At 42.4% G+C, this 57671-nt stretch carries 49 protein-coding genes and 1 pseudogene (2 of these 50 only partly in view); 24 read left to right on the forward strand and 26 right to left on the reverse strand.

Going from position 1 to position 57671, the window contains the following annotated elements; translation table 11 throughout:
• Positions 1-1110 carry the 3' portion of an N-succinylarginine dihydrolase gene (gene astB / locus ACXAC4_RS22370; RefSeq protein WP_475165629.1) on the forward strand. It extends 225 nt beyond the left edge of the window, so the window shows 1110 of its 1335 coding nt (coding positions 226-1335); its start codon lies beyond the left edge, outside the window; it ends in the stop codon at positions 1108-1110.
• Positions 1111-1201: 91 nt separating this feature from the next.
• Here the strand turns inward: astB and ACXAC4_RS22375 are convergent, their stop codons facing one another.
• The 3 genes from ACXAC4_RS22375 to ACXAC4_RS22385 all read right to left on the reverse strand — a co-directional run bounded on the left by ACXAC4_RS22375 (position 1202) and on the right by ACXAC4_RS22385 (position 7432).
• Positions 1202-3994 (reverse strand): methyl-accepting chemotaxis protein, encoded by a 2793-nt coding sequence (locus tag ACXAC4_RS22375; protein ID WP_475165632.1) that lies wholly within the window; start codon positions 3992-3994, stop codon positions 1202-1204.
• A gap of 129 nt (positions 3995-4123) precedes the next feature.
• Entirely contained in the window at positions 4124-5221 is a 1098-nt protein-coding gene (locus ACXAC4_RS22380; RefSeq protein ID WP_475165635.1) for a PepSY-associated TM helix domain-containing protein, read from the reverse strand.
• A gap of 69 nt (positions 5222-5290) precedes the next feature.
• On the reverse strand, positions 5291-7432 hold the full coding sequence (locus ACXAC4_RS22385; RefSeq protein ID WP_475165638.1) for a TonB-dependent siderophore receptor: 2142 nt from the start codon (positions 7430-7432) through the stop codon (positions 5291-5293).
• A 260-nt stretch (positions 7433-7692) separates the two neighbouring features.
• Between ACXAC4_RS22385 and ACXAC4_RS22390 the strand changes: the two genes are divergently transcribed.
• From ACXAC4_RS22390 to ACXAC4_RS22425, 8 genes are all read left to right on the forward strand, one after another.
• Positions 7693-8844, forward strand: coding sequence for a phospholipase effector Tle1 domain-containing protein (locus ACXAC4_RS22390; protein WP_475165639.1), 1152 nt, complete (start codon positions 7693-7695; stop codon positions 8842-8844).
• Between the two features lie 61 nt (positions 8845-8905).
• Entirely contained in the window at positions 8906-9655 is a 750-nt protein-coding gene (locus ACXAC4_RS22395) for an MBL fold metallo-hydrolase (protein WP_475165641.1), read from the forward strand.
• Positions 9656-9765: 110 nt separating this feature from the next.
• Positions 9766-10236: a YHS domain-containing (seleno)protein gene (locus ACXAC4_RS22400; RefSeq protein WP_475167710.1), complete on the forward strand. Its 471-nt coding sequence runs from the start codon at positions 9766-9768 to the stop codon at positions 10234-10236.
• Between the two features lie 454 nt (positions 10237-10690).
• A complete protein-coding gene (locus tag ACXAC4_RS22405; RefSeq protein WP_475165643.1) occupies positions 10691-11041 on the forward strand; it encodes a hypothetical protein in 351 nt (116 codons plus the stop codon).
• Between the two features lie 69 nt (positions 11042-11110).
• Positions 11111-11719: a hypothetical protein gene (locus tag ACXAC4_RS22410; RefSeq protein ID WP_475165645.1), complete on the forward strand. Its 609-nt coding sequence runs from the start codon at positions 11111-11113 to the stop codon at positions 11717-11719.
• On the forward strand, positions 11719-12834 hold the full coding sequence (locus ACXAC4_RS22415; RefSeq protein ID WP_475165647.1) for an efflux RND transporter periplasmic adaptor subunit: 1116 nt from the start codon (positions 11719-11721) through the stop codon (positions 12832-12834). The genes ACXAC4_RS22410 and ACXAC4_RS22415 overlap by 1 nt, the downstream gene beginning before the upstream one ends.
• 9 nt (positions 12835-12843) lie before the next feature.
• Positions 12844-15951, forward strand: coding sequence for an efflux RND transporter permease subunit (locus ACXAC4_RS22420; RefSeq protein WP_475165648.1), 3108 nt, complete (start codon positions 12844-12846; stop codon positions 15949-15951).
• A 70-nt stretch (positions 15952-16021) separates the two neighbouring features.
• Complete coding sequence (locus ACXAC4_RS22425) at positions 16022-16396, forward strand: hypothetical protein (protein ID WP_475165651.1); 375 nt, start codon at positions 16022-16024, stop codon at positions 16394-16396.
• Between the two features lie 50 nt (positions 16397-16446).
• On the opposite strand, the gene ACXAC4_RS22430 is transcribed toward ACXAC4_RS22425, so the two are convergent.
• Genes ACXAC4_RS22430 through ACXAC4_RS22440 form a run of 3 tightly spaced genes read right to left on the reverse strand, consistent with a single transcriptional unit; the run spans position 16447 to position 18337 of the window.
• Complete coding sequence (locus ACXAC4_RS22430; RefSeq protein WP_475165654.1) at positions 16447-17025, reverse strand: pyridoxine/pyridoxamine 5'-phosphate oxidase; 579 nt, start codon at positions 17023-17025, stop codon at positions 16447-16449.
• Positions 17026-17043: 18 nt separating this feature from the next.
• The gene (locus tag ACXAC4_RS22435) at positions 17044-17418 is read right to left on the reverse strand and encodes a DoxX-like family protein (RefSeq protein WP_475165656.1); all 375 of its coding nucleotides are present in this window, start codon (positions 17416-17418) and stop codon (positions 17044-17046) included.
• A 1-nt stretch (position 17419) separates the two neighbouring features.
• Positions 17420-18337 (reverse strand): AraC family transcriptional regulator, encoded by a 918-nt coding sequence (locus ACXAC4_RS22440; RefSeq protein WP_475165659.1) that lies wholly within the window; start codon positions 18335-18337, stop codon positions 17420-17422.
• Between the two features lie 27 nt (positions 18338-18364).
• On the opposite strand from ACXAC4_RS22440, the gene grxC reads away from it, so the two are divergent.
• Positions 18365-18679, forward strand: coding sequence for a glutaredoxin 3 (grxC, locus tag ACXAC4_RS22445; protein ID WP_475165662.1), 315 nt, complete (start codon positions 18365-18367; stop codon positions 18677-18679).
• A gap of 58 nt (positions 18680-18737) precedes the next feature.
• On the opposite strand, the gene ACXAC4_RS22450 is transcribed toward grxC, so the two are convergent.
• A complete protein-coding gene (locus ACXAC4_RS22450; RefSeq protein ID WP_475165665.1) occupies positions 18738-19076 on the reverse strand; it encodes a gamma-glutamylcyclotransferase family protein in 339 nt (112 codons plus the stop codon).
• Between the two features lie 158 nt (positions 19077-19234).
• Between ACXAC4_RS22450 and ACXAC4_RS22455 the strand changes: the two genes are divergently transcribed.
• The 9 genes and pseudogenes from ACXAC4_RS22455 (at position 19235) to ACXAC4_RS22495 (ending at position 31135) form a co-directional block, all read left to right on the forward strand.
• Positions 19235-19891: a glycine-rich domain-containing protein gene (locus ACXAC4_RS22455; protein ID WP_475165667.1), complete on the forward strand. Its 657-nt coding sequence runs from the start codon at positions 19235-19237 to the stop codon at positions 19889-19891.
• Positions 19892-20018: 127 nt separating this feature from the next.
• Positions 20019-21002: pseudogene (locus ACXAC4_RS22460) on the forward strand (catalase family peroxidase).
• Between the two features lie 240 nt (positions 21003-21242).
• A complete protein-coding gene (locus ACXAC4_RS22465; RefSeq protein WP_475165668.1) occupies positions 21243-21839 on the forward strand; it encodes a PepSY-associated TM helix domain-containing protein in 597 nt (198 codons plus the stop codon).
• A 10-nt stretch (positions 21840-21849) separates the two neighbouring features.
• The gene (locus tag ACXAC4_RS22470; RefSeq protein ID WP_475165669.1) at positions 21850-22362 is read left to right on the forward strand and encodes a DUF2271 domain-containing protein; all 513 of its coding nucleotides are present in this window, start codon (positions 21850-21852) and stop codon (positions 22360-22362) included.
• Positions 22363-22370: 8 nt separating this feature from the next.
• Positions 22371-23195 (forward strand): DUF4198 domain-containing protein, encoded by an 825-nt coding sequence (locus ACXAC4_RS22475; protein ID WP_475165673.1) that lies wholly within the window; start codon positions 22371-22373, stop codon positions 23193-23195.
• A 21-nt stretch (positions 23196-23216) separates the two neighbouring features.
• Positions 23217-24581: a sulfite reductase subunit alpha gene (locus ACXAC4_RS22480; RefSeq protein WP_475165676.1), complete on the forward strand. Its 1365-nt coding sequence runs from the start codon at positions 23217-23219 to the stop codon at positions 24579-24581.
• A gap of 229 nt (positions 24582-24810) precedes the next feature.
• Positions 24811-27195 carry a TonB-dependent receptor domain-containing protein gene (locus tag ACXAC4_RS22485; protein ID WP_475165681.1) on the forward strand — a complete coding sequence of 795 codons (2385 nt, stop codon included), beginning with the start codon at positions 24811-24813 and terminating at the stop codon, positions 27193-27195.
• Positions 27196-27590: 395 nt separating this feature from the next.
• Positions 27591-28703: an esterase-like activity of phytase family protein gene (locus tag ACXAC4_RS22490; protein ID WP_475165684.1), complete on the forward strand. Its 1113-nt coding sequence runs from the start codon at positions 27591-27593 to the stop codon at positions 28701-28703.
• Between the two features lie 794 nt (positions 28704-29497).
• Positions 29498-31135: a DKNYY domain-containing protein gene (locus ACXAC4_RS22495; RefSeq protein ID WP_475165687.1), complete on the forward strand. Its 1638-nt coding sequence runs from the start codon at positions 29498-29500 to the stop codon at positions 31133-31135.
• 1057 nt (positions 31136-32192) lie between these two features.
• Here ACXAC4_RS22495 and ACXAC4_RS22500 read toward each other — a convergent pair.
• The 6 genes from ACXAC4_RS22500 to ACXAC4_RS22525 form a co-directional block, all read right to left on the reverse strand.
• Complete coding sequence (locus tag ACXAC4_RS22500) at positions 32193-32813, reverse strand: DsbA family protein (protein WP_475165689.1); 621 nt, start codon at positions 32811-32813, stop codon at positions 32193-32195.
• Positions 32814-32883: 70 nt separating this feature from the next.
• Entirely contained in the window at positions 32884-33315 is a 432-nt protein-coding gene (locus ACXAC4_RS22505; RefSeq protein ID WP_475165692.1) for a GNAT family N-acetyltransferase, read from the reverse strand.
• 28 nt (positions 33316-33343) lie between these two features.
• The gene (locus tag ACXAC4_RS22510; RefSeq protein WP_475165694.1) at positions 33344-34075 is read right to left on the reverse strand and encodes a hypothetical protein; all 732 of its coding nucleotides are present in this window, start codon (positions 34073-34075) and stop codon (positions 33344-33346) included.
• Positions 34072-34707, reverse strand: coding sequence for a sigma-70 family RNA polymerase sigma factor (locus tag ACXAC4_RS22515; protein ID WP_475165696.1), 636 nt, complete (start codon positions 34705-34707; stop codon positions 34072-34074). Before ACXAC4_RS22515 ends, ACXAC4_RS22510 begins: the two co-directional genes overlap by 4 nt.
• A 21-nt stretch (positions 34708-34728) precedes the next feature.
• Complete coding sequence (locus tag ACXAC4_RS22520; protein WP_475165699.1) at positions 34729-36459, reverse strand: vWA domain-containing protein; 1731 nt, start codon at positions 36457-36459, stop codon at positions 34729-34731.
• Positions 36460-36569: 110 nt separating this feature from the next.
• Positions 36570-37475, reverse strand: a complete 906-nt coding sequence (locus tag ACXAC4_RS22525) for a LysR substrate-binding domain-containing protein (RefSeq protein ID WP_475165700.1) — start codon at positions 37473-37475, stop codon at positions 36570-36572.
• Positions 37476-37589: 114 nt separating this feature from the next.
• On the opposite strand from ACXAC4_RS22525, the gene ACXAC4_RS22530 reads away from it, so the two are divergent.
• Both ACXAC4_RS22530 and ACXAC4_RS22535 read left to right on the forward strand, forming a co-directional pair.
• Positions 37590-38072 (forward strand): N-acetyltransferase family protein, encoded by a 483-nt coding sequence (locus ACXAC4_RS22530; RefSeq protein ID WP_475165703.1) that lies wholly within the window; start codon positions 37590-37592, stop codon positions 38070-38072.
• 90 nt (positions 38073-38162) lie between these two features.
• On the forward strand, positions 38163-38828 hold the full coding sequence (locus ACXAC4_RS22535; protein ID WP_475165704.1) for a hypothetical protein: 666 nt from the start codon (positions 38163-38165) through the stop codon (positions 38826-38828).
• 81 nt (positions 38829-38909) lie between these two features.
• Here the strand turns inward: ACXAC4_RS22535 and ACXAC4_RS22540 are convergent, their stop codons facing one another.
• The 7 genes from ACXAC4_RS22540 to ACXAC4_RS22570 all read right to left on the reverse strand — a co-directional run bounded on the left by ACXAC4_RS22540 (position 38910) and on the right by ACXAC4_RS22570 (position 48998).
• Complete coding sequence (locus tag ACXAC4_RS22540) at positions 38910-39872, reverse strand: helix-turn-helix transcriptional regulator (protein ID WP_475165707.1); 963 nt, start codon at positions 39870-39872, stop codon at positions 38910-38912.
• Positions 39873-39882: 10 nt separating this feature from the next.
• Positions 39883-40446: a hypothetical protein gene (locus ACXAC4_RS22545; RefSeq protein WP_475165709.1), complete on the reverse strand. Its 564-nt coding sequence runs from the start codon at positions 40444-40446 to the stop codon at positions 39883-39885.
• 2 nt (positions 40447-40448) lie between these two features.
• On the reverse strand, positions 40449-41171 hold the full coding sequence (locus ACXAC4_RS22550) for an SDR family NAD(P)-dependent oxidoreductase (RefSeq protein ID WP_475165711.1): 723 nt from the start codon (positions 41169-41171) through the stop codon (positions 40449-40451).
• Positions 41172-41181: 10 nt separating this feature from the next.
• On the reverse strand, positions 41182-41880 hold the full coding sequence (locus ACXAC4_RS22555; RefSeq protein ID WP_475165715.1) for a hypothetical protein: 699 nt from the start codon (positions 41878-41880) through the stop codon (positions 41182-41184).
• 357 nt (positions 41881-42237) lie between these two features.
• On the reverse strand, positions 42238-43794 hold the full coding sequence (locus ACXAC4_RS22560) for an AbgT family transporter (RefSeq protein WP_475165721.1): 1557 nt from the start codon (positions 43792-43794) through the stop codon (positions 42238-42240).
• Between the two features lie 251 nt (positions 43795-44045).
• Positions 44046-47366, reverse strand: a complete 3321-nt coding sequence (locus ACXAC4_RS22565; protein ID WP_475165725.1) for a S41 family peptidase — start codon at positions 47364-47366, stop codon at positions 44046-44048.
• A gap of 237 nt (positions 47367-47603) precedes the next feature.
• Positions 47604-48998: an alkaline phosphatase PhoX gene (locus tag ACXAC4_RS22570; protein ID WP_475165727.1), complete on the reverse strand. Its 1395-nt coding sequence runs from the start codon at positions 48996-48998 to the stop codon at positions 47604-47606.
• Positions 48999-49280: 282 nt separating this feature from the next.
• Between ACXAC4_RS22570 and ACXAC4_RS22575 the strand changes: the two genes are divergently transcribed.
• The gene (locus ACXAC4_RS22575) at positions 49281-49475 is read left to right on the forward strand and encodes a hypothetical protein (RefSeq protein WP_475165730.1); all 195 of its coding nucleotides are present in this window, start codon (positions 49281-49283) and stop codon (positions 49473-49475) included.
• 95 nt (positions 49476-49570) lie between these two features.
• Here ACXAC4_RS22575 and ACXAC4_RS22580 read toward each other — a convergent pair whose 3' ends face one another.
• The 4 genes from ACXAC4_RS22580 to ACXAC4_RS22595 all read right to left on the reverse strand — a co-directional run bounded on the left by ACXAC4_RS22580 (position 49571) and on the right by ACXAC4_RS22595 (position 54436).
• Positions 49571-50026, reverse strand: coding sequence for a GNAT family N-acetyltransferase (locus ACXAC4_RS22580; protein WP_349286863.1), 456 nt, complete (start codon positions 50024-50026; stop codon positions 49571-49573).
• Between the two features lie 24 nt (positions 50027-50050).
• A complete protein-coding gene (locus ACXAC4_RS22585; protein ID WP_475165733.1) occupies positions 50051-51094 on the reverse strand; it encodes a PLP-dependent cysteine synthase family protein in 1044 nt (347 codons plus the stop codon).
• Between the two features lie 118 nt (positions 51095-51212).
• Entirely contained in the window at positions 51213-53783 is a 2571-nt protein-coding gene (locus ACXAC4_RS22590; RefSeq protein ID WP_475165736.1) for an ABC transporter permease, read from the reverse strand.
• Entirely contained in the window at positions 53774-54436 is a 663-nt protein-coding gene (locus ACXAC4_RS22595; protein WP_475165741.1) for an ABC transporter ATP-binding protein, read from the reverse strand. Before ACXAC4_RS22595 ends, ACXAC4_RS22590 begins: the two co-directional genes overlap by 10 nt.
• A gap of 184 nt (positions 54437-54620) precedes the next feature.
• On the opposite strand from ACXAC4_RS22595, the gene ACXAC4_RS22600 reads away from it, so the two are divergent.
• A complete protein-coding gene (locus ACXAC4_RS22600; protein WP_475165745.1) occupies positions 54621-55508 on the forward strand; it encodes an alpha/beta hydrolase in 888 nt (295 codons plus the stop codon).
• Between the two features lie 28 nt (positions 55509-55536).
• Positions 55537-55827, forward strand: coding sequence for an antibiotic biosynthesis monooxygenase family protein (locus ACXAC4_RS22605; protein ID WP_475165748.1), 291 nt, complete (start codon positions 55537-55539; stop codon positions 55825-55827).
• Between the two features lie 12 nt (positions 55828-55839).
• Here ACXAC4_RS22605 and ACXAC4_RS22610 read toward each other — a convergent pair whose 3' ends face one another.
• Both ACXAC4_RS22610 and ACXAC4_RS22615 read right to left on the reverse strand, forming a co-directional pair.
• Positions 55840-57420: an EAL domain-containing protein gene (locus tag ACXAC4_RS22610; RefSeq protein ID WP_475165751.1), complete on the reverse strand. Its 1581-nt coding sequence runs from the start codon at positions 57418-57420 to the stop codon at positions 55840-55842.
• A gap of 125 nt (positions 57421-57545) precedes the next feature.
• Positions 57546-57671, reverse strand: the 3' end of a protein-coding gene (locus tag ACXAC4_RS22615) for a GNAT family N-acetyltransferase (protein WP_475165755.1). The gene runs 381 nt beyond the window's last position; 126 of the gene's 507 nt are visible here — the last part of the coding sequence; its start codon lies beyond the right edge, outside the window; it ends in the stop codon at positions 57546-57548.

Genomic DNA, 57671 nt, shown 5'->3' on the forward strand with positions numbered 1-57671 from the left:
CTTGGCTTTTCAGGCTCAGATGCCAATGTTATTTCACAAGCTGCAAAATCAGCCCCGCAATTTTTGAAAGCCTGTTATTCAGCATCCTCTATGTGGACAGCCAATGCAGCAACCGTGTCACCGAGTGCAGACAGTGGCGACGGGAAAGTGCATTTCACCCCAGCGAATTTGAACAATAAAATTCACCGAGCCATTGAAGCCAAAACCACCAGCAAAATTTTAAAAGCCACTTTTTCGGACGACTCTGTGTTCACGCATCATGCCCCTTTGCCTCAACATGTTTTGTTTGGTGATGAAGGCGCCGCAAACTATACCCGTTTAGCTGACAGTTATGGTCATCCTGGGTTAGCGCTTTTTGTATATGGCGAAGACATGAATAGCAAAGTAAAACCGCAAGTTTTCCCGGCGAGACAAACTCGCCAAGCCAGTGAGGCAGTTGCCCGCAGTCACTTACTAGATCCAGCACAAACCCTGTATATTCAGCAGAATCCAGAAGTCATAGATCAAGGTGTATTCCATAACGATGTGATTGCCATTGGTAATGAGAATGTCTTTTTATTTCATGAACAAGCTTTCTATCAGCAGAAAAAAGTCATTGCGCAAATCAGACAAAATTACACAGGCACCCGCCCTTTACATTTAATCGAAGTCACTGACGCAGACTTGAGTGTTGATGAAGCTGTAAAAAGCTATATTTTTAATAGCCAGTTAATAAGCTTGCCAAATGGTGGCATGGCATTAATTGCACCAAGCGAATGCCAAACTATCGATGCTGTCGAACGCTATTTAGCGGCACTTTGCCAAGCCAGCAACCCTATCAACGAAGTCATTTATATGGACTTAAAACAAAGTATGCAAAATGGCGGAGGACCGGCTTGTCTGAGGTTAAGAGTTGCATTATCACAACAAGAATTAAACGCAGTTAACCCAAATAGTTTAATGACCGATTTGCTATACGACAGATTAACCCAGTGGGTAAATAAACATTATCGTGATCGCTTGGTTGAAGCTGATTTGGCTGATCCAAGTTTAATGCTGGAGTCTCAACAAGCGTTAGATGAGCTTACACAAATTATGAACTTAGGCTCGGTATACGACTTTCAACAGTAGTCTAATTAATTGAAAGCGGCGTGATAGGATCACGCCGCTTTCAATGAAATATCAAGTTTATTAAAAGTTAACTACTCTCTTCGCCTAACCGTCACTGTGTTTTAAAGAAGCTCAGATCTTTGTGCATATCTTGTGCTCGCTCGCTCATCTCTGTACTTGCTGCTGTCACTTCTTCTACTAAAGCGGCATTTTTCTGAGTCATTTCATCCATCTCAGACACCGCCGACGAGGCCTGCTGAATACCATTGAGCTGATTATTGCTGGCATCGGTGATCTCTTTAATCATAGACATCACTTCTCTGACCGAAGCGGTAATTTCATCGAGGGATTCACCAGAGCGGTTTACCAGTAGAGTACCCTCCTCAACTTTTCTGACCGAATCTTGGATCAAGGTACTAATTTCTTTGGCTGCAGAAGATGAGCGCTGGGCTAGATTTCGCACCTCTCCAGCAACCACCGCAAAACCGCGACCTTGCTCGCCAGCCCTTGCAGCTTCCACTGCGGCATTTAATGCTAATAAGTTGGTTTGGAAGGCTATTTCGTCAATCATACCAACGATGTCTGAAATACGTTTGCTCGAATCAGAGATTTCTCCCATCGCATCAATGGCGCCTTTGACAACTTCACGGCCACGTTCAGCCGCATCACTGGTTTGCTGCGCGTGTGTGTTAACGTTTTGGGCATTTTCAGCATTATTTTTCGCCGATGCCGTTAGCTCTTCCATCGTTGCAGCGGTTTCTTCTAAAGAAGAGGCTTGCGACTCGACTCGCGTACTTAAATCGGCATTGCCTGTTGAGATTTCTGATGCACCAGAGCTCACGTTATCAGCGAGATCTAAAATAGACACTAAGGTCGATTTGAGTTTTTCAATTGACGCATTGAGAGAATCTCTAACTAAATTGAGCTCTGGACCAAAGTCTCCTTCGACTCTTTGCAATAAGTCGCCTTGCTCTAAATAAGACAACACTTCAGCAATGGTATCTGTGCCTTGCTTACGCTGGGTTGCATCTTCACCATACATGACGATTTTGGTGATCTCACCCGCGGTATTAAAAATGGGGTTGAAAGACGCGTTGATCCAACGCGCCTCCCCAGACTCGGTTTGATGTTTAAAGTCACCGGTCACAAACTCACCGCTCGATAGCTTTTGGCTAAACTCTTGATACTCCGGTGATGAAATAAAGTCTGGGTGTAACAATGATTCTAAGCTCATACCGACCATATCTGTGGCCTGATGGCAGTTAAATACCGCCAAATAGTTTTCATTTACCTGCTCTAAAATACCTTGAGTAGAAAACTCAGCCACTGCATTTGCACGGCTAATCGCATCCAGCTTATAGGTAAACTCGAGCGCTTTCATTTTGGTCTCGGTGATATTCGCCTGAACTGAAATAAATTTAGTGAGTGTACCTTCGGCATCAAATACCGGATTAATCGCCAGCGAAATCCAATACGACCCACCGTCTTGGTCATAGTTTAAAATTTCATCATAAAAGGCTTCTTTTGCGTTCAATTTTTCGCGAATTCTTTTTACCGTATTTGCATCTGTGTCAGGACCTTGTAAGAAGTCACCAGGCTTTTTGCCCCTCACTTCTTCTAAGGTATAACCCGTTAATTTGGTAAAACCCGGATTAATATATTCAATCTTGCCTTCAGCATCGGTAATAACCACCGAGTTGTCGGTTTTATTCGCCACTAATGACAAGGTTTCGAAAGTAGTTCGCCTTGCGACTTCTTCAGTTACATCACGCACAAAGGCGGTGTAATGAATATCTCCATCTATCACCACTTTAGATAGTGCCAAACTGCCCCACACTTGCGACCCATCTTTTCTAAAAACAGGCACCTCACGGCTAGTGCCGACAATTTTATTCTGACCCGTTATGCGGTTTTTATTCACATAAGCATCATGATTTTGCTGAATATCCATCGGCACCAGCATCTTCACATTTTTACCTAACACTTCTTTGCGGTCATACCCCCAAAGTGCCTCAGCAGCGGCATTAAACTGCGTGACTATATTGTCTGGGTTAATTGAGACCACAGCATCAATGGCTTGCTCTAGCACTTGATTTAAATACTCTCGTTGTACTCTTTGTTCGGTCACATCACGTACAAACGCGGTGTATTGCATTTTACCGTCGCACTCAACACGACATAAGGATAAATTGCCCCACACCTTAGTGCCATCTTTACGAAAAATCTCAACTTCTCGGTTCGATCCAACTATTTTATCTTGTCGAGTCTGTCTATTGGCATTCACAAAGTTATCGTGATTAGCTTGTATGTTGGCAGGCACCAACATTTTAACGTTTTGTCCTATCACTTCTTGTCGTGAGTAACCCCAAAGCTGCTCAGCCGCTTTGTTGAATTGGATCACATTATTGTGTTCATCAATACTGACTATGGCATCTAATGCGTCTTCTAAAAGTTGTTTAATAAACTCACTTTGAAAACGCTCTTCGGTGATGTCTCTCAAAAAAGCGGTGTAATGAATTTCATCACCAATCGAAAATTTCGATAAAGACAGCTTACCCCAACGTTTTGACCCATCTTTACGGTTGATCTCTACATCTCTTGCAGAGCCTACAATTTTATTGATACCTGATGTTCTGTTTTTATTGACGAATTGGTCATGCTGAGGCTGTATACCTTTAGGCACCAACATTTTTACATTTTGGCCAATGACTTCTTCTCTTTGATAACCCCACAGAGCTTCTGCTGCCGCATTAAAAAAAGTCACTTGGTTATGTTGATTTATCGATACCACCGCATCTATGGCCTGCTCCAACACAGCTTGGTAATAACCTTGGTTTGTATTACTGCTATCTAAATTCGAGTCGTGATTACTCGAATTAAAAAGTTCCTTTAAGAAAGAGAGCATTCTTTTTTACCTTAAGCACTTACATTGCTTGTAAGTAAAGTACAAAAAACATACTCCCTCCAGCTTATTTCTGGTAAAGGTTTATTTAAACAAAAGAATCGCTTTTGCCTAAGAACACTTTTAAGGGTTTTAAACTAGCTGGGCTTTGACTGATGTTCGCTTCTTAGGTCTTCTTCTTTTTAACCACAAATAGCAGCCTGTAATAGCAAAGATAAGCGGCGTTAAACCAATTACACACCAAATAATTCGGCTAGTTAGACCTGCAAAATAGCCAAAGTGGAGCTTACGAAAGCTATCAACAGCGACTAAAAAGAACGGGGCTTCACGAATATCATAATTCGGCATACGCGCACCTGTTTGCTTATTAAAGGTGACCATAGAAGCATATTCGCTGGTGACAAAACTGGTGTTGCTTACTTCTCCGAAGAATGTGACTTGAAGTTCAGGCTCATATGGAAAAAGTAAATAAGTTGGCCTAAACCCACCCATTTGCTGAGTTGATTCAGCAACCATTTTATCGAGTGAAAGCTGGTGATTGTAGAGTCTTTCAGTGATCACATATTGATGTTCTTCAGCATGCTCAAGCTCATGATGAATGATCTCAGAAATATTCCAATATACCCCTGTGAAACCAATCACCAATAAAACAGGCGCTGACCAAATGCCAACTAATTTATGAATATCGCTAAATAATGCAATGCGCTTTACCTTCAGTCTCAGAGTAAAAAACTTTTTCCAAAACTGCCGATAAATAATTAGCCCGGAAATGCCCATAAAGAGCAAAATGAGTGATGCGACACCTGTGACCCATAGCCCGGTATCACCAATCAAAAACTTATAGTGCAAATCGAGCAGCCAGTCAGTTAAGTAATGATTGACCGCAACGGGCTCAGAGCGCACAACACCTTGGTATTGATCAAGATAGACTTTAAACCATTCACTCGTACCGTGCTTGAGCACATATACGCGATCTGCTGTTATACCATCATCAAAGACTTCCCAACTGCCAATTTCATAACCCTGAAGCAGGTTGTTGAGCTCAGCTCTTAACTCGTCATAACTTAGTCTGTTCCCTGTTTCGCCGGCAACAACTGCAAGTTCTGGCATTAACCAATGATCAAGTTCTTCTTTAAAAACTAAAATACTGCCTGTTAAAGAAATAATGATAAGAGGAATGGCGACGACTAATCCAAAATATCGATGCCATATATGGAGTGTTTTTTTCATTTTTGATTGCCCCTCATATGGTTATAAACCACAAAAGGCCGCATAAGCGGCCTTAAATTTTTTATAAACTTACAATGACCAATTTAAAGTCAATGCATAGTTACGAGGTGCACCATAGAAGCCTTGTGCCCAATATAGTGAGTTAATGTACTTCTCATCAAATACATTATTCGCATTGAAGGTCAGGTTAACTTGCTCGTTGATGTCGTAGCTTGCCATAAAATTCACAATCGCATAGGCGTCTTGCTTAGTGACAACTAAAGGTTGAGGGCTTTGTATGCGGCTGATCTCATCTTGCCAACGCATGTTCATACCAAAACTTAACCCTTCAATGGCTTCAACATCATGTTTAACAGCTAGCTTAAATACCTGCTTTGGTGTGTAATCTTTAACAAGTTGTGCTTCTACATTGCCAGCATTAAACGTGTCAGACACATCAATATCTGTATTGGTATAACCTAAGTTAGCACTGAAGCCATAACCAAGTTCACCACTTAGCTCTATTTCATAGCCTTTCGATTGAATACCCGGCGCCGCTTTGTGAACTGTTTTATCTGGTGTCGAGTTTGCCACATCTGCAACAGCGATGTTCACTTGCTCTGCGTTGAAGAACGCTATATTTAGCATAAGTCTGGCGTCAAATAGCTCAGCTTTTACACCCAACTCTTGAGTATCACCTTCAATTGGCGCTAACTGTAATCCATTAATATCCTTTTCAGTTTGTGGCGCAAAGGTTTCGCTGTGAGAAGAATACACATTAATATCGTCATTCACTGAATAAACTAAGCCAACATGGCCCGTTGTATCGCTCTCTTCACGACCCTTGTCATTACCATATGATAACCCTTGTGTTTCCCAGTTTGTGTACCTAAGACCACCAAGTAGCTTTAAATCATCAGTTAAAGAAAAACGCGCAGATACATATTGAGAACTTTGTTCACTGTGTACATCAGAACCTGGGGCTGCTGGGTTTACATCAACCAAAGTTGGCACCGGCGCAACACCATCCCACTCATTCATGTTAGGCATTGGCGGGAAGCCATTACCGGTTTGATAATCATATAAAGAGCGATCAAAGTAATACATATCGGCTTCGCTAGCCCCAAAAGCCACTAGGTGCTCTTGACCAAATAGCTCAAAGCTACCGCGCGCATACACATCAAATAAATTGACTCGGTCGCGTAGTTGATAATCGCTGGCATAACCCGTTAGACCTAAGCCTGTTTCTGAATCTGGTGTGCCGTAAACATAAAATAGATTTGAGTCTTGCTCGTTTTGCGTATGTGCGTAGCGTGCAATGACACTCCACTCGTCACCAATATATTGCTCAAGTTCAACAAATGCCTGCTTTGAGGTGTTATTCCAATACGCCCAGTCTGCTGCTGTTGAAGTAGAAACATCATAGTTTGTCGGCTGACCTTTGTTATCAAATAAAGCCAATGCGCCCCAAAGCGGGCTGTCAGCATCATTACTTTGATAGGTTAAACTGGTCGTTAAAGTCGTTGTATCTGTTAAAGCAAATTCAGTAATGCCATAAAATACTTCACGATCTACCGCATAACGGTCTAGGTAAGAGTCACGCTTTTGTTTTACCACAACTGCGCGGCTAGAAACCATATCATTAAAGCTGCCAGACACATCAGCTTCAACACGTTTATTTGACCATGAGCCTGCTGTTACTGACACATCAGCACGTAAATCGGCTGTTGGGCGTTTACGAATAAAGTTAACTGTTGCTGACGGGTTACCTGCACCTGTCATCATGCCGTTTGCACCCATCACAACTTCAATTCGCTGATAAATCGCAGTATCTAACGTGCCCTGAAGTGAGCCTCGCTCTTGCGGTAAGCCTAAGCCATCTACCTGAAAGTTCACTATATCGAAGCCACGTGCTTTGTAGTAAGTACGGTCTGTTTCTATCTTCTCTACTGAGACACCCGGTGTCGTTTCTAGTACTTGATTCACATCGTCTAATGAAAAGTCGTCCATCAGCGCACGCGTCACCACTCGCACAGATTGTGGTGTTTCTTTAATTGAAATACCTAGCTTAGTGGCTGTTTCTGCTTCAACTGCCAGATAGTTACTGTGCTTGTCACCTAATACTTGAATCTTCTCAATGTCTTTTTTGCCATCATCCGCAAAAGCGTGACCAGAAAGAATTGCTGAAGTAGCAACGAATAGAGCGCTTAACTTAAATACACGACTTGTCATAAGAGAGCCTAAATTGGTTATTATTGAATCGCGACGCAATATAATGCAAATGAGATTGATTTGCAAAATCAATTGCAAAAATAAGAACTATTTCAGCTATGGCTAAGCAAATGGTGCAATGAAAAAAGACAATTGATATAGTAATCAGCTACCTAGAGTAGCTATATCCATTCATAAAGTGTGGTTTACTCTATAAACTTAATTCAAAATAAAGCGCTTAAACGCCTTTATTGCTAAAAACACATCATCTAAGGAAGAGAATGAGTAGGCTGATCGTTTTTAATTTTGATGGCACAGGTAATGAGCCTGAAGATGCAAAACAATATGATGAACAAAAAGATGCCAGCATCAGTAATATCTTAAAGCTGCACTTTTTAATGGGTGGTAACCTACACCGTGATGGTGAGCTCTATGGTCTGTCAAATCGCAACAACATCGCACATTGCTTTTACTATCAAGGAGTGGGTACGTATGGCGGCTGGTTTAACCGCTTTATTAATCAAGGCTTAGCGTTTAATTCATGGGATGTGTCATACATTCTCAATAAAGCGAGAAATGACTTTTTAAACCACTATCGAACGGGTGACATCGTATTAATCACTGGGTTCTCTCGCGGCGCAGCTTTAGCAAGGCGATTTGTCTCTTTGATTGAGCATGCCATTAGCAATGACGACATGCCCCCTTTCATATTCTTATGTGTATTTGATACCGTTGCCAGCATCGGTCTGCCCGATTTAAGCACTCGCAAACGCCCTAAATTCTCAGTCGTTTTTGAGCATGGTCGCACCATTTCAAACCTAGTCAAACACGCCACTCATTTAGTCAGTCTTGATGAAAAGCGTAAAGCCTTTCAACCAACCTTGATGAACCATGATCCAAATAGGATCACAGAAATTTGGTTTGCTGGTGCCCATTCAGATGTTGGGGGCGGATATAAAATGGATGGCCTCGCTGATGTGGCACTTGGTTATGCCATTAATTGGCTCAAATATATGCAACAGTTGCATGGCTTACCGCACTTTACTTTAGACATCACGGATAGCGATTGTCTCAAAAAAGCTTGCCCCGATGCGCTTCAAGGCACCATCAGTCACGACGATTTATCTCTATCTCCTAATGCGTTAGGCCTCAACCATCAACAAACCCGCACTTTCTTTATTGATTGGCTAACTTTAGATGACAGAGTTTGTTGTGTGATGAAAGACAATAAAATCGACCCTAGCTTAACGCCTGTGGTGCACCACAGTGTCGCCAAAAGGGCAAGTCTAGACAACAATTACCAACCCAACTCACTTGAGCAAACTGAACACCATTTATGGCATGACTTTACTCGACCTTTGCAGACATTTTCATGTGTCACTGAACACTCTGAACAGAAAGAGCAAGATTATGCTGAATTAGATGAGCACTAAATTTTGCACAAAGTGGTCAGATGAGTTATAAAAATGCTTAGCGCATTGGGGAGCATCTTTCATGAAAATCCATCAAATAGAAGGTTATATACAAACAATTTATCTTGTTGAATATCACGATAAACTCATGTTACTTGATGGTTGCTGTCGTGCAGATCATGACATTGTACTGAGCTTTATAACGCAAAAACTCAATCGTGCCATTGACGATTTAAAAGTCATTCTCGTGACTCATATGCATCCTGATCATGCCGGTGGCGCACATAAACTTGCTAAAACCACAGGGGCAAAAATTGCTGCATGTAATGCACCAGGGCACTGGTATCGTGGCCTAGATGGCATGTTAATGCATTGGACTGATATGCTACTCGCGCTTTATGTTGCTGGTCGAAAAGGCAAGAAAAAACAAAATCTGTTTTACCCAAGAAAGTTGCAAGCCGACCATTTTCTCGCAGACGGCATGACCATACCTGGCTTTGATGACTGGCAAGTCATGCACATTCCCGGTCACACCGACCGCGACATTGCCGCTTATCATATTCCATCAGAACGTGTTTATGTGGCTGATTTAATGGTTAAAGTTAAAGGTAAATTAATACCACCGTTTCCACTGTTTTATCCGCGACGTTATCGCAACTCGTTATTAGCCATTAAATTACTTCAGCCCAAGTCTGTCATTTTAGCGCATGACGGCGAGTTAGATTTTGCCGATATAGACTTTGATGGTTTGATAGAGTCAGCGCCCACCACCCCAATGACGCATTGGCGCTCTGTAAAATATAAGTTTAAAAAAGCACTTAATATCCATTAGCACTCGGTTTAAACGATTCGGATTTTTCGACATATATTCTGGCAGTTTGGATATATCAGCAAATTTGCTCACTGGTTAAGCTATCAGCAACTTGAACACTTGGAGCAAATCTGATGGCTTTATTCACTTCTTTCAAAACAGCAATAGCCGTGGTTTTAATCGGTATTTCATCAATCGCCCATGCAGGTCACGATACTGAAACAGATCAAAATGGCGTTATTTTAGCGGGTCACGATGTAATTGGTTATTTCACAGAAGGTAAGCCTGTCCTTGGCAGTACAAAGTTCACTGCCGTATATAACGACGCAATTTACCGTTTCGCATCAGCTGAAAATAGAGACTTATTTAACACAAACCCAGCTAAGTACGCCCCTCAATATGGTGGCTTCTGCGCATACGGCATGACATTTGGTAAAAAATTCGACATCGACGGTAAGGCATTTGAAGTTGTTGACGGCAAGCTATATGTAAACAAAAACTTGGACGTTTATAAGGCTTGGGCTGAAAACGTACCTAAGCACATTCTTGAAGCTAATTCAGAATGGCCCGAGGTAGAAGAGGTCGACCCTAACAAACTTTAACCGCTAGGCGGCCAAAGTTTGTTTGTCAGGCTTAGGGCGTGTTGACCTTTGTTGTGTGTTTTTGCAGCTGTGAGTTGGATATTTAGGCAAGGCAGAGGCTGCGAAGCATAGTTATTCTATGTAAGTTAGCCGATAACGCCGAATAAATGTTCAACTCGCGCTGCTCGAAGAGTTCAACCAAAGGCTTCCACTACTTTGTCATTCGCCACTTACATAACCCATTATGCTGCGCAGCTCATTTCGCGTATCGAAAGCCTTTGATTTGAACAAAACTCATACCTCAAAGATAAACACGCCCTTATCTCAGGGAACTTAGCCTGACTTTTTTGTCTATTAGATTAGTTTTAGATTCACTCACTAATCAAAATACGAAGACATTTTTAATAATTAAAAATTGAGCTTGTGGAATTTCGATGTTAGCATCAGGCAAAATTTTTATTAATACATTCGCCTAATGCGTAAATTAACTCTTCTTATAATGATGCTTTGCATTCTGGGTACTCAGGTATTCGGAAGTATTGCGCATGGAGAAGAGCACCATACTCAAGGTGATGTTCACCAATTACTTCATGAAATAGGCCAGCCGCATAGTCATGATCATGACAACGAAAGCGAGTTTGAAATTTCATTTACTAAAGACGCCGTAAAACACATTAATCAAGACTTACATTGCTGTGCAACGGTCGCTCTAGATGCTTTCCCTTATTCCAAAGCCGAAATAAAACCAATGGGCTCAATTGTATCAATTAATAATAATTGGTCACCGCCCTTTATAAAACATACCACACCTCCCCCTAGGGCTTAATTCAAATTAACGTTTCGTAGTCGGTGACTTTTGTCGCTCGGCTAGTGTTTTTGTTTTTTTGGATTAATTATGTCTATTACATTTTATGCACTGCATCAAAAGCAGTTTAGTGCACGTTTTATCTTCGTTGTACTTGTGTTATCGCTTGCTTTTATCACTACAGCGATAGCCTCTCCTGGTGCCCATGGCCCAAATGGTGAACATTTAGATACTCGAACTAAAGTCACGGCTTCAACCAATCCGAAGTTTGAAAGTTTCACCGAAACCTTTGAATTGGCTGGTGAATTGCTTGAAAACCAACTGGTTATTTATCTCCATGATTTTAAAACCAACACCCCAATTGCTGATGCATCTATCGATTTAGAGCTTGGCGAAATGGCCTCAAGTGCTGAATTTTCAGCGCAGTTACAAGCCTATATTGTGACCGATCAAACCCTGCTTACTCAGCTAAAGCAAGCGGGGTTACATGAAATCGTCATGACCATTTTGACTGAAGAAAATGGTGATTTATTGGTGGCAAATTTAGAAAACCATCAAGCTGTTGAATCAACTGATGCACATGAAAATGCCGAACATGATGATCATCACCATGACTTCCCATGGCTGATTGTGTTGCTGTGTATTGGGGTATTTGTGATGGGTTTGTTTGCTGGTCGTTTGTCTAAGGAGCGTAAATAATGAAGCTTAAAAACGCGGTATTTTTATCACTGAGTTTATGCTCGCTGAGTTTATTTGCCTCACCTGGTGCACATGGCCCTAACGGTGAACACTTAGATCAAAAGTCAAACAAAGTTGAAGGTGCGCTTGGTAAACAAGCCGACGGCTCGGTCATTATGCCGATGAAGCACCAAGCTTTACTTAATATTCGCACCCAGTTTGTTACTGAGTCAGAAGTAAAAAAACATGTTCGTTTAGATGCCATTGTAAAACCGCACCCAGACGGTTACGCAAAAATTCAATCTAGCAGTGATGGTCGATTAGACGCCCCTGAAACTGGTGTTTATCCAACAGGTGCAAAAGTGAATGCAGGCGATGTGCTTGGCCTTATTCGTTATCAAGACACCGCCTATGAACTTGCCAGTCAAACCAGTGAATTAATCGCGATCCGCAATCGCATTGAGCAAACCAATCGCGATGTTGCGCGCTTAAAAAAGCTGGGGGATTTAGCCTCAAAACAAGCGTTAGAGCAGCTAGAAACTGAGCTTTTAAGCTTAAAACAACAGGCTCAAGCGCTGCAAAAAGGTCTTGAGAAACCAGAGGTGTTAATTGCACCTATCTCGGGTGTGCTCATTAACCACACAGTTTCACGCGGGCAATGGGTTGAAGCGGGTGAAGCCTTGTTTGAGATAATCGCGCCAAACCAATATCTCATTGAAGCAAGCACCAGTGATTTAGCGCTTACTCAGCAATTAACCTCAGCAAAAGTGATTGAGCAGCCAGCAATCTCACTTAACTATTTGGGCTTTTCACCTGAGCTTGTGAATGGCTTAGTGCATGTTAATTTTGAGTTGGCACAGGAACAATCTGAAAACAACTTATTTATCAATCAAAACATTAGCTTACAAGCGCCTATTAATGAAAAGCAACAAGGCATTGTGATCCCTGCGGATGCAGTTGTATTGAGTCAAAATAATTTGCCGCAAGTGTGGATAAAACTATCGGCAGAGCGTTTTTTACCTCAACTAATTCGCTATCAACATATTGAGCCAGGGCTTGTGTTAGTCACTGAAGGACTCGGTGCTGATAATCGCGTTGTGGTGACAGGTGCATCACTTATAAACCAAGTGAGATAGGCAGTATAAATGTTTAATTTATTAGTAAAAAGCAGCTTAAAAAACCGTTTGGTTGTGCTCTTGCTAGCCTTTGTCATGATGGCTTACGGAGTGTTGCAAGGGCAAAAACTGCCTGTGGATGTGTTTCCAAACCTTAATAAACCGGTTGTTACTGTGTTAACTGAAGCTGGTGGCATGGCCCCTGAAGAAGTTGAGCAACTGGTGACTTTTCCCCTTGAGAATCTACTCAATGGGGTGACTGGCGTTACGCGTATTCGTTCGACCTCAGGTATTGGTTTATCCATTGTTTACATTGAGTTTGAATGGGACACCGATATTTATCGCAATCGTCAGCTGGTCTCTGAGCGATTAGATTTAGCATCAGAGCAGCTACCGACTGGCATTACGTCTGTAATGGGGCCTGTGTCGTCGATTATGGGTGAGGTGATGTTGATTGCGCTGCCCATTGATGCTGAAGGTGATACTGATGCAATGGCCGCCCGTGAATACGCCGATTTTGTATTACGCCCACGACTATTAGCTATTCCTGGTGTGTCGCAAGTGATCCCAATTGGTGGTGAAGTGCGTCAACTACGTGTTGCACCCGATACAATGCGCATGCGCCAACTAAATGTGGATTTAGCGTCACTGCAAGCATCGCTCAATGACTTTGCTGCTAATTTCGGTGGTGGCTTTGTTGATTTAAATAATCAAGAGTATTTAATTCGCCATCAAGGCCGCACGCTCGATGTGGAACACCTTAAAAACTTGGCGGTTGGTTGGCATGATGGTCGTCCAGTGCTACTTTCTCAAGTTGCCTCTGTGAGTTATGCCGCAGCTGAAAAACGTGGTGATGGCGGCTTTAATGGCAAGCCAGCGGTGGTGATTAATGTGCAGAAACAACCCAATGCCGACACAGTGCAATTAACTGCGCAAATTGAATCAGCTTTAACTGAGCTCAATGCTGGTTTACCAAAAGGTATTGCCCAGCCACAAGTACTGTTTCGCCAAGCAGATTTTATCAAATCATCCATTGATAATGTGACAGAAGCGCTACGAGACGGTGCCATTATGGTCACGATCGTACTGTTTTTGTTTTTACTTTCAGCAAAAACAACGCTTATTTCATTGTTTGCTATTCCACTTTCTTTAGCAGTGACAGTATTGATTTTTCAATGGCTTGGTCAAAGCATTAACGTTATGACCTTAGGCGGTCTTGCAATTGCCATTGGTGAATTAGTGGATGACTCGGTGGTAGACGTTGAAAACATTCTAAGGCGCTTAAAACAAAACGCGCAATCGCAATCGCCGAAATCTGTTTTTGATGTGGTGTGGCAAGCCAGTGTGGAAGTGCGCTCAGGCATTGTTTACGCGACCGCGATTGTTATCTTGGTATTTTTACCACTGTTTGCGCTACCAGGCATTGAAGGACGATTGTTCTCGCCGTTAGGGCTTGCCTATATTGTTGCGATCCTAGGCTCACTCTTGGTATCGATGACGGTGACCCCTGTACTGTGTTACTACTTATTACCGAATGCCAAAGTGATCCACCAAGGCGATAGTTGGTTGGTAGTAAAATTAAAGCACTTACAAAGCCTTTGGATTGATTGGGCGTTGCCTAAGTCAAAACAGCTGATTGCGGTAACAAGTGTTGTAGCACTGCTTTCGGCGGCAAGTATTACGCAATTTCCACGAGCATTTTTACCCGCATTTAATGAAGGCTCGCTGGTGCTTGGTATTATTTTTGAGCCAGGTACCTCTCTAGAAGAGTCTAATAAAATGGGGCATTTAGCAGAGTCATTACTGCTGTCTGTGCCAGAAGTTACCCAAGTGGGAAGACGCACAGGGCGTGCTGAATTAGATGAACATGCTGAAGGTGTTCACTCGTCAGAGGTAGATGTCGACTTAACCCCGTCAGAACGAAGTCGCGATGAAGTGCTTGCTGAAATTCGTGACAAATTGTCTGTTTTGCCAGGGCAAGTTGCTATCGGTCAGCCAATTTCGCATAGACTCGACCACTTATTATCGGGTGTGCGTGCGCAGCTTGCGATTAAGTTGTTTGGTGATGATTTAGAGGGCTTACGCATCAGTGCTGAAAGTCTTCGTAAAAAGCTTGAAAGCGTTCCAGGCCTTGTCGATATCAACATTGAAAAACAAGTGCTTATTCCACAGTTAAGTGTGCGTTTGAAGTATGAAGACTTAGCTAAATATGGCTTAACACCGGGCTCAGCGCTGCGTCAATTAAACATGCTTACTGAGGGCACTAGCGTAACCGATGTGATTGATGGCGTAAAACGCTTTGAGTTGGTGCTTCGCTTAGAAGATCAAAACCGAACGCCTGCTGCCATTGCAAATACCTTAATTGATTCACCTGCGGGGGCAATTCCGGTTTCCTATATTGCTGATATTCAATTGCTTGATGGCCCGAATCAGGTGCTTCGTGAAAATGGACGCCGCCGTTTAGTGTTATATGCCAACAGTGAGAATGTCGATGTAAAAACGCTGCTTGCAGATATTCGCGAAATCGTGGCTGCACATGAGTTACCCGATGACAGTTTTATTAGTCTAGAAGGGCAATTTTTAGCGCAAGAACAAGCCATGCGTTTGCTCATTGTGCTGTCAGTTTTGTCATTTGCGTTAATCTTCTTAGTACTTTACCTGCGCTATCAATCCATGGTGTTTGCAACCATTATTATGTGTAGTTTACCTATGGCCTTAATTGGTGCCGTGATTGCGATGTGGTTAACCCATACTTCACTGTCGGTCGCCTCTGTGGTTGGGTTTATTACTTTAACGGGCATTGCTGCACGTAACGGCATTTTAAAAATCAGCCACTATCTAAACTTAATTCGCTTTGAGGGCGAAGTATTCGATAAGGCCTTGATTATTCGCGGAGCAAAAGAGCGTTTATCACCCGTACTGATGACTTCGATGGTAACAGCGTTCGCGTTAATACCTTTGTTATGGGCGGCTGATCAACCTGGTAAAGAGATATTACACCCTGTTGCAATTGTTATCTTTTCAGGCCTTATGAGCTCGACCTTGTTAGATACCTTGTTAACCCCTTTGCTGTACTGGAAATTTGGTAAAAAACCGACTGAAAAATGGCTGAGCAGCAACTCAACAGAGCTCATTTAATAACCTATTTCCCTTTGCGCATATGTGAAGGGAGCAACCTTTTTAATATCAACATAAAGAGAAATAAAACATGAAAAACACATTTATTACATTAATTTTCGTAACGCTTAGCGCCCTGTTCTTCGCACCAAATGCATCAGCACATGGTGATACAAAACCCCTTCATGGTGGCGTAGTGAAAGTTGAACACGAAATGGTGTTTGAACTTGTTCGCGAAGAGTCAGGTGCAAGCTTATACCTTCGTGACCATGGTAAGCCTTACCCAACGGCAAAAGTAACAGGTGACATTACAGTACTTGCAAAGGGTAAGAAATCAGATGTTGAACTGACTACGGCTGGCGGTAACAAAATGTCAGCTAATATTGTTATTCCTGAGGGTGCAAAAGTATTAGTTAAAGTAAAAGAAGATGGTCACCACAGTGTGACAGTTCGCTTTACTTTCTAATGAGTAATTTGAATACCCTAGATTAGGCTAGGGTATTCATTTTTTATGCTTTAAGGTTGCAGCAACATTTTTGTCCAAACATCATTATTTTTGGTAAAACGAGTCCTAAGATGTAAGCGGCTTTCTGCGAATGCTAAAAACTCAATTGAGACAGGTCGAATACGATACCCTCCCCAATTTTGAGGTTTTGTTACTTCCTTCCCTTCAAATATTTGTTGAGTTTTATCAAACTGATCAACTAATGCTGACTCTGACGATAGCGGCTGGCTTTGTTCGCAGCTTAACGTGGTTAGTTGTGCTGAACGCGAACGTGTCTGCCAAAACTGTATTGCTGCTTGCTCTGATATCTGTTCAGCTAGTCCGACAACTCTTACTTGTTGGCCTATGTGATCCCACCATACGCTCAGTGAAACTTTTGGATTGCGACTGATTTCTTGACCCTTGTTTGAATCATAATAAGTACAAAATACAAACCCTTGTTCATCAACCTGTTTTAGATCTACAAAGCGGCTTTCAGGAAACCCTTCTGCGTTTATGGTCGACACACAAACTGCGCTCTTCTGCTGCAAAGGCGAATCGAGTAATGCTTGTTGCCATAAATCCTTAAACTTCTCTATTGGATTATTCACGTTTATCTTTTCCTTAATTTACAACTTACCTTGCTTAATTTCATTTAAGAGTACAAAGCTAAATACCATGATTGGCAAGTTTGTGGTCACTGGATTAAAAGCTTCGATTAACAATTGCGGTTGAAGCATAGCAACCGACAGTAATAAAAAAGCCAATGCAAGTATATTTAAGATATTCATAAGCTTAGTTTTATAAAAAACGAAAAATAGCAAACCAAATATCACTTCGCCAATACCCGCCGCCTTGGTAATTAAATAAGAGATATCATCTGAAAAACCTATGCTCCCCGTCATGAGTTGTTCGAGTGGCGCAATATGTAGAAGCTTTGGAAAAATACCATGATACAACCACACAAAAGTAATCATGTAACGGGCTATTTGAACTGTTGTCATGCTAAATCCTATTAGACTCACTTCTTACCGCACCCGGTGCTTCACCTTGGTGTTGTTTAAATGCTTTACGAAAAGCCGCTTCTGATTCATAGCCACTGAGCTCTGCTATGTCGGCAACACTTTTATCGGTATTCACAAGCAAACGATACGCCTCGACCATGCGCCATTTAACTAAATACTTCATCGGACTTAAACCAACCAAACTTGTAAACTTGTCAGAAAAGTTCGAGCGACTCATCAGCGCTTCGTCGGCCAATGCTTGTAACTGCCAATTGCGTTGTGGGTTTTGGTGAATCGCATTCAATGCCTTGCCTATTCGCGTATCAAACATCGCAGCTAATAGCCCTGAATTTAATGCACTTGTTTCAACTTGTTGTCTTAAAACTTCAATAAAAAGCAGATAAGCCAATTGATCAACCACGGTATAGCATCCTACCCTAGCCTGCTTTAACTCGTTGATCATCATTTCAATCAGCCTGCGAGTTTTAGCATCATCAGTATTTGTACTTGCTTGGAGATGGATCACCTCAGGCATTGCATCTAATAGCGGATTCATCTGAGCATGCTTAAATTCAAAAAAGCCACAGACCATATTGGTTACTGCGCCATCATTGCTCATTGGGGCGTTTATTAACTGTTCATCAGGCTTATCCGCAGAGCTGGCAATGATATGTTGATGATCGTGCGGAAAAATCACCAAGTCCCATTTCTTTAGTTGCTTAATCTCACCATTCATATGCAACCAAGCCTCACCATCACCAATTAAATGAAATGGAATACGACGACTGCCTGATGTATCAACGGCCCATGTGCCACAAAAGTCGCCGTTCACATACACCTCGGCGTTAAGTGACAAGCGCTTCAACAGCACACTCAAAGGATCGGGGTCATTTAAGTATATATTTGGACTTTTGGACATGATTTTCGAATATTAAGACATAGTGCAATGAATGGGCTCTATTTAAACTTGCTTGCACAAATTAAGCAAACCGGATCAAATACCAACCCCATGGCCAACATCACATTGTTTCATAAAGACTACTGCCCTTATTGCAAAGCAGCCAAAGCGTTACTAGCCAAATTAAACTGGCAGTACAAAGAAATTGAAGTATCAGATGACCAAGATGCATTTAACAACATGGTTGAGTTGAGCGGCGGGCGAAGAACCGTGCCACAGATATTCATTAATGACCAGCACATAGGTGGATTTGATGACTTTCAAGCTTATGTGAAAAAGCTAGGCAAACTAAAACGTGCTTAAAATCATGGGCGAACTCTGACTCGCCCGTTTTTTATTAGCCGCGTTATTTAAGATTTAATTACGCACTTTTCGGTGAAGCCAGTGAGTAAACGTATGCCTCAACTTGCTCGCCGCTCTCAAGGGTTGCATTCACAATAACGCGTTCGTATTGTTCACCCTCAAACTCATCAAGCATGGTCCAGTGTTCTTTCAAGGCATAAGAACAAAATAACAGCCCTGAGACTTCGCCAGCTGCATCATCTAGTTTAATTGCAGGGAAACCGAGTTCAGCTCCCCACCCTGCTTGATGCAGTTCTCCTTTGACAGTCGCAGGCAACCATTCACCTTCAACTTCCTGCAAAATATGCTCATTTGGCTTGCCCGGCGCGAGCGTTCCATATACAAATAACCTTTCCACTTTATCATCCCGTTTTTTTATAAGAGTTAAAACATATAAGAAAGGTGATTTACAGAACAGCTTTTTGTGCGGTTTATCACAAAAATTAATACTGCGAAATCGGTACACTTTTCTGATACAGTGCTGATAAATAAAAATAATGAATCTCAGGACACGCTATGGAAGCACACATCTTAATAGGCATTATTGCAGTAGTGGCATTGCTAATTACAGCTTTCAAATTTAAATCAAAACAATTGGCTAAAAGAAAAGCCCACATAAAAAACTTTAAGGTACCCGCAAAGGTTTTGCAGACGGTTAAAAGCCGCTACCCGCATCTGTCTGACGAACAGTTAAAAACAGTAGAAAGGGGCTTGAGAGAATGGTTCCATGTAAATTTATTAGCCAAAGGTAAGTCCGTTTCAATGCCTTCTCAGGTAGTTGATGTTGCATGGCATGAACTCATTTTGTTTACCAAGTTCTATCAGGACTTTTGCAAAAAAGCGTTTGGCCGTTTTTTACACCACCATCCAGCCGAAGCCATGTCTTCTCCGAAATCAGCTCAACAAGGCATAAAGACCGCTTGGAAACTAGCATGTGCTAAAGAAAGAATTTCTCCTCTAAAACCGACCCGATTACCACTTTTATTCGCAATAGATGCCTTGCTTGATATCGAAGATGGATTTAAGTATCAACTTAATTGCCAAGGGGTCGGTAAAGAGGGTTATTGTGCGACACATATAGGTTGCTCTGCTTCATGTGGCTCAAGCGGTGCTGCCGACGGAGGTGGTGATTCTGGAGGTTGCTCTGGGGGTGGCTGTGGGGGAGGTAGTTAATAAAACTGCTAAAAATCGCTCAAAATGCGCTAAATAACGCAAATTTGAAATTAATTAAATCGATTACCTGTCTAGCAAAGTACTAGCTTATTCAAATAAATAATTAAGTCACCGTCAGGTAATCGATATGACAACACATACTTACGTTTATACCGCTGCAGTCGCGCTTATTTTTTCAGGCCAAATCATTGCTGCTCCAGAAAAACCAGTATCCGCAAATGAATTTATTCAATTATTTGAAAAGTTAAACGGTAAATACACTGGCGTTCGTAAAGCTCATGCCTCTGGTGTATGTGCTACTGGAGAGTTTCAACCCAATAAGCAAACTAACTTATTCAAAAATGCGCCTCTTTTAAGTAGCGGTGCACTCCCCGTCACACTCAGGTTTTCAATGGGTGGTGGTAACCCTATAGCTGACGAACGAACAACTGGCACGCGTGGTATGGGCATGCAAATTAACTTACCGGGTGGCGCTCGACACATCTTTACGGGCAATAACTTCCCGGTTTTTGCAGGCAAAGATCCCGAGACCTTCTTTGGCTTTTTATCAACCTTATTGCCCGATGAAAATGGTAAGCACGATCCAAAGAAAACCCAAGAATACATTAAGAATAACCCAAGCGTGCAAGGCAATGTCGCATGAAATGCACAAGCCAAAACACCAGCCTCATATGCCAACACCGAGTTTTTTGGTCTACATACTTTCTTTTACAGTAATGGCGCTGAGCAAGTAAAATTCCGCTGGCAGCTTACGCCAGACTTAGGTGTAAAAACACTATCAAAAGAACAAGCCCAGCAGCTTAAGCCCGCTTTCTTAGCTGATAAGCTCGCCAAACAACTTACTCAGGGTACTGTATCTTTTACGCTTAATGCAGTGATTGGTGAAAAGCAAGATGCAGTAATTGACCCTTCTGTTCAATGGCCAGCAGACAGAGCACAAGTCGCACTTGGTAAAGTAGTTCTTAAACAATCAGGCGGGGATGCTTGTACGCCAATCAACTTTGACCCCAATGTGATTTCTCAAGGCTTTACGGCCAGTGACGATCCAGTATTAAAAATGCGTTCAATGGCTTACGCCATTTCATTTGGCAAACGCTTAAGCGGCCAGTAATCCCCTTTTGCTTGAGCCTGAAAAGCAGTGGGATGCTTTTCTAGGCTCATCAACTAACACTCTACAAATGATACCTATCGGTAACAATACTTAATCATTTTGAGATATTCATCTTTCGCCTTAATTACTCTAAAAACAACTTCGAACCCAAAATAAACACAAATAAAAATCCTTCTCATTTAAAGTTTCATATGTATAATTGCGCGAGATAAAATAGTCGTCAGCTCGTTGTATTTAATAATGAAACTTTCAAACTTACTTGGCACTGTCAGACAATGGCACTGGATCACATCCGCATTATGCCTGGTCGGTATGCTGTTATTTGCAGTAACGGGGATCACTCTCAACCATGCCGCAGATATAAAAGCCACGCCAGTGATAACCACGCTAGAAGTCGAGCTGAGTGAAGGCATTAAACAGACACTTAACAATCGCGATAGCGGCCCACTTCCACAAGCCGTTAGGCAGCTTTTAATAAACGAGCACAACATTACGACCCCAAAAACAGATGCTGAGTGGGATGACTACGAGGTGTATTTAGGTATGCCCAAACCTGGTGGAGATGCTTGGTTGAGTATCGAACTTGATAGCGGGTTGCTTGTATATGAAAACACCGACCGCGGTGTGATCTCATATCTTAACGATTTGCACAAAGGCCGTAATACCAGCACAGCATGGCGCTGGTTTATCGACTTTTTTTCTGTGCTTTGCATTGTGTTTTCAATCAGTGGTTTTTGGTTACTTATTCGCTATGCAAATCAACGCCCTAGCACTTGGCCCTTGGTCGTTGCAGGTGCGGTTTTCCCTGTCATTATTTTAATTCTCAGTGCGCATTAAGGAGCGTTTGATGAAACATTATATTGCCCCACTTTTACTTGTTGTGGCCGCGGCTCCGAGCTTCGCTGGCGAGCTCAACGTCTCTGTTGAGTTACCAAGATTACAAGTAGCCGAATATCACAAACCTTATGTCGCTGTTTGGATTGAAAATGACAGCAACAAAGTCGTCAGTAATTTAGCTGTGTGGTACGACGTTGATATGCGCAATAACGAAGGCGAAAAATGGCTTAAAGACATGCGTCAGTGGTGGCGCAGAACAGGTCGCAGCCTCGACCTACCTGTTGATGGCATGAGCGGTGCGACCCGCGGGCCAGGCACACATAAAATGCGTTTTTCTTTAGAGCAAGCCCAACTTCAAAATCTCCCAGCAGGAGAGTATCGCCTGCGTGTTGAAGCCGCTCGCGAAGTGGGTGGTCGCGAACTCATTAATCTGCCTTTTACTTGGCCGCAAACTAAAACAACCACATTTAAACAAGCCGGTAACTCTGAGCTCGGCGCTATTTCATTCACGATTAACCCATAGGAAATACCATGAAAGTAACCCTTCTTAAATCGCTATTATTGGCGGGCCTAGCTGCAAGCTGTTTTAACGTAAACGCCCACCGAGCTTGGATCGTACCGCAAGAAACACAGCTTTCGGGTGAAAACCGCTGGGTCAGTTTTGATGCTGCGGTATCGAATGACATCTTTTTATCTAACTACAATCCGGGTCGTTTCTCGGGCGTTAAAGTGCATGCACCTGATGGCACACCGACTGAGGTCGAGAATATGCACAAAGGCAAATATCGCCATGTGTTCGATTTAGCCTTAACCCAAGAAGGCACTTATAAAGTATTTACTGCAAGCAGTGGCCTATCTGCAAGATGGTATGAAGACGGTAAACGTAAATGGTACCCAGGTCGTGGCGAAGCCTTCTCTATGGAAGAGTTTAAAAAACGCGTACCAAAAAATGCCGACAAGCTAACCGTTACCCAGTTTTCTCGTCGTATGGAAACCTTTGTAACTTTAGGTGCACCAACTGAAAAAACATTACAAGCAACAAACAAAGGCCTAGAGCTGATTGCCATCACTCACCCAAATGAGCTTTATGCGGGCGAAGCAGCTAAGTTTAAGTTTTTAATTGACGGCAAGCCTGCTGTTGGCGCTGAAGTCGTTGCTATTCGTGAAGGTACTCGCTATCGCAATGCGCAAGAAGAGATCAGCGTAAAAGCAGATGAAAATGGGGTTGTAACGCTTAATTGGAATGGCGCAGGCCGTTACTTCTTCGAAGCAGAATATCAAGACAATAAAGCGGCGGCTCCTGCGACTGTGCGCCGCGGTACTTATGTTGCTGTGTTAGAAGTTTTACCTGATTAACTTGAGCTTTAATTACCCAATATGCTAAACGCATCTCCCTTTGTACAAGCCGGCCTACTTTTGGTCGGCTATTTCGCCTTTACGCTGTTTTGCTATCGCAAAGTCATTGTTGCTAAATGGCAAAATCATAAACAGCGCCGCGCAAAAACGCTCATTGCCTATGCAAGTGAAAGCGGCTCTGGTGAGCAACTAGCCCGTGAATTACATGTAAAACTAAAAAATCAGGGCGACCCTGCACTGTGTTTTTCGCTTAACCAAGTGATCGAGCAACAATTAAAACAAGCCGACACCCTATTAATTATCGCCAGCACTTATGGTGAAGGCGAAGCCCCTGATAATGGTAGGCATTTTCTGGGCAAATTAGACACATTTAAAAGCACACTTGCTCATCTAAATTACGCAGTTCTTGCGCTTGGAGACAAAGCATATAACCAATATTGTCAATTTGGCCTAGCGCTCAATCAAGCACTACAAAGCAAACACTGTAAACCCTTGTTTAAACCAATTTTAGTCGATAAGCTTGATGAAAACAGTATCCATGAATGGTACTCACACTTATTAAACAAAGGTTTGCTAGCAGAAGCTGTGCCTCGTTCAATGCTGTCGTCTACTCAGCTACCTATTCAGCAGCTCAAACTTACTGGCCGTCAGCAAGTAAATATCAATAGCCCAGGCGCCCCTTTATTTGAAATAAATCTCGCTGTGCCAAGTGATTTAACATGGCAAGCCGGTGACATTGCGCGCTTACACATTAAAGATACCGTTCGCGAGTACAGTATTGCTAGTGTGCCGCAAGAACAAAACTTAAAGCTATTGGTGCGAGAACAAAAACACCCTACTGGTGAGCTTGGCATCGGCTCTGGTTGGCTATGCCATCAAGCAGATTTAGACAGTACGCAAGCATTCTCAATCAGGGCAAACCCTAAATTTAATCCATTAGACGAGCATAAAAAGCTCATCTTGATCGGTAATGGCAGCGGCTTAGCAGGGCTTAGAGGCCATTTAAAACATCGAGAACTAAAGCAACATCATGAGAACTGGCTGCTTTACGGTGAGCGTTGCGCAGAGCATGACTTACCTTGGCACCTAGAACTCACAGAGTGGTTTAATGCCAAGCACTTAACTGAAATCGATCTCGCTTTTTCTCGGCAGACCGCTGATAGCAACATAAAAGTAGGCAGATGTCATTCTGGCTATGTACAAGATGCCTTGTTAGCGCAACAGGCAAAGTTAAAAGACTGGGTCAATAACGGTGCGGCGATTTTTATCTGTGGCAGCTTACAAGGAATGGCAAAAGACGTTGAAAGCATGTTACTTGATATATTAGGTCAACCTGTATTATCAAGATTAGAAAGACAAGGTCTTTACCGTAAAGATGTGTATTAAGTAATCTAAATCAAAATTATGAAAGCTTTGCGGCTCCCCCCTAAGCTTTCTTAACACTCCACCTCTATTATTTAACTTCGAAATAACAACTAAAACAGCAATCTAACTACTCATCAAACAGCCCAAACATGATAATGAAAATAATTATCAATAAGCTTTACTTTGAAATATTTAGTCTATACAGTACCCAAAAAATTTCATTAATAGCAATAAACTAGGCTCTCTCAAGATGAACACACCTTTTAAACTCTGCGCACTTTCTTCGCTTATTGCTGCGACATTAAGCACTTCTGCACTGGCTCAACAAGCACCTAAAGCTGAACAAGATGACATGGAACGCATCGTTGTGACTGCAACAGGTTTTGAGCAAAAAGTACCTGACGCACCAGCAAGTATTTCTGTAATTACCGCTGAAGACATTCAAGGTCAGTCTTACACCACGCTACTTGATGCCGTTAAGTATCAAGAGGGTGTCGATGTGGGTACTACGCGCGACAAAACAGGTCAAGGCAGTGTGAGCATGCGTGGTTTAACCGGTGAGTACACCTTATTGCTTATTGATGGCAAACGCCAAAACAACCATGGTGATATTTATCCAAACAACTTTGGTGGCAACGCGTTTAATCACATTCCACCAAAAAGTGCCATTGAACGTATTGAAGTGATCAGAGGGCCAGCTTCTACGCTTTATGGCGCTGATGCCATGGGTGGTGTCATTAACATCATTACTAAAAAGTCGCTAAACGAATGGACTGGCAGTATTGATTTTGGCCGTAGTTTTCAAACAAACGATGAATTTGGTGACGACATTACCACTGATTTCAGTGTTTTCGGCCCGCTAATCGAAGGCCTAGTTAACTTCTCTGCACGCGGTAGTATTTACGAGCGCCAAGCGTCAAATCCTGAATTTGCGCCAGCTGTCGATGCTAATGGTAAAGTACATCACCGTGAGCTTGGTTTTGGCAGCGGTGGTAAAACCGTTGATAACACCAACACACAATTAGGTGCCACATTCGTATTCACGCCAAACGAGCAAAACACCATTACCTTTGATTACGATGTATCAAATCAAGAGTATGACAACACACCTAATTACGATATTGAAACTGGCCGCATTACATACCCGCTTGGCACCAAAGACAATATTGAATCTATCTGGCAAAACCGCAAAGGTGTCGTAAACCCACGTGCCGGTTATGCTGCTGATCAAGAGTTCGACAGAACATGGTGGTCATTAACACACAACGGTGAATTTGATGACTTCACTACATTTGTTTCTTTAGCTTATGTTGATACCGACAACAACGGTCGCACAATGCCGCTATCAGTTGCCGAGCGTAAGCAATTACAAGCCATGTATGATGGCTCAGGTGAGTATGCAAACTTAGACGACGCCGCTCGTAAAGCCTTGGCTGAGCATACTTTCTTACCGCGCCCTAAACGTACGCTAAATAGCAACCAGTACACTCTAGATGCACGTGTTGATATTCCTGTAGACAATTTAGCGGGCGACCATGTATTTGTGATTGGCGGACAACTGGTTGATGGCGAATTACAAGACGGTGTATTCGGTATGGAGTCAGGTGAGACACAAGGCTTACAATCTCACAAAATGACCGCCCTATTTGTTGAAGATAACTGGCATATTGCTGATCCATTTACCGTTACTGTGGGTGTACGCCACGACAACCATGATGTGTTTGGTAGCCAAACTTCACCTCGCCTATACGGTGTTTACGAACTTGGTGAAGCTTGGACTGTAAAAGGCGGGATCAGCACAGGTTATAAAACCCCAAAAACGACTGACTTATACAACGGTATTACTGGTTTCGGCGGTCAAGGTACCTCACCGTTTGCAGGTAACCCAGATCTAAAACCTGAAACAAGTACCAACAACGAAATTGCACTTTACTGGAATCACCCAAGTGAAGAGCACAACTTCAATATCACTTACTTCACAACAGAGTTTGAAGACAAAATTGCCCGTGGTGACCGCATTCAAAGCTGTACTGCGACGAGCAATGTTAAACCATGTGTAAACCTAGGCCAGTACGACGAATTGGGTTACAACAGCTACAGCCAGAAGATCAACATCGACAAAGTTGAGATCCAAGGTTTAGAAGTCGCAGGTCGTTATGCATTTAACGATGCAGTGTCTTTATACGCAAACTACACATGGACTGACAGCGAACAAAAGAGTGGTCCGCAAGAAGGTCAACCACTAACAAATACTGCTGAGCACATGGCAAACGCAACCCTTGATTGGCAAGTAACGAACGAGTTTTCTGTCACTCTTAACGCAGAAGTACGTTCAGATCGTTACCGTGGTTGGGACAGCACGCTTGAAAAACCGCTGTACTACAAAAATTACCAACTACTCCATTTAGGTGCAAAATACGACCTAAACGAAAACGTCACTGTATTTGCCCGTATCAACAACCTACTAGATACTGACTTTACATCTTACAGCGTTGATTACACAGACTTAGATGGTGACGGTGAGTTCACTTATGCAAGTGGCCGTGGCGTAGTAAGTGAAGTGGTATTTACAGATGACTATAACGTGAAAGACAAAGCGAGAAACATCTGGGTAGGTGTGAACGTAAAATTCTAGTGCAAAATACACGTTGCGTAGCAAGGTTACTTTTGCGCAAGGTGAAATGAGCAGTTTTAACTAATGCCACGGGACTCTCATTGCGCAGCAATATTACTTGTGCACAACGTGAAATAAGCAGTTTTAGCCGCTGTTGCGGGATACTTCCCTGTAGCAGCGGCTTTATGCCGCGACTTATTATGTAGGTCGTGCTTTAGCGCGACAAGTTTAAAGTTTACCTTCACTTTAACCTCTTTCAGAAATTTCCCCCTGAAGCTTCTGCCTGTCGGCATCTATGCCTCCACTTCCTTGCGTTGCAAAACTGCGTTTCTGCCACTCCTCACCCAAAAAAGATGCAATCTGAACTTCAGCCACGTATATTCGTCGTCTAGATTTTTATTCGACACAGTAAAACAATGCGCAATTTAATATTTTCGACTTTAGCGTTATCGGCGACGCTTTCTACAAATGCTTTTGCACACACAACCCCTATCAAACTTAACTTTCTCGACGAATACATAATCCCTGCAGAGCTAAGCGTTGATGGTGATAAAGTTGGTGGTTTATCGAGTATTGAGTTCGTAAACGGCAAGTATTTAATGATTGCTGATGATCATGAAAAGCCGCGCTATTTTCAGGCCAAAATCAGTATCGAAGGTACTGAGGTAAAAAACACGAAAATCAGCAATATTACGTTCGACAAGTCACTCCCCCTGATGAGTAATAAGTCGAGCAAGCGTGTCGTCGACCCTGAAAGTTTAATTCCTGCGCCAAAGCAAAACAGTATCGTCTGGACCAGTGAAGGCAGTGTGAAATACAACAAGCCGCCTGCTATTTTTATGCAATCACTCGCAGGTGACATAGACCAAACTCAAACCACTTTTGCATTGCCTAAAATGTTCAATATCGGTAAAAGCACCGGCCCGCGTCATAATGCAGTGTTTGAAGGCGTAACACTCGATATGTCGGGTAAAGGTATTTGGGTATCGATGGAAGGCGCGCTAAAACAAGATGGTGAAGAAGCCACTTTAAAACACGGCAGCATGGTGCGTATTTCACACTTTGATTTTGCCAGCAAGCAAATGCAAAAACAGTTCGCCTATTATGTTGAACCACTGGTAGACCGCAAAGGCGCTAAACCCGATGCATTTCGCACCACAGGTTTAGTTGAGATATTACAAATCAGCGAACACCAATTTTTAACCATGGAACGCTCTTATACTTCAGGGTTAAAAGACGGTGGCAATAATGTGAGTATTTACCTAATCGATGCGCAAGATGCAACCGACACATCGAACATTGCTTCTTTAAAAAACCAGACGTTTAAAGCAGCGAAGAAAACCTTGGTATTAGATTTAGCCACGATTACCGACAAGTTAGGGTCGAAGCAAATTGATAACTTGGAGGGTTTAACGTTTGGCCCAACTTTAGCGAATGGTAATCGCAGTTTGCTGATGGTGGCGGATAATAATTTTAATGTGCATGGCCCGCAATTGAATCAGGTGTTGTTGTTTGAGGTAACGGATTAACGTGCAAAATATACGTTGCGAAGCAAGGTTACTTTTGCGCAAGGTGAAATGAGCAGTTTTAGCTGTAGCTGCGTAATACTTTTCCTGTAGCAGCGGCTTTATGCCGCGACTGCTAACTACTTTTCGTCATTCTGAACTTGTTTCTGAATCTATGTTTGGTTCAACATCTGCCTTCAATTTTAAATACTGTTGTGGAGTAATCTATCGGGATTTATGTAGGTCGTGCTTTAGCGCGACAGGCTTGAAATTTGCCTTCAATTTACCCTTTGTCGCGTTTGCGACTTCAACCAAGGGGAGGCTAAGCATTTCAATTTAGCCTCTTGCAGAAATTCATCCCTGAAGCTTGGGCCTGTCGGCATCCATGCGAGCGCATTACTCATCAATTCATTATTTTCAGGGTGTGATAAAAGGGAAAGGGTGTTGTCTGTGGGTTATGGAGTTAAGGTCAAGATCGACTTATCTTATAGCTCATAAGGCCAAACTCTTTGACCCTAAATACTACAAATGCAAACCTGAACCTGTAGTTTCTTGTAAATGGGATCAAAATCCAAAATCAACGACTCTGACCCCATTGATTCGTTTCTAGTAAATGGAATCAAAGCCAAAGATCAACTACTCTGAACCTTTGATTTGTGACCCACTTTGATTTACAACTTTTTTTAGTTTAGTAATGCCCGCCTTGTTATTTGTTCCTTATTTCTATAAATTACGCAAGTTAAATTAACATAAGCCCTTCATTCTTAAAGGCTTACCTAATTTAATGTTTTAATTCCATCAATTATAAGAAGAAAACAATGAGAGTTTTATTAATACTCGTTTTAACCACTCTATTGAGTGCGTGTTTAAGTACTCCTGTGTATCAGGGGTATTATGTTGATAAAGAAAATAACAAAGTGTTGTACGGTGATGGTAATCCTTTTGCTTCGTTAGCAAATATGCCTCAAAAAGTAATTAGTCGTACAGTATCAAATGCGGATGTGAACACCTTTGAGGTCTTAGATGCTAAAGGGTACGCAAAAGATAAAAACTATGTTTATCACTATGGTAAAACCGTGCCATTCGCTGATCCTGCCAGTTTTGAGGTACTGTCTGATTTAGTCTCAAAAGATAAAAACCATCTTTTTTATAGGGCACAACCTATAAAAGGCGTTTCAGCCCAAGATGCGAAGCTATTAAATCCATCCGCAGAACTCTTAGATCAGCTGTATATATTAAGTCAGGGGAGGGTATTTATAAACATGGGCGAAATAAGCTTCACACCTTGTGATGCTAACAGTCTTAAAGTTTTAAAGGACACCTCGTACATAAAAGACAATAAATGTGTGTTTTATAAAGGAATTAAATTAGAAGATGCGAATCCTAAAAAATTTAAAGATAAAAGCTGGGATTATTCAGTAGACAACAAAAATGTATATTTTGAGGGCAAAAAATTAGCACAAGTTAGTTCTAAAGGGTTTGATGTGCTGAGTTATGATTATGCTGAAAATGACGATAATGTATTCTTTAGAGATAAGCTGTTAGTGGGTGTGAGTACTAAGGACTTTGAGCCTTTACGTTATGGCTATGCAAAAAATATCCAAGGCGTATATTTTGAAGGAAAACTACTTGAAGGTGCTAACCGTAAATTATTCCGCCTTAGTGGTTACGAGAAAGGGACTGATACTCAAAACTGTTACTATAAATCTGAAAAAGTCGACTGCGAGACTTACAAATCCTCATCAAAAAAAGAGCAAAATGCGCAGGTGTCGGTATTTGATGGCGTTGATTTAGGAAAGCGCCTTACACCAAAAGAAATCAACGAAAGCGTTTCTAAAATGGTGGGTAATTTGTTAAAAATGAAACAACTCAACATTCAAGCGCTAGACGATAAGTTACAGCTTATTCTTGAAGAGCAAAAGTCTACATACGAAGGACAATATTTAACACCAGAGACTGTAGAACAGATTGACCTTTCAAAATTAGAGGCTGGTTTTAGTTTTGAACTTTACACGCCTGCAGTTCCGAGAAAACATGTATTGTATGAATTAAGAAATTTTGAAAATAACACGGCCAATTTTGTACTTCATACATTGGATCACTTTGGTGCTTTGGTCCAACAAAGATCACTTAAAGGTGAGACTCTTTTAACTTCAGAGTCTTTATTTAGGGGCGCTTCAAAAATTGACTACGCCCCTTTTGAATGTACTTTTCAGTTAGGGAAATGCAAGCATTCAAAAGTATATGGATACAGTGATAACCCTATACAAGAAAAGTTTGATATAGAGTATCAAGATGGCTATTGGATCAGGACAACCCAAACAAAAGAGCAAAGTGATAAGCAAGAGCTGTTTTTGCTTGACCAATATGGCTTTATTTTGGTGCACGCCATTAAGCACAATGGAAAGCTAAGTAACCTTTGGTTAAGACAGAATGAGTCAAAAGGTAATTCTTAGTAGGCATATGAATTGAACCAAAAGTGGGGGCATAATCTGCATTTTTTGAACCTCTAAAAGCCTAAAAATTGCCATACAAATAGCCTCGTTTTCGGGGCTTTTTTATTTGGATGTAGTCGAGTTTAAAAAAAACAATGGGTTCAGGTTTTTACTGTTCAAACCAAAACACAAAACCAACAGGCAACTCCCCTTCCCTTTTATCACACCCTGAAAATAGTGAATTGATGAGTAATGCGCTCGCATGGATGCGAGTCAAGCCATGCTTGTACATGGACGTACCTTCATGGCGTGTACGTTCATATCAATTTATTGTTTGAAGGATTTAGTGTGATGAAGGGCGCTGGGTGAGTCCAGAGAGGGGCCAGCGGCAGCCCCTCTTTGGTTGCTGTCGCCAACGCGACAAAAGGTTAAATTGAAGGCCGGTTTCAGACCCGTCTCGCTAAAGCACGATCTACATAAGAAAAATTCACCTTGCGCAAAAGTAGCCTTGCTTCGCAACGTTTATTTTGCACGATAAGTCGCGGCATAAAGCCGCTGCTACCGAAATACAAATTCTCGAATTTTTGGTGACAGATATTACATATCTGTAACCTTTCCTCAAATCCAACAGGCAACTCCCCTTCCCTTTTATCACACCCTGAAAATAATGAATTGATGAGTAATGCGCTCGCATGGATGCGAGCCAAGCCATGCTTGTACATGGACGTACCTTCATGGCGTGTACGTTCATATCAATTTATTCTTTGAAGGATCTAGTGTGATGAAGGGCGCCGAGGGGTTCCAAGGGGAGACTGGCGGCAGCCTCCCCTTGGTTGTCGTCGCCAACGCGACAAAAAGTAAAATTGAAGATAAATGATGAACAAAGCATAGATTCTGAAACAAGTTCAGAATGACGAAAGACAGTTAGAAATCGCGACGTAAAGCCGCTGCTACCGAAAATACAGCCAACTGAGCAAGTGCTAATAGTTGCCGTCGCCAGCGCGACAAAAGGTTTAATTGAAGGCTGCTTTCAAGCCTGTCGCGCTAAAGCACGACCTACACACGAAAACTCACCTTGCTATGCAATGTTGTTTTTGCACTTATTAAATCTTTCTTCTAAATCCCCCACCTCACAAAACCCCAACGCCAAAGCAAACGCTTCATTATTATCATTCACATAAAACAACGCCGGAAAACCACTCACTCTAAGCTGTTGCACTAAGCCCAAATGTTGCTGTAACTGACTTTCAGTTTCAGCCGATAACAGCGCTTTTTCAAACTCAGCGCCATCCAAACCTATGCTTAGCGCACATTCTACAAGCGTTTGTTGTAAAGACGGGTTTTGTGCTTTTTGGTAATACGCAGATTGAATGGCTTTAACCATGAGCTCTGCACTGTTGGGGCTTAAAATTTCTGCTGCTATCACGGCGCAACAGGCTGGGTAGGTAGAGCGATATGGGGTGTTTAACTGCCAATAATCGTGATTAAAACTTACTTGCGTGCGTTGCTCTATTTGCTGCCAGTAGCTGGCAATTGCGGTGCGCAGGCTTTCATCCATTGGTTGGTCGTTATCGGGGGCTAGACCGCCCATGATCCAGTCAACTTTAATCTCTGGGTGCTGCTTTAAAAATGCCGCAAGCTCAGGCGCAAAGCCATAACACCAAGCGCACATGGGGTCGACCACATAAATAAACCGCATTGTTTTTACTTTCCTTTTAGCTTTTTATCTAGGTTTTTAACTTAGAAGACAGTGTTCGAGTCGGTAAAGATTAAAACACTTTCTCAAAGCGTATTTTGTTGTCGAGTGACGTATCACCGGGCTCAATATCAATGATGTGGTAGTGGTTTTTCACTAACATGGCGAGCATAGCTCGAAAGCGGTTCATAGTTTTAACCTGCACCGCTTGATAATTTTGCGCTTTTAACCAAGCTTCTTGCTCGTTGAGCATTTTCTGAGCGAGACCATGCCCTCTATGCTCAGGCATAACTGCACCTAACCAACTATAAAAAACCGTGTGACTCAGCGCATAACCCAATTTATATCCCACAGGTTGCTCATTGTGATAAGCCACCAGCAGTAAATAGGTTTTACCAGCTAGTCTTTGCTTTATGATTTCTAGTGTTTTTGGTGTGCCAAACTCAGGGATATTGGTTTCTATAGCCAAAATATCGCTGAGTTGACCTTGTTTAATTTCGTACATATTTGTTCATCTAATAAAGCCACAATCTTTAATTCTTACCTTTCGATTTATCGTCTGATTTTGACGACGTTTCTGGGCGCTCAATTTTGCCACTTTTTACAAGCGCTTGATATAAGTCTTCTAATGGCTCTGGAATATCATCATGGTATTCAGGCTTCTCTTTAAGTAGCTTAATTAATGCGCTTTGGGCACCTGCTTCATCTTTGTTTTCTAGCTTTGCCAAAATATCTTTAAACTTGGTGTTTAGCTTGGCATTTGGCTCAGACAAATTAATGCCATACATAACAGGCGAGACAGCCTGAACAGCTCGCGCTTTTTGCTCTGGCGCTGCGCGCTCAATTCTCGCGCCTGTGACTTCTATTCGTTCCATTTGCACGTCTTCAGCAAGTATCTCTACTCGCTCAATTTGAGGGGCACTTTCTTGTGCTTGCTTCGCTTTTGGCATCGCAGGCACTTCAACTGAAACTAACATAGGATCTTGGTAATACTGCCAAGGCGCTAACACGGCTACGGCGACGATGGCAGCTGCGAGTCCTGAGTATTGCCACCACCTGCTTGAGGTTTTTGTTGCTTTTTTCGCTTGCGATTTACGCCCTAAGTCGTTGTTGCCAAATATTTTTTGATCAAAAACTTTATTTTCATAATTAACGGCATCTGCAGCACGCGCTAAAATAGTGTCATCGATATGTTTAGGCGGCATCGCATCGTTATTTTGCTGATAAAGCTTGATGAGTTCGTCATCACTAAATTGCTTATTCATGCTTGTCGTGCGCCCCCTGTTTCTGATGCGTCTACTTTGCGATGCAAACAATCTCTTAGTTGTGACATGGCATAGCGTAATCGTGTTTTCACGGTTTCGGGTTTTGCCTCAACAATTTCGCATACTTGGCTTGCGCTAAATCCGGCTTCATGGCGCAACAAAAATGCTTCTCTTTGCTGTGGTACCAGTAATTCTACACAGTGTTTAATCGCCCGTTGCAAAAAGTCATTATGTATCTCGCTTTCGTGATTGTCTTGGCTTGAACTTAGCACAGCAGGTGACTCACTATCGTTACTATTAAGCGCCTCATCAACCAATACTAGATGCTCACCGCGCGCGGTGTGTTTTCTGTGTTCATCAATCAACAAATTATGGGCGATGCGGTAAAGCCAAGTGCTGAACTTAGCCTCAACCGTATAACTGGCCCGATTATCGATGACTCTAAGCCAGATTTCTTGAAATAGCTCTTGAGCTTTAGCCTGATGCTTTGCACCTAATTGACGACACACATAACGATACATTGGTCCTTTATGTCGGCCGTATAACTCGGCGAAGGCGGCTTGGCAGCCTTTGCCATAGCTGAGCATCAGCGCTTCGTCCGTGTCTGATTGTAATTGCGCGATTTGAGTCATAAATATTAAAGTTTCTATGCGTTATAATGAACTGGCCAATTCGACCAAGTTAACAAATTCACCGCGATAGTTAAACGGATCCTCCCCTCTATTTGCCCGCGCAATACTGGCAATATCTTGATAGTTCATGTCACCAAGGTACTGGCTTTGTTTAAGCTTTTGAGCAAATGCTGCCACTGAGGTTGCAAATTTAAAGTCGGAGCTGGCGCTATTAAAGTCTGGTAACACCTGCTGTTTATTGACCACTTGGCTGATCAGTTTACTCTCAGTGTCGCCCGGTAATTTATAACGAATTTTCACATGAAGTAATTCATCACTGGTACTGACCATTTTCTTTTGCTGGTAACGCAGCTCATCCACTTGCCCTTTATTACCTGTCAGTGTTACTTCATATAATGCCGTAACGGTATGGCCTACCCCAATTTCACCGGCATCGACTTTATCGTTATTAAAGTCTTCGTCTTTTAATAAGCGATTTTGATAACCGATCAGACGATATTCTTTAACCTCGGCGGGGTTAAACTCAAGTTGAATTTTCACGTCATTGGCGATGCTTTGCAGTGTGCCACTCATTTGTCTTAGCAGGACTTTTTGTGCTTCATGTAGGGTATCAATATAAGCGTGATTACCATCCCCTATGTTGGCTAATTGCTCCATCATGGCGTCGTTGTAATTGCCTCGTCCAAAACCTAATGTCGTTAACGAAATACCTTGCTTGCGCTGCTCTGCGATCAAGTCTTTTAACGCTTCTATACTTGTGGTACCAACATTAAAGTCACCATCAGTGGCCAAAATCACTCGATTCACACCGCCCTTAATAAAGGCTTTTTTCGCTTCTTGATAAGCCATTTTAATGCCGCTCTCACCATAGGTGCCGCCCCCTGCTTTGAGCTCTTTTAAGGCATTTATGATGGTTTGCTTTTCTTTGCCTTTAGTAGGGCTTAACACCACCTGCACATTACCAGCGTAAGTCACTAAACTCACGGTATCGCGGGCTGATAGCTGCTTTACCATCATAGTTAGGCTTTGCACCAATAAAGGCAGTTTATTTTTGTCGTGCATCGACCCAGACACGTCCACTAAAAACACCAGATTCGATGGCTTTCTTTCACTTGCCGGTAAGTCATAACCTTGCAGGCCGATACGCAAAATATGGCGTTCATCATTCCAAGGAGCTGGAGCCAACTCAGTGAAAGTCGCAAACGGCTGCGATTTGTCTTCCGGCACGTTGTAGTTGTAATCAAAGTAATTAATAAAGGCTTCTTCACGTACAGCATCGGTAGGTGGCATCTGCCCCATATTTAAATAACTGCGAATATTGGCGTAGCTGCCCGTGTCTACATCCACCGAAAAGGTCGACAGAGGGGTGGTTGCGGCTTGAAATACCCCATTGCTGTCGCTCGGTAGGTAATTATCACGATCCTCAGGATGAGCAAAAAACTCAGGGGCTGGCGGTGCAATTCTTTTTCGCATTACAGGCGCGGCCATTAAAGGCTGTGGTTGACTAATCTGCATATATTCAACCTCAGTACCAATGGCTGAGCCATCAGCTTGCACTTTTGCAACACGACTGCCCGTCACCATAATTTTTTCTACGGCTTCTTGGTCTGATTTACGCTCTTGTTGCGATTGTTCTTGGTTTTTTTGCGCCGTTTGTTCACTCTTGCTGTCTTGGTTCGAGCAGCCAGTCATAAGCAAAGAACTAAACAAAGCGCCAAGGGTTAATGCAATTAAAGTTTTGTTGGTTTTCATATGCTGTCTCTTTTTATAGAAGGTTTACTGCTATAAACGGACGACTATGAATTAGGGGGTTAATTATTTTTAAAGTTTTTTCACCCCGGCTTTGTCTGTTTTGATTAAGCCTATAAAAACAGGGCTTTAACTTGCTCTACAAACCATCTATTGGCCTGATTACTGGCTTTTAAAGGGTGCCAATAAAGCTGTAAATGATAGTCTGGCACCGTGATTGGTGGTGGTAATCGTGTTAGTTTTTGCCCTTGCAGTACTTGTTTGGCAACTTGAGTCGGCAGGGTTAATAAATACTCGCTGCCTGGCACTAGGTGCGGTGCTACAAGTACACTGGTTTGCTGACACGCAACATGACGCTTATGACCTAAATTCGCTAATACTTGGTCGACAATACCTTGTGACTCTCCCCACGGTGCGATGCGTATATGCTGCTCTTGTAAAAATTGCTCTAGAGACAGCGCATTTTTTATTCTCGGGTGCGCTTTACACACTAAGGTACTGTAACTGTCGCTGAACCAAGCAAGCTGCTCAACACCGGCTTGCGGGTGTTCATCATGCTGAAAGCCTAATACGAAATCTAAGTTTCGCTGCTCCAACTGTTCTTTAATTGGTAAAGGGCTGGCTGGCAAGATCTCAATCTGAATATGCGGCGCTTGTTTTGCAAAGTGCCGAGTTAATTTAGGCAAAAAACAAAACTCAGTGTAATCGGTCGCGGCGATACGGAATGTTTTCTCACTGTGACTTGCGTCGAATCCGCTTGCTTGACCTAGTCCGAGCTCTAGTAACGGCAAGGCTTGCTTTACATACTGGGCTAATTGCTCAGCTCTTTCAGTCGCCTGCATTTGATTATTCACTCGAATAAATAAAGGATCGTCTAGACGTTTTCTAAGCCTAGCTAAGCCGTGACTAAACGCAGACTGACTTAAATATAACGACTCAGCGGCCTTTGAGACCGACCGATATTGATAAAGCTTATCGAACAGCAGTAATAAATTGAGGTCAAACTGTTTGAGATCCATAAACCTGCACCGTATTCATTTAACTATGAACATTATGCACTGGTTTCATTATTTTGTTCGGTTAATATATTTAAAAAGTAAATACCGAGCGAATACGCTCTAAGAGGAAGCGCTATGTCACAACTTACTATTCGACCTGCTGAAGTCACCGACATCGACACTATTTTATATTTCATTAAAGAGCTCGCCATTTATGAAAAAGCAGAGCATGAAGTGTTAGCTACACCAGAAACCATTAGGTCGAGCATGTTCGCAGAGCACAGTGGTGTGCATGGTTTAATTTGTGAATTAGACGGTGAAGCCATTGGTTTCTCAGTGTATTTCTATAACTACTCAACTTGGCTAGCAAAGCCTGGACTTTATCTTGAAGATTTATACGTGTCACCAGAACACCGAGGCAAAGGTGCAGGTATTGCGCTACTTAAACGTTTAGCTCAAATCGCTGTTGAAAAAGGCTGTGGCCGATTTGAATGGAGCTGTTTAGATTGGAATACGCCTTCTCGCGAGTTCTACGAATCATTAGGCGCTGAGCCACAACATGAGTGGATTGGTTATCGCATGAGTGGTGAAACGCTGGTGAATTTTGCACAGAAGTAACCATTCCCAAAGTGTGGCGGATATCTTCAATTAATCCTTTTCCTATTTGATTACGCTTTTAATATCAAAACTGATAATTAAGCGATCACAATGAAAAATACCGCCCTACCCTTAGCCGCTTTGCTCTTCGCTCTGTCGGCTAATGCAACAACCCAACTAACTTCACATATAGCTAATAACAGCAAATCTTATCGTGTACACGATAACAACACCTTGATGTACGACACTCAGGTTTCATGGCATCAAACTGGCCTTGACCTTCAAGTCCTGCAAGGCCATGCCTCACAGTTAGGACGTTTGAGCATCACACACAGCAAGGTGATTGCTTTTGATAGTACCAACAGAATGCTTTGGCAAGACAAACGAAGTAGTCTTCCAATTTGTATTCCTGAATTATTTCCTGAGTTTGCGAAGGCGTACTTCAAAGAGCTCAAAGCGGGGAAAAGCATAAAGTGTCATGGCCCAATCATAAAGGCAAAAAAGCTTGCGCCATTTGAGTTTGAACTCATCGCCGAGACATCCAATTCGTTAATCATTGAAGTAGGTCCGGGCTCCATAGGCATGATGTTTTTTATGAACCCTATTACGATGACGTTAAACAAAGACGCAACTCACTTGCAGGATTTTAGCGGCATTTTACCCGCACCTGAAAGGCTTTTAGGCAGGATGGCCTACTTAGAGGTGAAAGAACTTAGCCAAGCAGATTACCCCATAGCCACAATTGATAAAGCTGTATTCGCTGGTTCAAAACTTTAATGAGTCGTTGTACTCAATTTAAGAATAGGATGGCTTGTGCCGGCAACTCTGTTTACCGGCACCTCATTACTTTGCAAATAATTAAACGGGCAAGGTATCAGCCATCTCAAGATATGCCTTAGGTGTCATGCCGTTACATTGAGAAAAGATACGAGTGAAATGAGCTTGATCGCTAAAACCGCATAAGAAGCCAATTTCAGCCAAACTCGTTTGTTTTTGCATGAGCAGTTTGGCAGCATATTTCACCCTTTCCTGTTGCAATAATTGCGCAAACTTCAGGTTTTCTTGCTGCAAGTGCCGTTGTAAGCTGCGCGATGAAACACAAACCTGCATGGCGACTTTATCAATAGTAGTTTCAACAAATCCTGTTGCGATAATCGCCTGTTCGACTTTGCTCTGCCAACTGGCTAATAGAGCTTGTTCGTCATCATTTGCAAATAGGGGCAGACTATTTTGTTTATGGCGAGCGCAAGGCTCATAACGGATCACCCAACTAGAATAAGCTTGTATCGACTCGCACAAAGTAGTTTGCGCCTCAAAATCAAATAGTAAAGTTTCGCTGTTGGCCTTACCAGACAAGGTTATTTTGCTGGCGCCACAGTGAGATAACAGTGCACATAACACACTCATCACGGCTAAATCTTCGAGCAAACTTGGCGGCTGCTCGCCTCGTGAAAGGTGCTTTATATTAATTTGACCTTGGCTGAAATCGCTTTCAGTGTAATGCAAAGCATGCACATAGCGCTCAAGTCGATGCCATTTAGATAATAAACTTTGTGGCTCTGAGCCAACTAACAAGGCCATACTCAGCGGTGTATGTAACAGTTGAGACACACCTTGTCCCAACTTTAAAATATTCTCGATGCCATACTTATCAACAAAAGCCTGTAGTAAAGCTCGTTTAGAAGTAATAGGTACTTTGCTTTGGTTTACCGCTTTGACAGAAGGTTCAATGGCAAACCCGTTCAGTTTTGCACCTGCACGTAATATATCCATCATAGCTTGGCTTGCAAAAGCCGCATTTTTGCTCGCAGATGCACTCATTTTAAAACTCCTAGCGCGTTAAGAGAGGTTGTAGTTTTTTACCAAGCCAAGGTAATGACATCAACCAATTTGGCGCGCTTGTGACGATAAATACCACCAATGAGAACCAAAGTAATTTACCTAGAAAGACCGTTATCATGATGGCCAAACCAGACAGTCCTGACAAAATACTGAGTATTACTAAACTTCGTGGCGGTGTTGGAAACACAGACATGGCAAACAAGGCCAGCAAGCCATAATCGTTTATCCATGCTTTTAGCTGTAACCACTTTGCATAAAAATCTGATTGCTCGCTTGGAATAGATGCCTGAATAAAGCTCTCGAGCAACAAGCTTAAACCAATCAATATGCCACTACCTATAACTGCTGCCATTGCAAATAGCAAAGCGATAAATACCCGTTGTTGAGGTTGCAACCAAGCGAGCAACATCACTGAGGTTTGCGTCGGTAACGCAGGTATAAAAAAGTCGCCAATCGAGAGGCCTGCAAGCATAGGCACTGCTTTAGGTTTACTGCCATTTCGTTTTAGCCAAGACAGCACCTTGGTTGCGATACTTTGATTATTCTTACGCATAATTACGCCCTCAACATGACACTTTCAGCAAGGTTGGGAAACAAGCGTCTCAGGCGCATCAACCATTTGGTTTTACCCACTCTGATTTCTTTATCGTGACGTTCAATACCTGCCATTATTTCTCTTGCAGCTTGCTCTGGAGAGATTTTCCCCCTACCACGCCCTCTTGTCATATCTGTATCGACCAAAGGTAAAATAGCCTCACAAACTCGGACTTGCTGATTGTTTTGAGTGATCTGAGCTCGTAAAGACTTACTAAAAACCCGTAAGCCCGCTTTATTAGCACAATACACCGCCGAGCTTTGTTTTGGTGCAATGGCCAAGCCTGATGTGACAAATACCCAAGTCCCCTGAGCACTTTGTACATTTTTAAATAGTAAACGTGTCAGCAACATGGGCGAGGTAAGATTAATCATCGTTTCTTGTTGCTCTGTTACTTCATACAGGGCGCTCGATACATAGTTTCTGGGTTGTTGCACCCCTGCATTGTGAATAACAAGGTCTAATTTCGTAGCCTCGAGCTTATTTGCCAGTGTTTCAACATCACTGAGCACTGATAAATCACAGACCAACCAATGTACTTGAGGGTTAAGCTTGCGAGCTTGGTCAACTGAATTTGGATTACTTCCAGTGGCAATAACTTGATAGTTTTTTTGTAAATACTGCTCAACAAGTTGCGCGCCGATCCCGCGAGTGCCGCCTGTGATTAAAATCGTTTTCGTCATGCTCATGTCCTTATAACTTTACCAATGCACTGAGATCTAGTCCTTGCTCAAGCTCGACGTTAGCAAGGTACTCTTTATATTTTCCGTTGTGTTTTTTGTCTCTAGGTTCAATCAAACCGGTTATTTTTCTGAGTACTGGTTTGTCTTTATCAAAATAAAATCGAGTCGAGCCAAACACTAATCGCCACAACCAAGAAGCTGGCATGACTTTAACAACAAGCTGATCGTTTTCGGCCCTGGCTTGCACTTTTATTTTGGTGTGTGCTTGAACTTTGAGTACCACATAATCAAAGTAAAACGCCTCACCAGCTTTGAGTGCATCCCAACGTTTAGCCACCTCAAAAGGGATACTTAATAACGATGCAGGCTCGTGCGAAAAACGATTAGTCTTGGTTTTACGTTGTAATTGTGTTTTCGGACTGTTTAACACAAATTCCCCCTCCCCTGACTTATGAAAGAGCAACCCTGTTTCATTTAAACTCGGTTGTGCCATCTCAAGACGATGTAACCCATTTGCGACAGACCAAGCTAGTGTCTCGGTGGCTACTGGGTCTTGCCCGACAGCAAACCATTTACGGCAAATGTGTAATACGGACTGGTTGTCGACACTCAGCGACATAGTCATAAAAAAGGTCGGTCTTGGGTTTTGCAGCGTTAAGTCGTAACTTTTTGCAGAGGCAAATAAGTTATTTGCGGTCAGTAGGCTCATGCTTTCATTTCCTGAATGATAATTACTGAGCCAGTGTATGAATTTGCAAAGCAGGTGAATTGAATATTTACGCCAAATTGAGCTTTGCTGTGCGTTTTAGAACCAAAGAGAAAGCGCGGCATAAAGCCGCACCTACAAGTAGAGTTCGAGTAGATTGCTACTTTGTAGGCGCGATTTTATATCGCGCAGAATAGATAAACTGGATGACTAAGATGTGTCGCGCTAAAGCACGACCTACACGACTATAGATCGCGGTTTATAACCGCCGCTACCAACTAAGTTACACGTAACAGCGGTTAAACTTGCTCATTTCACGTTGCGCAAAAGTAACCTTGCTGCGCAACGTGTATTTTGCACTTAGAACCCAAACGGCATGTTGAACGCGAAGAACGCGATTAATAAACCAGTCCAGAATACTAAGAAGGTCAGTGAGTAAGGGATCATCATGGTGATCACATCACCAAAACTCAGGTTTTTATTGTACTTACGCATAAACGCTAGAATAACGCCGGCATACGTCATCATCGGAGTGATGATATTTGTTGATGAGTCTGCAACTCGATACGCAGCAGCGACAAGCTCTGGCGTCATGGCTGGGTTTACTGCATACAGCATAGGTACGAATATTGGGCCCAATAGCATCCACTTTGACGTAAGACCACCAACGAATAAGTTAATCAGTGCTGTGGTTAATACAAAACCGATAATCAACATAATTGGGGAATCTTGTAGGCCCATCGCAGATAAACCGCTTGCACCTAAATAAGTGATGTATGTGCCTAAGCCTGAGTAACCTAAAATACCTAAGAAGTTATAACAGAAGAAGGTAAGGACTAAGATGTAGCCCATGGTATTCATTTGCGCGACCATGGCTTTTACTACGTCCATCAGGCTTTTAAATTTACCTGTTGCGACACCAAAAGCAGCACCCACAGAGGTAAAAATAAAGGTGATCAACAAGATCACATTATTTAAATAAGGCGTCACAGTTTTACCCGCTTCATTTTCGTATGGAGCTAGCGGTCCTAGCGCCAACAAAACTACTACACCTATTGAGGCAAGCAAGCCCCAGAATGCGGCGCGAAGACCTTTTTTCTCGTCTTCAGTCACAGAGAAATCAGACAAGTCCATGCCCTCAGGTAAGTCATAAGGCATGTCTTTAAACTTAGGTTCGATGAACTTCTTGGTTACCCAAGCACCTAATCCCACCAGCATAAAGGTCGAGACAAAAATAAAGTAGTAATGCATGGTTGCTGGCGTAAGTGCACTGCCATCTGCTGCTTGGAAAGGAATTCCTTGAGATTCAGCAAAAATTTGTGCATTCAAACCAATGATCACATCCACTGGCGTGGCTGGGATTAAGTTAGCGCTGAACCCTGCTGATACACCGGCAAATGCAGCCGCCATACCTATCATCGGGTTTTTACCAAGACCCGCATACAAAAGACCGGCTAAAGGAATAAGAATAAGGTAGCCCGCATCGGTTGCGATTGAGCTCATGATCCCTAAAAAGATAAGCGCTGGCGCTAAGAACTTCTCGTTTAAACGTGTACCAATTTTTTTGATAAGGGCATTGAATAAGCCAGAGCTTTCAGCCACACCAACACCTAGCATCACGATTAAGATAACCCCTAATACGCCGCCACCAAAACCGAGCCAATTATTCAGCAGGGCATTATCAAATACCCAACGGACATGTTCGGCTTCTGTCATGTTTTTGATGGTATGGGTTATGGCGCTGCCATCGGCACTTTGCGTTTCGAACGTTAAGCCGCCTATTAATGCGGTTAAGGCAAATACGAATACCAAGAACCACATAAAAATAATGATGGGATCGGGTATTTTTTTACCTGCCTTTTCTATAAATGCGATGACACCACCGCTGCTCGGCTGAGCTACTTCACTTGTCGACACCTTTTTACTTCCTATTTTGTTATTTTAATTATGCTCTTTGTTCAGCATTAACCCACTTAGAGCAGTAATAGCGCAAATAGTTTAATGATTTTGTCACAAATCAGAAACAAACAAGATAAAACCACATAAAAGCGAGATAATGTAACAATTAAAAGTTCATTCTCTCGCAAGTTGACTTGCAACTTTGCAAAGAAAAGCGGCTACTTCCTGCGAAGTAGTCGCTTTCATTATCGATTTACATCAATTTTAATTTATGGTTTTACCGCTGGGGTTGAGTACTTAGGCGGTTTAATATCAAGTGGCGACTTGCCTTCAAGCTCTTTCATTAGCTCTGATACTGCGCGCTCTAGCTGAGGGTCTTTCCCTTGCGAAAGCGAACGCGCATCTTGATAAACCTTGATATCTGGGGCGATCCCCTTGTTTTCACCTACCCACTCATTGTTGATAGGGTCAAACACGGCATTATCTGGTGCTGTCAGTGCGCCACCATCAACAAGTGGATAATGCACCGATGATTTCACTACGCCCCCCCAGGTTGTAGCACCAATCAGCTTGCCCACTTTTTGCTGTCTAAACGCCCATGGGAAGTAGTCACCACCCGAACCAGCTAGCTCGTTGATAAGCAGAACTTTTGGCCCCTTTATCCCCGCAGGCAATAGCATAGGTTTGCCGTTTGGTACTTCATTGGTGATCGCCGCGCGCAGCTTGCGATTCATTAAATCAACCATGTAGTCATCTAATAAACCACCGCCATTAAAGCGCTCATCGATCACCGCGCCCATTTTGTCTTGCTGTGCAAAGAAGTAACGGTTAAATGAAGTGAAACCAGGTGTTGAAGTATTTGGCACCCATACATATGCAAGTTTGCCGTCTGACAACTTATCAACTAAGCGACGGTTGTCTTCTACCCAAGCACGCTGACGAAGACCATACTCACTTGAAATCGGCTCAACAATCACTTGATGCGCCCCTTCATAGTCTGGCTTGTCGTTTACTTTCAAAGTCGTTTGTTTACCCGCTGTGCCGTCTAACAACGCATATGGGTTATCGTTTGCTGTAAGCGGCTGGCCATTAATCGAAACGATATATTGCTGCTCTGACACTTTTAGATTTGGCTGATCAAGTGGACCTTTTAGTTTAGGATTCCAGCTTTCTGAGGTATAAATTCGGTCGATTTTCCAATAACCATTATCTTGAACTAAATCTGCACCCAATAGGCCCGCTCGACGTTTTTCAACATCTGGCATATCACCACCGAATACAAAGCTGTGACCAACAGACAGCTCACCGTTAACCATATCAAGTAAGTAAGTTAAGTCCGAGCGGTGTTTAACATGCTCAACCAAAGGCTCATAACGCGAAAACACTTCATCCCAATCACGACCATGCATATCAGGGTCGTAGAAGTAATCACGTTGATAACGCCACGCTTCAACAAACATTTGACGCCATTCTGCTTGACGGTCTAAACGCGTTTCTAAATCAACTTTAAGAGGCTTACCTAACTTTACAGACGGTTTAGTTGCATCGACCACATGCCAATTGCGACCTTTTTTCACTATGAGCTTTTTGGTGTCAGCAGAAATGTTCACATCGCTGATACCGCTTACATATGGTTTGGCCTTGCGCTTTTTAACACTGTATTTATGTAGTGAGAACGACCAACCTTTGTCGGCACGTTTAGCAAAGAACACACTGCCTTTTGGACCATGTATCACACCGCTGTATCGACCTTCTGGCATAGGCAATGGCATGATACGGCGTTCAATGTTGTCAAAATCTATGCTAACAACGACGCCATCTTTCTTTTTGTCTTTGCCTTCTTTTTTCTTAGCCGCATCTTTTGCTTTATCTGAAGACTCAGCTTTTTCTGCTTTATCAGCTTTCTTATCTGCATCTGCTTTACCTTCGTCAGGCTTAGCTTCTTTTTTCACCTTTTCTTCATCGCTGCGCAGCGCAAAAGGTGAATCTAAGTCTTTGGCAAGATTAATAATGTAAGGCGCATACTCATGATCTGCCGACATTGAGCTAGTATTTGCCCAACCACTGTCTAGGCCATAATCAGTACTGGCTAAGAAAAATAAATGTTTACCACTTTGATCCCATGCAGGCGAAACTGAATTAGCCATGCGGTTTGTAATGGCACGACTTTGCTCTTCTTCTAAAGACCAAACTTTGATTTGTTTAAAACCATTATCAGCTTGCTTAGCATACGCTAGCCATTTTGAGTCGGGTGCCCAAGTTAAACCTGTGCGACCACGTTCTAAATTGTTACCGCCGACATCAATGGTTTTAATCGTTTCTGACTCTAAATCAACTAAACGGTAACGCACATCGTCATCAACAAAGGCAATGTACTTACCATCTGGTGACCATTGTGGTTCCCAGGCCATTTTCGACTCACCAATAGAAATGGTTTTACGATCACCCATACCATCTTGGTTTTGTAGCACTAATTTATAACCTTGCTCACCCTCATCAGAGAACCAAGCTATTTTATCGCCTTTTGGTGACCAGATTGGCGCTCTATCGGCTGAGCTATGATCTTTGGTTAAATTGCGCGTTGAGCCATGCTCGACAGGCACTGTGAATATTTCACCACGTGATTCGAATAACGCGCGTTTGCCTGAAGGCGATAAAGAGGCATTTTTAGCGTTTCTTGCGACGTTTTGCCACTTAGTTTCTGCCCATGGGAAGTCGGCTTGTATGTTAATGTCGAGCTTTTTAGCACGCTTGCGCTTTACATTATAAGTATACAAATAGCCGTCTTTTTCAAAGGCTAATTGCTTACCATTGCTGGCAAGTTGCTTAATGTCACCACCTTTAAATTTGGTGATTTGTTTGGTCTTCTTGCTTTTTGGGTCATATTCCCAAATATTCGATACCCAATCTCTATCAGACAAATAGTACACTTTGCCTTTAAGCCATACCGGCTCAATATCTGTTGACGTATCGAAGTGAGGTAATTGGGTTTCTTCTTGTGTTTCTAAATCAAGTAACACAAGTGGGGGATTCTGGCCGCCTTTGTAGTTACGCCACTCGGTATCCCAGCGACTCATACGGTCAATAATGAGTTTGTCACCGTCTTTAGAAAATACGCCATTAAAGCCCCATTGATGCGTGACAAGTTCTGGTGCTCCGCCATCGACAGACACGGTCCATAAACGTTCATATCGCTTTGGTGCGGTACCACGAGAAGAAGCAAATAACACCTTTTTGCCATCTGGCGTCCAGCCTCTTACATACGCATTGTTTGCATGCCAAGTGAGACGTTTTGGCTCTCCACCCGCAACAGGCACAATATAGACAGATTGCTGACCATTTCGATTAGAGCTAAATGCAATGGTCTCACCATCAGGTGATAAATGTGGTTCAGTCTCAACTGCTTGCGTACTGGTAATACGCTTAACGTTTTCACCGTCAAGGTCCGACACCCACACATCTCCACCATAAACAAATCCGATATGAGAATCGCTGAGCGTCGGCTGTCTTAACAGTCTGGTTTCATCTGCCGCATTGGCTGAAAAAGCACTGATCACGCCCAGTGCAACGGCTGAAATAATATTCTTCATTGTTATATTTCTCTATTTTCCTTATTGCTTGTTACCTAACAGAGTAAAAATTATAATTTTTAGACAGTTAGCTACATATTGATGCTAACACAAAAACCCATACCAGGAACAAGCTGTGTCAAATGCCAAATAATTAAACAAGCACAAAATTAGAATTGAAAGGAAGCAATTGTAATAAATTGCTTCCTTAAGTCCTTAACCCACTTAAAACTGTAGAATTTTAAGCATAAAAATTGGTTAGACTTTTTGCGCTGAAAATTGCTCCCAAGGGCCTGTAATAGCGAGGGTTTTAGTCGGTGAGTAAAGATTTACAAATAGCGTTTTTCCATCATGGGAGAAGCACGCACCTGCAGGCTCTGTTTGAATGTGAAGTTTTGCAAACGGATACACTGCACCTTTTGGTGTCACCCCTCTTAAAAAATTTCGGGTTACATCGGTGTATTGGTCTTCACACACTAATAAATGGCCTTGTGGAGTCACAGTTAAGTTGTCACCAAAGTTATACTGACTACCATCAGTACTCTCAACAAATAGCTGTAATAAGCCTGGATGCTGAGATTCTTGCGCTGTGCCTTCAAAGGCTGATGGCTGGTATCGCATTACTTGGCCAAACTGTTTTTGCCCCCCATTGGTACAGCAGAAATACAATTCATTAGTACCAAAATGAATGCCTTCACCACGTGCAAACAGCGCTGCGCCCGCTTCATAGCCTTGCGCGCGTAAATCATCGTTGGGACTTTCAGGGTTTGATAGGGTGATCCATTCAACCTCTAGCCAGTCACCCAATGCCATGCTGTTTTCAGCCCAGTTTCGAGTATCAAACTGTGGCTTTTGTTTAACGACAAGGGCTTGTAATGCTCCCCCTTCACTTAACTGGCCTTTTACTTTTGGAATAAAGCGATAAAGTAGACTATCGCCTCTATCTTCTGTCAGGTAAATAATGCCGGTTCTTGGGTCGACAGCTGCTGCTTCATGGTTGAAACGACCCATAGCGACTAATGGTTTAGGCTCTACCAACCCATTCGCCTCTGCGGGTACTTCAAAAATATAACCATGGTCTTTTGAGATGTTGCCATCGGGGCGATCTACTGACTCTTCACACGTTAGCCAAGTGCCCCAAGGCGTTGTACCTCCTGCACAATTTCTGATAGTGCCGATCAGGCTCATGTACTGTTTTTCTAATTTTTGCGTTTTTAAGTTGTAGACGAGTGTTGAGGTGCCGCCCGGTAAAGCTGTACCTGACTTTAAGTTGTCATAGCTTTTATTCGATTGGAAAGATTGCCATGGCGCTGCAGATTTATTTATGTGCTTTTGAGCCAATTCGTGATTACGAATCAAAGCAACACGGTCTTCATCTAATTTGATACACCCCATACCATCTGCATTGTCAGGTACTGGCATGCCATCATCCATTTTATCGCCGAGTTGTGAGATTACTCGATAGCTAAACCCTGGCGGCAAGTCTAGGATATTATTTTTGTCGGAAACTAAATCGCCATAACCTGATGACAGCGGCATGTCAGCCAAAGCCACACTATTGCCTTCTTTGCTGCGACAGCCCATCATATTGACGGTTAACCCCGAAAAAGCCAATGCCGCAGCACTGAATGTAAATTGTCTACGTGAGACCATTACTTCCCCCCCCAAATTTAAATTCGTACAATTACTCTAACCACAATTGTGATAATGTAACAAAAGCATTCATTTATCAATATTGTTTTATTTCTTAAATTCAGTTTAGAGATGTTATATGCAAAGCATATGAAAAAGGTCGAATTTTATTTTGATATCGTCAGGTTAGATTTTATAGATGAGGTATGAACATTGAGATAGAATTGCGCGGTCTGTGCTGCTTTCATTGTGATCCACAATGAAACAACGTTTTTTATTCGTGCTTAATACATTGAGGCCATCATGTTTACTGATACGCTTTTAACGATCCTCGTTATCTACTCTTTTGCTTTTTTCATTACTGGTATTTTGATGATTATTTTAGAACCTAAAGGTGATGAATATCGCTACCAACAGAAGGTAACTGAATACACTATGTTGGCGATTGGATCGGTAGCTACTTTGTCATTTTCATTTTTTGGCCTGACAAGCCTTTAAATAAGTAAAAGTCTAGATGGGTTAGGGCGTACTGAAATTAATTAACCTAAGCTTTAGTTGCTCAAAGTTATCAATGATATACACGCCCTAATTTGTTATGCGCATTCAAGTTTCATCTCGACCAATGAAGGGGTAAAACCTAGCTTTTGATAAGCATTAATTGCAGCTTGATTTTCGGCATACACATCTAAGTAAAATATATTTACACCATGTGCTCGTCCCCAGCCCATTAACGCATCCATGACCAGTCTATTTAAGCCTCGTCCACGAAAGTCAGGTGCAACATACATAAAGCCAAGGTAGCCATGTTGTTCATGAGACAGAGATTGCTTACTTGATCTGACCTGAATATAGCCAGTCGCGATGATCTGATCTTTTTCTTCAAGTACGAGTACTTGGCTGCTTGTTTCACTTATCAACGCGGGTAAATCATAATATGTCGCGTTGTTCGCTTTAATATGACTGTTGTAAGGTCTTTCAGCCTCAACGACGGCTTGCTCTAGGTGTAGTAAATCGTTTATATCATCCTGAGTTGCGATTCTTAAATGCATCTGCTTACTTCTTATTTTTAATTCTTAATTAAATTGAGCCAAAAATTTATCAAATTGGCTGTAATCGCCAATGTTCTCATCAACCCACTGATCATCATGATAAGTATTTAAATACCTTTCGCCGCTGTCGCATAAAAGCGTCACGATTGCGCCTGACTGCCCTTGCTGCTGCATCTCCAAGACCTTATTCAAGACGCCAAACATATTGGTCCCTGATGAAGGCCCCACACGCTTACCTAGTTTTTTACTAAGCCAATGCATGGTGGCAATACTGGCGGCATCTGGTACTTTTTGCATCTCATCTACCACCCCTGCAATAAAAGAAGGTTCAACTCGCGGTCTGCCAATACCTTCAATTCGACTGCCTCGACCGAGCGTGATGCTGTTGTCACGGGTTTGAAAATAGTCGAAAAATACTGAGTGCTCGGGGTCTACAACCAATAAATTTGTATCGTATTTTTGAAAACGTAAATAACGTCCAAGCGTCGCTGAAGTGCCTCCGGTCCCCGGACTCATCACAATCCAGCTGGGTATAGGATGAGGCTCATCTTGCATTTGCTTAAAGATACTTTCTGCAATGTTATTATTACCGCGCCAATCAGTCGCACGCTCAGCATAAGTAAATTGGTCCATATAATGACCGTTTAACTCATCGGCTAAACGCTGCGACTCGCTGTAAATTTGATCTGTTTGTTCAACCAAATGACAGCGGCCACCATAAAATTCAATCTGTTTGATTTTTTCATGTGCCGTAGACTTTGGTACAACGGCAATAAAATCAAGACCGAGTAACTTTGCAAAATAGGCTTCCGAAACAGCAGTGCTACCAGATGAAGACTCTATGATGGGGGTATTTTCAGTAATATGGCCGTTACATAAAGCATATAAAAATAATGAACGAGCAAGGCGGTGTTTCAAAGAGCCGGTTGGATGTGTACTTTCATCTTTTAGATACAAAAGCACGTCAGGGTGAGACTTTAGATCTAAACGAATTAAATGTGTATCTGCAGAGCGCGTGTAATCTGCTTCAATGGTTTTAATTGCCCAATTAACCCAAGGTCTGTGCATACGATTTCACCTTTAGCTCATCATCTTTTATTGCTTACGTTCACTCTTTAGGAACGCACTATCACACAAGAGTGGTGCTTTAGCCAAGCACCACTCTTAGAAAAAGCTTAACAAAATATTACTGTTCTTCGAGTAGCCCCCGAGTTGGTGACTTTAACTGCCTGAGAGACATGACAATACCTGTGATTGCTATCATTGTTGCCATCATTAGGGCCTGCGTTAACACAGCAAAAAAGTTTGCTTGATAAGGCATGGCCAACTCATATTTGTAAAAACTAGCAATTGATAAGTAAACGCACAAGGTGGCAACCAGTGCTGGCAACAAAGTAATGATTGCCCATTCATAAAATATCAGTAATTTTTGCTTTGTTTTATCAATGCCAAATACAGTCAATAAACCATTACGCGCTTTATCTTGCTTTTGATGCACCGAAATTGCAGCCGCTAAAAGTAAGTTTGTAAGAAGTGCAATAAACACACTGTAAATTACCACTATCATGATTAAAAAGTTCATGTAGAAACGTATATCAGCCAACATAGTATCCACCGACATCATGCGCATACTTGGATGTGCTTGCCAAACTTGGCCAAGATTTGACAGCGCTTCATCACTCAGTTGTGCATCTCCCATATAAAATGTCTCAACGTCTTCAACCGCATCATTGCTATGTCTCACAAACCAAAACGTCGTATTACTACCGCCCGAAACAAAGTCGTGTTTAGCGGCAACAAGCAACTCCACAGACTGATCCCCCATGCGCATTTGCAATACATCACCCAATTTAAATTGCATGTCTTCAAACACTTCACTTTCGATAGAAACCGGCCACTGATTTGCTTTAAGAACTTGGTCACTTTGCCAGCTGCCTAATACAACTTCATTGTTGCTTGGCACTTGCGCTTGCCAGTGCAGACGAATTGGTCGCTCTAAACGCGCTGATGACTCACTGGGTTGCAGCCCGGTTTCGTTAAGCTTTACTTGATTGATATGCGTTAGCTGCGCGTATTGAAAGGGGGCGATATGGTTAATTTGCCCTTGGTATTGAGTTAAAAACTGCGCTAAGGCCTGTTGCTCAGTTTTAGTTACTTGGCTTATCACCACATTGCCTTGGTCTTTATAAGTAAGTTGCTCAAGTATATTGGTGACGTCTTGCGTGATCCGCAGTGATAGCAATAACAGAGTCAAGCTCAAGCCTAAGGCAATGATCTGCGCGCCTTTTACGTAAATCCGTTGCTGCATAAGATAAAGTGCAAAACCAAATAGCTGAGCGCGCTTAGATAGCCCCCATTTGCCCAAGCCAAGTACACACCAAGTCAACAAAACTAAACCGAATAGGCAAACCGCCAGTGTGCCGACGACCATGATGGTTAAAGTCCAATTGTCTGAGTACCATACAATAAGTGCAATAATAGCGACGACAGGCATCATAATCTTGAGCCATTGCTTACGCTCTGGCGCTTGATAGCTCATAAGTAAACGCTTAACCGGTGAAGTGAGTACCGAATACCAAGCTGGTAGAGTGAGTGCAATATAAAGACTAAGTGCGATGGCTATTACCTCTAACAGCGCAGTCCACTGCCAATCAAGCGCAATCACAATATGGTAATTTTCTAGCCATTGCACCGCAACATAAGTGGTCGCTGTTGCCAATAAAACACTTGGAACTAGGGTAATTGCAGTCGTAAATAACCCCCCAAAAATAACCAACCATTTACTGGCCTGTTTTGCTAAACCATTCGCTATACAAATAGCGCTGAAGGTTTGTAATGGTTTAATGACGTTTTGATTGCTCAGTGCCAAAATGATACTCGCCAAAATGACCAATAACACAGACACTAACCCCATAAACTTTTCGACTCGCTGCCAGCTTTTAGCTAAAGGATGATTTCCCAAGGTTTGACTGATGAGCGTCGCGCCATCAATGTCATCACTTGCTGAAACTAGGCTTTGTAATTGTGTTTCATCATGTGCCATTAAGTATCGATATGATTTGGCTTCAAGTGTATTGCCTTCTATTAACTTTTTAAGTGAGTCTATGTGCACCATGGCACGCATATCACTGTTATGCCCCTCACTTAATCTGTCAGGCTCTGAGATTAAATAATGAGTGAATTTAAAGGTCTGCCCCGCAACGTTAATTTCATCATTGATCTTAAGTGACAAAGCTGCGGCTAAGCGTGGCTCTAACCAAATTTCTCCTTGGCTTGGCCCTTTTACATACTCTGTTGTAGTGAGTCCTTGTGCCTCAGTTACCCCAAGCGTGCCAAGTACAGGGTAATTATCGTCAACGGCTTTTAACCTCACTAATTGGGCTAAGTGCTTATCAGCGATTTGATGAGTCAGCGTAACATTAAAGGTTTGGGTTTCACTAAACTCATGGCTATCTTGAATAAACGCTGAACGCTGAACTTCATTTAGAGGTTGAAAGGTTTGTATAACCGAGTCTGCACCCAGCAGTTGCTGCAAGTTTTGTTTTAAATACCCTTGTACACCATTGCCAAGCAATGTTGTGAAACTCAAATAAAAGAATAAGATGAACAGCGTGAGTAGTTGAACTAAATTGACGCGTGAGCGAGTTTGCTGCCAATGAAATTGCCAAGAGAGCGCCCATAACGACTTAATAGAATAGCCATTGCCTGACTCTGGCGCGCGTTTATCTATAAGATTTGAAAGTGCATTTACGAGCATAGCTGCAACCTCCCATGTTCTAGTTTATAAACTGTGTCGAGCTTTTCAGCTAAGGCTTGGTTATGGGTAATTAATACTAAAGTCGCTTTGGTCTCGCGACAGCATTGCAACATCAATTGGCTGATATGCTCAGCGGTTTGCTCATCAAGATTACCCGTTGGCTCATCGGCAAAAATAAGTGCAGGTTCAGAGACAAAAGCCCGCGCGATGGCTACGCGTTGTTGCTCCCCTCCACTGAGCTTGCTGACAGAGAAGTCTGCACGCTCAGCAAGACCGACTTTAGACAACCAATTGCGCGCTTTTTCACATGCCTGTTTATCGCCTTTTAATTTCAAAGGCAGTGCCACATTATTCAATGCATCTAACTCTGGAATTAGATGGAATTGTTGGAACACAAAACCACTATGCTGATTAATATCGCCAGATTTAAGCGCTACTTGCTGTTTTATAAAAGACAGTTCACCACTTTGCAGCGGCTCAAGACCTGCCAAAATGCTCAACAAAGTCGTTTTACCACTGCCTGACGCGCCCACTATGGCAACTTGTTCAGTTGCTTTAATTTGCAATGATGCGTCTTCAAGTAATGCTAAGTTTAAGTCCTTATTAACAGGAATATGGTGTGTCAGGTTGGTTAAGTTGATTGCGATGCCCATGGTGAACTCCGTTTATTTTTATGTCTGGGCTTAGTATTGATGATTGGCTGTGAAAGGAATGTGAAGAGACATTTTCACATCTTTGCTTACAATTTTGATTAACAAGAATGCACCGATGACTTTTCATATTCGATGTTTTAAATTAAGTTACCCAAACAGAAACAAGGACTTGGGTAATTAAAGTATGTTAAGAAAAATAAAATCAAATAAGAAATCTTGGTTGTTAGGCTCCGCTTTACTCGCTGCAGTAGGGTTTTCAGGTTTTAAAGCCTATCAATATAACAAATACTATATGTCTGACTTTGAAGACCGCGTGATAGAGTCTCAGGTGCTCAATGAATCTCGAAAAATATTTATCCGCTTGCCCGAAAATTATTCTGCTGATAAACAATACCCTCTCATTATTCGCTCTGACGGCAACTTTAATCTAGCCCGTTGGGACGCTGTACTGGACGAGTTTGCCGAGCAAAAAACTTACCCCGAAGCCATTTTGGTGTCTATTCCGAATCAGTTTTGGACCAATACCCGCAACCGAGATTTAGTGCCCCCTTATGCGCGTCGCGATGTCAATATCGACCCACGCCCTGCAAGCGATAACGACCCTGAGATATTTGGCAAAGCAGACTTGTTCTTGTCATTTATCGAGACCGAAGTACTGCCTTATATGCATAAACATTATTCTCTCAGTGGCGAGCGCATTTTAAGCGGCTTTTCTGCTGGTGGCAGTTTTGTAATTTACACCATGGTCACCAAACCCGACTTATTTAACGGTTACTTTGCTTTTAGCCCCGCAGCTTGGTATGACGGTTCAGTGGTTGTTGAACAATTTAGAAAAGACATTCAACAATTAGCTGGAAAACCTAAATTCTTTTATTTAAGCCTAGGGGCAGAAGAGAACAGTATAATAACAGGGTCATTTAATGGCTTAGTGAACACGCTTGAGCAAGAAGGGCCTGCCAACCTCACTTGGCTGTACAGCTTCAGCCAAGGTGCAGGACATGGCGAGAACCCGGTGATATCGGTTCCAAAAGCGCTTACAGCCTACCAAGCTTTTAGGGCTATACATTTATAAATCGTTTATTGAGTATATAGGAGCGAGTATGTCCGCCGTCATTTTTAAAGCCATCGCCAATCAACAAGATTCTGACTATTCGAAAATGGTCAAAGTAATGCGAGAACTCGCTTTTGAAAAGTACAACTGCCAAGATTTTTTGGCAGTGCAAGAGGGCGAGCAAGAAGTTGCAGTCTCTTATTGGCTTAACGAAGATGACATAAAACGCTGGCACCAAGATAGCCAACATGCCGTTGCTCAGCAGTTAGGTCGTGATAAATGGTATAAATCTTATGTCGTCGAAGTTGTCGAGGTTAAAAGACGTTATAGCTTTGACTAAACTATAAACCTATTATCGAATGGGAATACCGCTCAGCAAACACGCTTTGTGGTATTTCCACCCTTGATGTAAATACACGCCTTTATCGACTAAGTAATCTGCTTGCGCTTCAGTCTCAACCCCTTCTGCCACCACATCAATTTTAAAGGTTTTAGCAAGCTCAATCAGGGCATCTAACATAGTCGCAAGTTGTGATTCGGTGCCGATGGCCGCCACATAGCTTTGATCGATTTTGATAATATCTAGCGGTAACGACTTTAAATACTGTAAGCCCGCGTAGCCTGTGCCAAAGTCATCAATCGCTAATAAAATACCTTCAGCTTTAAAATCTTGAATCGTTTGAATCACTTGTTGATTATCAAGCTCTAACAGCTCATTTTCGGTCAGCTCAAGTACTAATAAAGGAATAAGCTGATTTAATTCTAAAATTAGAGCTTTAAAGTGCGCGTCTTTTAAATGCTCGCCAGTGATATTGATATTCACCTTTTTAATTTTATGTTGTTGAGTGAGCACTTCGGCGTCAAGTATCAGTGTTTTTATGATTTCATAGGTCATTTCTTTAAGTAAGTTATTGGCTTCAATATCTGCCAAAAACAAGTTGGGGGTTAACATGCCCTCAACCGGATCATTTAAGCGTACTAAGGTTTCTGCACCGATAAAACCACGGGCTCTGGTATCCCAAATGAGCTGATAGAAATTAGTAACTTGCCCTTGTGAAATGGCATCTTTGAGCTGACTTTTACGGCTTTGATAGTATTTTTGATAGTTTTTAACTAGTAAAAACAGCAGTAAAAATGTCACCCCATAAATGACTAAGCTGATAGTAGATGGCTGATAGACTTTTTTATAAAGCGCATCTTCATTGATGGCTAACATCAACGACAAGGATGATAAGTTTGCAAGAGGAGATGCCACCAACACATGGGACTGGCCATCATCAAATAGGCTACTTTCGAACGTAATTGGCTTATTTATAGGAAACAACGGATTGTCTATCGGCAAGCTGTAATCGCCTACTTTAAAAATAGGCACACCCGATTTTGAGTCGGCAATCACAATGTAGTTATAAGGTCTATCTAAGTCATCCAAGTGGCGATTTAATATAGATTGCGGTAACAGTGCGTTTATCTCATAGCCATCGTTACGGGTTTTCGCGATAACCAGTGCAGCCTCACCAATAAAGCTAGTGTGAATTGGCCCAAAGAAACGTAACTCTGCCGAACGAGCCGGCTTTGGCCCCGCGGTTTTAAGAGGGGTATCGAGCTTGCTCCAACTAGTACAAATTAATTCACCGTTTGGGTTCACTATGCCCATTTCGGCAATATTTGGAATTTTAAAGTGCGCACGGCGAAGCTCATACAAGGTTTGCTCAGTGCAAGCCGCGTCTAAGTCGTCATGCTCTGTAAAGAAGTGGTTAAGTTGTTCAAGCTGTTGGTTTAAATCTCGTAATAACCAATTAAAGTCAGACTGTACCTGAGTGAGCAAAGCTTGCTTTTTATTGGCTATTTCTCTTGGGTAAAGTATTGCGATGACGATCAGCATCCCTGCCAGCGCAATACTGAATGCTTTGAATTTATATCTGAATTTCGGCACTTTACCCTAACCTGACTTTGCCGCCACCTCAGCAAGCTTATTGATAACTTGCTATAACTTTGGAGGCACTGACATTACTACAGATTTATTTCAAATATATTACATTTAGGTACAGATATTTCTTGTTAGAGGATCAAAGTCATAAAACACGAGTGTGGATCAACCTCATAATCACCAAATGGGCCACATGGTTCAAAGCCATTTTGAGCATACAATTTGCGAGCAGGGGCAAAGAAATCCATGGTGCCGGT

The sequence above is a fragment of the Pseudoalteromonas sp. AWM4_233 genome (genome assembly GCF_056158285.1).

What these genes read in the sequence shown, in the direction of transcription:
- ACXAC4_RS22485 (WP_475165681.1), top strand. Translation starts at nt 24,811, where the DNA reads ATGAACACACCTTTTAAACTCTGCGCACTTTCTTCGCTTATTGCTGCG.
- ACXAC4_RS22495 (WP_475165687.1), top strand. Translation starts at nt 29,498, where the DNA reads ATGAGAGTTTTATTAATACTCGTTTTAACCACTCTATTGAGTGCGTGT.
- ACXAC4_RS22605 (WP_475165748.1), top strand. Translation starts at nt 55,537, where the DNA reads ATGTCCGCCGTCATTTTTAAAGCCATCGCCAATCAACAAGATTCTGAC.
- ACXAC4_RS22425 (WP_475165651.1), top strand. Translation starts at nt 16,022, where the DNA reads ATGAAAAACACATTTATTACATTAATTTTCGTAACGCTTAGCGCCCTG.
- ACXAC4_RS22470 (WP_475165669.1), top strand. Translation starts at nt 21,850, where the DNA reads ATGAAACATTATATTGCCCCACTTTTACTTGTTGTGGCCGCGGCTCCG.
- ACXAC4_RS22550 (WP_475165711.1), bottom strand. Translation starts at nt 41,171, where the DNA reads ATGACGAAAACGATTTTAATCACAGGCGGCACTCGCGGGATCGGCGCG.
- ACXAC4_RS22395 (WP_475165641.1), top strand. Translation starts at nt 8,906, where the DNA reads ATGAAAATCCATCAAATAGAAGGTTATATACAAACAATTTATCTTGTT.
- ACXAC4_RS22520 (WP_475165699.1), bottom strand. Translation starts at nt 36,459, where the DNA reads ATGAAAACCAACAAAACTTTAATTGCATTAACCCTTGGCGCTTTGTTT.
- ACXAC4_RS22375 (WP_475165632.1), bottom strand. Translation starts at nt 3,994, where the DNA reads ATGCTCTCTTTCTTAAAGGAACTTTTTAATTCGAGTAATCACGACTCG.
- ACXAC4_RS22580 (WP_349286863.1), bottom strand. Translation starts at nt 50,026, where the DNA reads ATGCATTTAAGAATCGCAACTCAGGATGATATAAACGATTTACTACAC.
- ACXAC4_RS22480 (WP_475165676.1), top strand. Translation starts at nt 23,217, where the DNA reads ATGCTAAACGCATCTCCCTTTGTACAAGCCGGCCTACTTTTGGTCGGC.
- ACXAC4_RS22435 (WP_475165656.1), bottom strand. Translation starts at nt 17,418, where the DNA reads ATGACAACAGTTCAAATAGCCCGTTACATGATTACTTTTGTGTGGTTG.
- ACXAC4_RS22590 (WP_475165736.1), bottom strand. Translation starts at nt 53,783, where the DNA reads ATGCTCGTAAATGCACTTTCAAATCTTATAGATAAACGCGCGCCAGAG.
- ACXAC4_RS22455 (WP_475165667.1), top strand. Translation starts at nt 19,235, where the DNA reads ATGGAAGCACACATCTTAATAGGCATTATTGCAGTAGTGGCATTGCTA.
- ACXAC4_RS22515 (WP_475165696.1), bottom strand. Translation starts at nt 34,707, where the DNA reads ATGACTCAAATCGCGCAATTACAATCAGACACGGACGAAGCGCTGATG.
- ACXAC4_RS22510 (WP_475165694.1), bottom strand. Translation starts at nt 34,075, where the DNA reads ATGAATAAGCAATTTAGTGATGACGAACTCATCAAGCTTTATCAGCAA.
- ACXAC4_RS22570 (WP_475165727.1), bottom strand. Translation starts at nt 48,998, where the DNA reads ATGGTCTCACGTAGACAATTTACATTCAGTGCTGCGGCATTGGCTTTT.
- ACXAC4_RS22505 (WP_475165692.1), bottom strand. Translation starts at nt 33,315, where the DNA reads ATGTACGAAATTAAACAAGGTCAACTCAGCGATATTTTGGCTATAGAA.
- ACXAC4_RS22600 (WP_475165745.1), top strand. Translation starts at nt 54,621, where the DNA reads ATGTTAAGAAAAATAAAATCAAATAAGAAATCTTGGTTGTTAGGCTCC.
- ACXAC4_RS22440 (WP_475165659.1), bottom strand. Translation starts at nt 18,337, where the DNA reads ATGTCCAAAAGTCCAAATATATACTTAAATGACCCCGATCCTTTGAGT.
- ACXAC4_RS22475 (WP_475165673.1), top strand. Translation starts at nt 22,371, where the DNA reads ATGAAAGTAACCCTTCTTAAATCGCTATTATTGGCGGGCCTAGCTGCA.
- ACXAC4_RS22595 (WP_475165741.1), bottom strand. Translation starts at nt 54,436, where the DNA reads ATGGGCATCGCAATCAACTTAACCAACCTGACACACCATATTCCTGTT.
- ACXAC4_RS22420 (WP_475165648.1), top strand. Translation starts at nt 12,844, where the DNA reads ATGTTTAATTTATTAGTAAAAAGCAGCTTAAAAAACCGTTTGGTTGTG.
- ACXAC4_RS22380 (WP_475165635.1), bottom strand. Translation starts at nt 5,221, where the DNA reads ATGAAAAAAACACTCCATATATGGCATCGATATTTTGGATTAGTCGTC.
- ACXAC4_RS22575 (WP_475165730.1), top strand. Translation starts at nt 49,281, where the DNA reads ATGTTTACTGATACGCTTTTAACGATCCTCGTTATCTACTCTTTTGCT.
- ACXAC4_RS22465 (WP_475165668.1), top strand. Translation starts at nt 21,243, where the DNA reads ATGAAACTTTCAAACTTACTTGGCACTGTCAGACAATGGCACTGGATC.
- ACXAC4_RS22555 (WP_475165715.1), bottom strand. Translation starts at nt 41,880, where the DNA reads ATGAGCCTACTGACCGCAAATAACTTATTTGCCTCTGCAAAAAGTTAC.
- ACXAC4_RS22545 (WP_475165709.1), bottom strand. Translation starts at nt 40,446, where the DNA reads ATGCGTAAGAATAATCAAAGTATCGCAACCAAGGTGCTGTCTTGGCTA.
- ACXAC4_RS22535 (WP_475165704.1), top strand. Translation starts at nt 38,163, where the DNA reads ATGAAAAATACCGCCCTACCCTTAGCCGCTTTGCTCTTCGCTCTGTCG.
- ACXAC4_RS22390 (WP_475165639.1), top strand. Translation starts at nt 7,693, where the DNA reads ATGAGTAGGCTGATCGTTTTTAATTTTGATGGCACAGGTAATGAGCCT.
- ACXAC4_RS22540 (WP_475165707.1), bottom strand. Translation starts at nt 39,872, where the DNA reads ATGAGTGCATCTGCGAGCAAAAATGCGGCTTTTGCAAGCCAAGCTATG.
- ACXAC4_RS22385 (WP_475165638.1), bottom strand. Translation starts at nt 7,432, where the DNA reads ATGACAAGTCGTGTATTTAAGTTAAGCGCTCTATTCGTTGCTACTTCA.
- ACXAC4_RS22490 (WP_475165684.1), top strand. Translation starts at nt 27,591, where the DNA reads ATGCGCAATTTAATATTTTCGACTTTAGCGTTATCGGCGACGCTTTCT.
- ACXAC4_RS22415 (WP_475165647.1), top strand. Translation starts at nt 11,719, where the DNA reads ATGAAGCTTAAAAACGCGGTATTTTTATCACTGAGTTTATGCTCGCTG.
- ACXAC4_RS22525 (WP_475165700.1), bottom strand. Translation starts at nt 37,475, where the DNA reads ATGGATCTCAAACAGTTTGACCTCAATTTATTACTGCTGTTCGATAAG.
- ACXAC4_RS22585 (WP_475165733.1), bottom strand. Translation starts at nt 51,094, where the DNA reads ATGCACAGACCTTGGGTTAATTGGGCAATTAAAACCATTGAAGCAGAT.
- ACXAC4_RS22500 (WP_475165689.1), bottom strand. Translation starts at nt 32,813, where the DNA reads ATGCGGTTTATTTATGTGGTCGACCCCATGTGCGCTTGGTGTTATGGC.
- ACXAC4_RS22410 (WP_475165645.1), top strand. Translation starts at nt 11,111, where the DNA reads ATGTCTATTACATTTTATGCACTGCATCAAAAGCAGTTTAGTGCACGT.
- ACXAC4_RS22405 (WP_475165643.1), top strand. Translation starts at nt 10,691, where the DNA reads ATGCGTAAATTAACTCTTCTTATAATGATGCTTTGCATTCTGGGTACT.
- grxC (WP_475165662.1), top strand. Translation starts at nt 18,365, where the DNA reads ATGAATGGGCTCTATTTAAACTTGCTTGCACAAATTAAGCAAACCGGA.
- ACXAC4_RS22565 (WP_475165725.1), bottom strand. Translation starts at nt 47,366, where the DNA reads ATGAAGAATATTATTTCAGCCGTTGCACTGGGCGTGATCAGTGCTTTT.
- ACXAC4_RS22530 (WP_475165703.1), top strand. Translation starts at nt 37,590, where the DNA reads ATGTCACAACTTACTATTCGACCTGCTGAAGTCACCGACATCGACACT.